We start from the raw sequence: 57,401 nt of genomic DNA on the forward strand, positions 1-57,401 counted from the left end.
GATGTCCACCGTCCGATCCGACAGTCCCGAGGTCTGATTCAGCAGGTGCCGCACGGTGATCCGCTCCGCCCGCGCGTCGGCCATCCGGAACTCGGGCAACTGCTCGACCACCGGCGCGTCCAGCGCGAGCCGCCCGTCGTCGACCAGCATCATCACCGCGGTCGCGGTGATCGACTTGCTCAGCGAAGCGATCCGCATCGGCGAGTCCGCGGTGATCGGCTCCCCGCGCGAATCCCGACCGGCGCCGGTGGCGTGCACGACGGTGTCGCCATGGGTGACCACCACGGAGACTCCCGGCAGCCCGGTCGAATCCATCGCCTCCGCCAGATAGGCGTCGATCGCAGCAGGAGAGAACTCGGGCGGTGCGGGCGCGGCCGCGGCGCTCGATGCAACGACCAGTCCGAGCAGCAGGACGGCCGTGATCAGTACACGATGCATAGCCGAAACGTTAGAAACGATGCGCCGGGATCGAATCCGACGAACGGCGACCATCCGCCTAGACGAAAGTCGGGAAATGCCGGGCGAGATCGACCGGTCGGCGTCGATCACTCGAGGAGCGCGCGCGTCAGCCGGGCGAGCGCTTCGCGGGGGTCCTTGCCGTCTTCCGCGCCGGTCAGCCGGTGTACGACCGCGCCGTCGAGATAGTCGACCAGGATGCCGGTATCGGTCGCGGCCATACCGACAGCAGCGGCCATCTCGGCTGCCCACGCCCGCAGCCGCTGGTGCCCGCGACGCAGTGACTCGGAGAGCGCGGGCATCGTCTGCGACTCGCCGAACAGGGCCAGGCGTGCCTGCGTGCGGATGCGGTCGGTCGTTGTCGCATGGGTGAGGAACAGGGCGAGGCCATCGATGAGGTGCTCGACGGTAGCGGGGCCGAGTGCGCGGTTCAGTGTCTCCCAATCGGCGCGATCGCGGTGTTCGAGCCGTTCGGCGACACCGCAGAGCAGCGCCTCGCGAGTACGGAAATAGTTCGACGTCGAACCCGGCGGCAGATCGGCGGACCGGTCGACCGCGCGGTGAGTCAGCGCACGCGACCCGCCGGTGCCCAGCACCTCGATAGCGGCGTCGAGGACCTGTTCGCGTTTGGTAGGCACGTTCCGATACTACGCCCGTAGTGCTAGACACTACAGTCGTAGTAGGCTCAGGTGGTACCGGAAACGAGGGAGTGTGCGATGTCTACAGCAATCGTCGTCGGTGGCGGAATCGGCGGAATGGCCGCGGCGCTCGCGCTGGTCGGACGGGGCTGGTCGGTTCAGGTGCTCGAGCGCGTTCCGGAGGTCACCGAGGTCGGTTCGGGGATCTCCCTGTGGTCCAATGCCTTACGCGCACTGGATGCCCTCGGCGTCGGCGACGCGGTCCGTGGGCAGGGCATGGCCGAGATATCGGCCGGAATTCGGGACGACCGCGGGCGCTGGATCTCCCGCACGGACGTGACGACGCTCCGTGAGCGGTTCGGCGCTCCGGTCGTGATCCACCGTGCGCGGCTGTTGGACATCCTGCGCGCGGCGCTTCCCGAGGGTGTTATCCGCACCGGTGTGGCGGTGCGCGAGGTGACCGTCGACGGGGCGGTGGTGCACGACGCGGGTACTTCCACCGCCGATCTCATTGTCGGAGCCGACGGAATTCGCAGTGTCGTCCGACGTGCGGTCTGCGGCGAAGTCGCACCGCGCTACGCCGGCTATACCGCCTGGCGCATGGTGGTCGACAGCGAAAAGCAGCTCACCGACTTCGGCGAAACCTGGGGTCGCGGTGCCCGTTTCGGCATCGCCCCGCTCGTCGATGGTCGCGTCTACTGCTTCGCCGTCTACGACGCCCCGGAGAACACCGACGGCGAATTCGCCGAAGTCCGCGATCTCTTCGGGAACTGGCATCAGCCGATCCCCGACCTTCTCGCCGCCACGGACCCGAACGCGGTGCTGCACAACGATATCTACGACCTACCCGCCCTGCCCACCTTCACCGCGGGCCGCATCGCCCTGCTCGGCGACGCCGCCCACGCGATGACACCGAACCTCGGCCAGGGTGGCTGCCAAGCACTAGAAGACGCCGTAGTCCTCGGCCGGCTGGCAGCCGAACCCGGCGGACTCGCCCGATACGACCGAGAGCGCCGCCCTCGCACCCAGATGATCACCGAACGTTCCGCCCGGATCGGCACCGTCGCCCAATTGTCCGCCCGGCCGCTGGTTGCTCTCCGCAACACGGCATTGCGCCTTACCCCCACCTCGATCCAGCTCCGTTCCATGGCGGAGATCCTCGACGGGACCTGTTGAGACGAGGTCCGGCGTTCCTGCACGGCCGCGAAGCCCGGCGATCAGCTGTCGCGGTGCTGCGAGCGGGGTCTGACCTCCCTCGACCGGGGCGCGTGCGGGTCCTCCTTCCACGCGCACGCCGCCCGATGGTCGTGACTGGGAATGACGCGGACAGCGCCGCGGACCGCGTGCAGGCGGTGGACGGTTCGCCAGGTCTCGGTGCGGTCGTTGTCGGCCAGCATGCCCGGGTAGCCCGACTTCTGCCGCAATTCCTCGACCTGGAGGTTGTGCCAGATCGCGTCGCCCGCGAGCAGGACCGGGCCCCGGTCGGTCCGTAAGAGCAAGCCGACGCTGCCCGGGGTGTGACCGGACAGGTCGACGAGGACCACCGCGCCGTCGCCGAACAGGTCATGGCTGCGGTCGAAGGCGAGAACGGGCGGACCGTCGAGGTCGTAGAAATCGAGCGGTCGTTCACGAACAGCGCGTCGCACGCCGTCGACCGGTGCCCCCGTCCTTCCATCGCCCAGCTGTGCTCGGGCGGGTGCAGCCGCAGAGGCAAGCCGGGGAGATCGAGGAGGCCGGCGATGTGGTCCCAGTGCAGGTGCGTGGGTAGCGCGAAGTCGATCGTGCTCGCGTCGATCCCACTGCGCTGCAACGACTCACGGATGTCGATGACGTCCTCGGGTGGCGTCACGGCGAGCCTCAGGATCCGGGGAGCTCGAGCACCGCCTGGTCGTAGACGTCGACGCAGATGTGCCGAATACCGTGGCACCCTTCGCGGACAAACAAGCCGAGCTACAAGCTCGCGTCGACGATCTCACCCGAACCATCGACTTCCTCGCCCACGTGCTGCGCTGCACCCACCCGATCGTCGACGAGTGCCCGGACTGCGTCGAGTTCAGTCGGCCGGCTCATCCATGAGGCACAGCACGGGGGTTTCGCGTCGATGTGACAGCGGTGACGGCTAGTCGTCCGTCGATCGGTGGTAGCGCGCGAGCATGGCTGCGGCTGTGGCGGTCATGGTCGCGCGGAGTTCGGGTGGGGTGAGGACTTCGACGTGTTCGCCCAGGGGGAGGAGGGCGTGCGCCAGGACTTCGTAGGACTCGGCGGGGATGGTGATGTCGGTCCAGCCGTCGGCGTCGGGTGTTCCCGTGGATGAGAGGGCCTCGCGCACCGCGGCCGGGTCGTTCATCAGGCGCAGCAGACTCAGGTGGGCGGTGGAGATCCGGCAGTGGGCGCTGACTCGCAGCATGGATCGTGCGAATCCCTCGGCTGCGGATTTCCAGTGGTCGGCGAGGTCGAAATCAGTAGGGCGGGTGAAGGATTCGCCGGTGGGTTCGGCTGTGGTGATGCGGCCGGCTCGGTAGGAGCGGATGTCGGAGTGGTCGCGGGCGATCAGATACCAGGTGCCTGCTTTCATCACCAGGCCCAGTGGGTCGAGGGTGCGTTCTACCGCGCGATCGCGGCGGCGGTAGGTGATCGCGAGGCAGCGGTCGTGCCAGAGGGCGTCGGCAACCGTTGCGAGGGTGGGGGTTTCGTCGGGGCGCTGGAACCAGCCGGGCATGTCGATGTGCACGCGTTCGGCGATTCGGGTTGCGCGGCCGCGTAATTCGGGCGGCAGGGCGGCGAGCATCTTCAGCTGGGCGGTGGCCAGGACCGTGCCGAGCCCCAGGTCGGCGGCGGCACCGGGGAGGCCCGCGAGCAGCACGGCGTCGGCTTCGTCGGAGGTGAGGCCGGTGAGGCGGGTTCGATAGCCGTCGATCAACCGCACGCCCCCGCCGCGCCCCGGTTCGCTGTACACCGGAACGCCCGCCTCCGACAGCGCTTCGACGTCGCGGTACACCGTGCGCACCGACACCTCCAGCTCCCGCGCCAGCTGGCTCGCGGTCGCGCCGCCGCCCGCTTGCAACAGGAGCAGCAGCTGCACCAGCCTGCTCGCTCGCATATCCTCGAGACTAGCCGCAAAACCTGACACAAGATGGCAAGGTTGCGTCGTACCGTACGAGATATGACCACGTGGAGCCAGTTCACCGAAGAAGCACCGAGCATCGCGGCCTTGTTCCAGCGCAGGCACCAGGCCACCGGCAACCTGTGCATGCTCGGCACCCTGCGCGCTGATGGATCACCACGCATCAGCCCGATCGAACCGATGATCTTCGACGGCATGCTCGTCCTGGCCGGCATGCCGAACACCCGAAAATTCGACGACCTCGCCCGCGACCCGCGCTTCTGCCTGCACACCGCCACCGTCGACACCATGGTCTCCGAGGGCGACGCCAAACTCTTCGGCACCGTCACCGACCTGCAGGACGAAGCCGTCCATGCCCGCTTCGCCCAAAAGCTGTTCGACGACAGCGGTTTCGATATCCGCGGCCAGAAATTCGACCACTTCTACGTCGCCGATCTCACCGGCGCCTCCACCGTCGAAACGAACGACGACCGCCTCGACATCACTGTTTGGAAACCCGGCGCCGGCGAAACTGTCGTCCGCAAGGAGTGAGTCACCTGGTCGACCAGGCCATCAGGTACGGATTTCTCTCTCGGTCGCCAACCCTCGGCCTCGCTCCGGAAGGCCTCCGATAGAGCTGTTCGACAGCCGCATCCGCGGCGCCGTGTCCTTGATAATGACTGTCCGGTCAGTCATAATCGGACCGTGCCGAAAAGAATAGATGTCAGTGCCCGGCGGACCGAAATCCTGGATGCCGCCGTTCGGGTCTTCGCGCGGAAAGGTTTCGCCGCATCCCGTATCGAGGATGTCGCGGCCGAGGCCGGTGTCGCGAAAGGCAGTGTTTACCTTGCGGTCAGCAGCAGGGAGGAGCTGCTGACCGCGGCGTTCGACCAGTACCGTGCTCGCGCGCGGGAACAGCTCGCGCTTCCCGCGACCGGTTCGGCGCTGGATCGACTGGCCGAGCTGATCCGGGCGACGGTCGCGATGCTGGCGGCGCAGCCCGACCACGCGCGCGTGCTGCTCGATGTGTGGGCCGCCCGCACTCCGATAGATATGGGCGCCGTGTACGCGGAGTACCGCGCGGCGATCGCCGACCTGCTGCGTGAGGCGGGCACCGACGGGCAGCTACGGGCGGGAATCGGACCGGGGCACGCGGCGGTGATCGTGGGGGCGATCGAAGGCTGCCTGGTGCAGTGGCTCGCCGACGATCAGGTCCGGCTCGCCGACCTGGCCGAACCCATCGTGGCCGTGTGCGTGGAAGGCATCCGGCGATGACGATCACCGACCGTCTGATCGCCCCGAACGCGACGAGAAGCGAAGCCGCCCTGTGCTATTCGGCGGCGGTCATCGGCGCGGTGACCGCCGGTCTGCTCGCCAGGGGCTCGTCCGTATTGATGATCGTCGTGGTCGCACTGGTCGGCTTCGACCTGTTCGGTGGCGCGGTCGTGAACGCGACCGCATCGGCGAAACGCTGGTTCCATCGGCCCGGCCGCCATGCCCGCCATCACCTCACGTTCGTGGCGGTCCACGTCCAGCCGTTCCTGCTGGCACTGGTGGTGCCCGGGTTCGGTGGGTGGACGGCGGCCGCGATCTATGGGCTCGTCGTCGCGGCTGCCGTGGTGGTGACCTCGGCGCCGAATCACCTCCGCACTCCGATCGCCTTCGCTGCCACCGTCTTCGGGACCGCGATCACCACCGCCGTGCTCGCGGTTCCGACGTTCTTGCTCTGGTTCGGACCCGTCCTGCTGATCAAACTTCTCCTTGCCCATCTCCTGCCGGAACCGGGCACCGTCGACGACCGCGTGCCGCTGCCGCCGACGTGACAGCTCGCCCGCGCGTTTCGGGGATCAGGTGTGCCGCTGTGCCACGATGACCTGCATGGATCTGCTCGCTTCCGAGGGTGCCGGCGATGCGTCGCCGATCGTCTCGCTGTTCTGGATCGCCCTCATCGCGGTGGTCGCGCCGCTGCTGTCGCGGCTGGTGCGCGGGTATCTGCCGGATGTGGTGATCCTGCTGGTGGCCGGGGCGGTGGTCGGGCCGCATGTGCTCGGGTGGGCGAGCAGCGCGGGAGGGGTCGACCTGGTCAGCGAGCTGGGACTGGGGATGCTGTTCCTGCTGGCGGGCTACGAGCTCGATCCGCGATTGCTGCGCGGCCGATCGGGGCGGACGGCGTGGGTGGTGTGGATCGTGTGCCTGCTGTTCGCTTTCGTGATCGTCATGGTGGCGACGGAGACGTCCAACGGCACACGCGTCGCGGTCGCCATCGCGTTGACCTCCACCGCGCTCGGCACCCTGCTGCCGATCCTGAAGCAGGCGGGGATCGTCGACTCACCACTGGGCCGGGCGGTGATGACGCACGGCGCGGTGGGCGAGCTGGGGCCGATTGTGGCGATGTCGGTGCTGCTCACCAGTCGTGACGCGGGCAGCGCGGTGGTGATCGTCTTGATGTTCGTGGTGGCGGCCGTGGTCGTGGGGTTCGTGCCGGTGCGGATGTTCGATCGCATGCCTGATCTGGGCGCCGGGCTGGCGAGGCTGGGTGGCGGTACCTCGCAATTGCCGGTGCGCGGAGCGGTGCTGCTGCTTCTGGTGCTGATGGTGCTCGCCGAGGTCTTCGATCTGGATGTGGTGCTCGGCGCGTTCGCCGCGGGCATGATCCTGCGGCGGCTCATCGCGGCGGGACACCCGGATGTGGACTCGTCGCTCGAGGCCATCGGGTACGGGTTGCTGATCCCGGTGTTCTTCGTGGTGTCGGGGATGGGAATCGACGTGGCGGCGGTCGGGCGCAATCCGGCGCTGTGGTTGTGGTTCGTGGTCACCATCGCCGTCGCGCGCGGATTGCCGGTCTGGTTGAGCGAGCGTTTCGTGCCGCGCGGGGACAATCTGCCGACCGAACGCGAGCGCGTCGAATTGGCGCTCTATGCCGCGACGGGCCTGCCGATCATCGTCGCGGTGACGCAGGTGGCCACCCAGACCGGCCTGCTGACCGCCGATGTCGCCTCGATCCTGGTGGCGGCGGGCGCGACGACCGTCCTGGTGTTTCCGCTGGTCGCGCGTCTGATCGGGGCGTCGGAGGCGAAGTCGGTCACACCCGCTCATGAATGAGCTTGCATAGTCGTGCATAATCATCACATGGTCGATACGTCGGGAGGACCCGTGTTGCGGGTGGCGGTTGCCGGTGCGAGTGGATACGCCGGTGGCGAAGTGTTGCGTCTACTGCTCGGGCATCCCGAATACCGAGCGGGGCGCCTCGAGATCGGGGCGCTGACCGCCGGTTCCAACGCGGGTACCGCCCTCGGCGCGTTGCAGCCGCATCTGCTGCCCCTGGCAGACCGGATCCTCGAGGAGACCACCCCCGACATCCTGGCTGGTCACGACATCGTGTTCCTCGGCCTCCCGCACGGTCAGTCCGGCGCGATCGCGGCCGCCCTGCCCGACGAGACGATCATCATCGATTGCGGCGCCGACTACCGGCTCACCGACGCCGCCGCCTGGGAGAAGTACTACGGCAGTTCCCACGCGGGCAGCTGGCCCTACGGCCTGCCCGAATTGCCCGGTGCGCGGGCGAAGCTGACCGGTGCCCGGCGGATCGCCGTGCCCGGCTGCTACCCGACCGTGTCGAGCGTGGCGCTGGCCCCGGCGATCGCCGCCGGGATCATCGAGCCGACGGTGAATGTCGTTGCGGTGACCGGTACTTCGGGCGCGGGCCGCAAGCTCGATGTCGGTCTGCTCGGTTCCGAGGTGATGGGCAGTGTCCGGGCCTACAGCATCGCGGGCGCGCACCGGCACACCCCCGAGATCGCGCAGAACCTGAAAGCCGCGGGCGGCGTCGATGTCTCGGTGTCGTTCACGCCGGTGCTCGCCCCGATGCCGCGTGGCATCCTCGCCACCTGCACCGCCCCGGTGAAGGTCGACGCCGCGCAGGCACGCGCGGTCTACGAAAAGGCGTATGCCGATGAACCGTTCGTGCACCTATTGCCCGAAGGTGTACTGCCGCAGACTGGTTCGGTGCTCGGCTCCAACGCCATCACGCTGCAGGTCGCTGTCGATGCCGACGCGGGTCTGCTGGTGGTGATCGGCGCGATCGACAACTTGACCAAGGGCACCGCGGGCGCCGCGGTGCAATCGATGAATCTGGCCGTCGGATTCGACGAGACCGCAGGACTTTCCACCGTAGGAGTGGCACCGTGACGACCCCTGATCCGCAGACCCCGGACCACGGCAAACTGATCCACACCCAGGGCGTCACCGCGCCGCTGGGTTTCCGCGCGGCGGGCATCGCGGCCGGCATCAAGGCCAGCGGCAAGCCCGACCTCGCCCTGGTGCTCAACGAGGGCCCCGAATACTCGGCGGCCGGTGTCTTCACCAGCAACCAGGTCAAGGCCGCGCCGGTGCTGTGGTCGCAGCAGGTGCTGAAGACCGGTCATCTGCGCGCGGTGATCCTGAACTCCGGCGGCGCCAACGCCTGCACCGGCCACGGTGGCTTCCAGGACACCCACAAGACCGCCGAGGAACTCGCCGCGGCACTGAGCAATTGGGGCACCGAGACCGGCGCCGGCGAGATCGCGGTCTGCTCCACCGGTCTCATCGGTGACCGCCTGCCGATGGACAAGCTGATCCCGGGGATCACCGAGATCGTGCACGAGATGGGCGGCGGCATGTCGGGTGGCTCCGACGCCGCCCACGCCATCATGACCACCGACACCGTCCCGAAGGAGTCGGCGTTCCACAGCGAGGACAAGTGGAACGTCGGCGGCATGGCCAAGGGCGCGGGCATGCTCGCGCCGTCGCTGGCCACCATGCTCGTCGTGCTCACCACCGACGTCGTCGCCACGCCCGATCAGCTCGACTCCGCGCTGCGCAAGGCCACGAAATACACCTTCGACCGGCTCGATGTCGACGGTTCGTGCTCGACCAACGACACCGTGCTGCTCCTGGCCAACGGTGCCAGCGGCGTCGCACCCTCGCAGGAGGATCTCGACGCCGCGGTGTTCACCGTGTGCGACGACCTGGCCGCGCAGTTGATGGCTGATGCCGAGGGCGTCACCAAACGGGTCCAGGTCACCGTCGCGGGCGCGGTCTCCGAGGATGAGGCGCTGACCGCCGCCCGCGCGGTCGCCCGCGACAGTCTGGTCAAGACCGCGCTGTTCGGTTCCGATCCGAACTGGGGTCGCGTGCTCGCCGCCGTCGGCATCGCGCCGGTGACCCTCGACCCGAACCGGATCGCGGTGTCGTTCAACGGAAATCCGGTCTGCGTCGACAGTGTCGGCGCGCCCGGCGCCCGCGATGTCGACCTGTCCGGCGCGGACATCGAGGTGCTGATCGAGCTCAACGTCGGTGACGGTACCGCGATGGTGCGCACCACCGACCTCTCGCACGCCTACGTCGAAGAGAACTCGGCGTACAGCTCATGAGCGTCGTGCACAGCCTGTCGGCGCTGGACAAAGCGCACGTGCTCGCCGACGCGCTGCCGTGGCTGCAGAAGTTCCGCGACAAGATCGTCGTCGTGAAGTACGGCGGCAACGCCATGATCGACGACGAACTCAAGTCGGCCTTCGCCGCCGACATGGCGTTCCTGCGCACCGTGGGTGTGCACCCCGTGGTCGTGCACGGCGGTGGCCCGCAGATCAACGCCATGCTGAAAAGGCTCGGTATGGCAGGCGAATTCCGCGGCGGCTTCCGCGTCACCACCCCCGAGGTGATGGATGTGGTGCGGATGGTGCTGTTCGGTCAGGTGGGCCGTGAGCTCGTCGGGCTGATCAACGCGCACGGCCCGTACGCGGTCGGCATCTCCGGCGAGGACGCGCATCTCTTCACCGCCACCCGGCGCACCGTGGCGGTCGAGGGTGTCGCCACCGATATCGGCCTGGTCGGCGACGTCACCGAGGTCAACCCCGGCGCCGTGCTCGACCTGATCGACGCGGGCCGCATCCCGGTGGTCTCCACCATCGCCCCCGACGCCGACGGCGTGGTGCACAACATCAACGCCGACACCGCCGCCGCCGCACTCGCCGAGGGCATCGGCGCGGAGAAACTCGTCGTGCTCACCGACGTCGAGGGCCTCTACACCGACTGGCCCGACCGCTCCTCGCTGACCAGCCGGATCGACGCCGACGCGTTGGCGAAGTTGCTGCCGCGCCTGGATGCGGGCATGGTGCCGAAGATGGAAGCGTGTCTGCGCGCCGTGCTCGGCGGGGTCCCCAGTGCCCACGTGATCGACGGGCGCGTCCCGCATTCGGTACTACTGGAGCTGTTCACCGGAGAAGGAATCGGAACCATGGTGACCCCCGCCGGGTCGTCGGATGGAACGCAATCATGAGCGAAGTAGAGAAGCTGCAGCAGCGGTGGTCGGCCGCGATGATGGACAACTACGGCACCCCGAAGGTCGCGCTGGTGCGCGGCGCCGGTGCGGTGCTCTACGACGCCGACGGCAAGCGCTATATCGACTTCCTCGGCGGTATCGCGGTCAACAGCCTCGGCCACGCCCACCCCGCCATCCTGGAAGCGGTCACCCAGCAGCTTGGCACGCTCGGCCACGTGTCGAACCTGTACGCCAGCGAGCCCGTGATCGAGCTGGCCGAGAAGCTGCTCGCTCATTTTGGCGACGGTGAGGGCAAGGCGTTCTTCTGCAACTCCGGCACCGAGGCCAACGAAGCGGCGTTCAAGATCGCACGGCTGACCGGCCGGTCGAAAATCGTTGCCGCCGAGGAGGCTTTCCACGGCCGGACGATGGGCGCGCTCGCGCTGACCGGCCAGGCTGCCAAGCGCACGCCGTTCGAGCCGATGCCGCCCGGTGTCGTGCACGTGCCCTACGGTGACGCCGCCGCGCTCGAAGCGGTGGTCGACTCCGACACCGCCGCGGTGTTCCTCGAACCGATGATGGGAGAGAGCGGTGTGGTCGTCCCGCCGTTCGACTACCTCGCCAAGGCGCGGGAGATCACATCGAGGGCTGGGGCGCTGCTGATCCTCGATGAGGTCCAGACCGGAATCGGGCGCACCGGAACATTTTTCGCGCACCAGGCGGCGGGCATCGTGCCCGACGCGATCACCCTGGCCAAGGGGCTCGGTGGTGGCCTGCCGATCGGCGCGGTGCTGGCCCAGGGCCGCGCCGCCGAACTGCTCACGCCGGGTCTGCACGGCACCACCTTCGGCGGCAATCCCGTCTGCGCGGCAGCGGCTTTGGCCGTGCTGCGCACGATCGACTCCGATAACCTGCTGACCCACGTGGAGTGGGTGGGCAAGAAGCTCAGCGACGGCATCGCGTTGCTCGAGCATCCGGAGATCGACCACGTGCGTGGTGCGGGTCTGCTCATCGGCATCGTGCTGAAGAACGACATCTCCGCCTATGTCGACGAACGCGCGCGCGAGGCCGGCTACCTGCTCAACCCCGCCAAGCCCAACGTGATCCGGTTGGCGCCACCCCTGGTACTCACCGAGACCCAGGCCGACAATTTCGTCGCCGACCTGCCCGAGATCCTCGACAAGGCCGCCGCCGATGCTAAGGGAGCGACCAAGTGACCCTGCGTCATTTCTTGCGTGACGACGATGTGACCCAGGCCGAACAGGCCGAAATCCTGGCCATCGCCGCCGAAGTGAAGAAGAACCCCTTCCTGCACCGGCCGCTCGACGGCCCGCGCGGGGTCGGGGTGATCTTCGAGAAGAACTCCACCCGCACCCGTTTCTCCTTCGAGCTGGGTATCGCGCAGCTCGGCGGGCACGCGGTGGTCGTCGACGGTCGCGACACCCAACTGGGTCGTGAGGAGACCCTCGGCGACACCGGCAGCGTGCTCTCGCGCTATGTCGACGCCATCGTCTGGCGGACCTTCGAGCAGTCCCGTCTCGACGAAATGGCTGTCACCGCAACGGTTCCCGTGGTGAACGCGCTGTCCAACGAGTTCCATCCGTGCCAGGTGCTCGCCGATCTGCAGACGATCAGCGAGCGCAAGGGTTCCCTCGCGGGACTGAACCTCACGTACTTCGGTGACGGTGCCAACAACATGGCGCACTCGCTGCTGCTCGGTGGCGTGACTGCCGGCATGAACGTGACCGTGGCCGCACCCGCGGGCTTCGAACCGCTGCCGTGGATCTTGGACGCCGCCGCCAAGCGTGCCGCGGAAACCGGTGCGACAGTGTCGGTTACCGGTGACCCGGTGGTCGGCGCGACCGGCGCGGACGTGCTCGTCACCGACACCTGGACCTCCATGGGCCAGGAGAACGACGGTCTCGACCGGGTCGGCCCCTTCCGCCCGTTCCAGCTCAACTCCGAGCTGCTCGCCTACGCCGATCCGGCCGCGATTGTGCTGCATTGCCTTCCGGCCCACCGCGGCGAGGAGATCACCGACGAGATCCTCGACGGTGGGCACAGCGTGGTGTGGGACGAAGCCGAGAACCGGCTGCACGCGCAGAAGGCGCTGCTGGTGTGGCTGCTCGCGAAAGCCGCCGCGTGAGACCGCGAACCGAGGCCGGCGCCGGGGTCGGGCGATGAGCGCACCGGAGAAGGGTTCGCCCGCGATCGCCCGCACCCGCGCCGGCCGCCAGTCGCGCATCATCGACCTGTTGACCTCGCATTCGGTCCGCAGCCAGACCGAACTCGCCGCGCTGCTCTCGGCCGAGGGCATCGAGACCACCCAGGCCACCCTGTCACGTGACCTCGACGAACTCGGCGCGGTGAAACTGCGCGCGGCCGACGGCGGCGCGGGCGTCTACATCGTCCCCGAGGACGGCAACCCCGTCCGCGGCGTCACCGGCGGCACCGCCCGCCTGTCCAAACTCCTCGGCGACCTGCTCGTCTCCACCGACGCCAGCGGCAACCTCGCCGTCCTGCGCACCCCACCCGGCGCCGCCCACTTCCTGGCCAGCGCCCTCGACCGCGCCGCCCTGCCCTTCATCGTCGGCACCATCGCCGGCGACGACACCATCGCCGTCATCGCCCGAGAACCCCTCACCGGCGCCGAACTGGCCGCGAAAATCGAAGACCTGGCCTGACCACCTGTTACTTAACTACCGCGAACAGACCACCGCTCGCGCCGATTCCGTTGTCTGGAAGATGATCGACAGTCTCATCGCGCAGCCGGTCGTGAACAGCGCTTACGTTGCCGGAACTTTCGGCACCAGTGGGGTCGCGGCGCAGCGGGCGATCGATCGGCTCGTCCAGTCCGGCGTGCTGCGTGAGGTGTCGCAGCGCGCCAGGAACCGAGTCTGGCAGGCCGACGGAATTCTCACGGCCCTCGATGATTTCGCAGCGGGGATCGGACGCGTCCGTGGATGACGTGAGCGCTACCGTGCTTCCTCGTCGCTCTTACCTCTCGCAGCGTTCGCTGCCCGAGCTGAACGTGTTCGACCGGCGCCGACATGCCAGAGCACGGCGTAGGTCGTCCAGGCGGCGACCGTCGCCTGGGCCGCACCGACGATCGTGTGCCGGATCAGGTCGTAGGTGCTGACCCGGGTGATCGGGTCGTCGACGGCGAGTGCCGCACCGATGACGGGCGCGGCGAGCAGGACGGCGACGACGGCCCGGTGCGACCAGGTGGGAGCGCAGACGGGGCGGCGGGTGCGGCGCACCAGCAGGTAGGCGAGGGTCGCTGTGCCGGCGAGAGAGGAGACATAGCCGAGGACGTTGTAGGTCTTGTGCGGCTCGATGGCCGAAGTCCGCAACAGATCCCAGTGCTGGACCGCGAAACCTGATGTCTGAGTGAAGGAATCCCAGATCACGTGTGTTGTCGCACCGAGCACGATGGCGGCGACCGTCGCAACCACCTGGAACCGGGCCGATCCGGAATCGGCGGTGGCGGCAGGCGCGAGGCGGAGAAGAGTCGAGGCCGGGCCGACCGAAAGCCGGAAGGCGAGAAGCAGCCCGAGGCCGATCAGCAGGTCCCAGCACAGGACGCCGACGACCGAGTGGGTTGTCGTGCCGGAGAGGGGGCCAGGCAGGTAGTAGACGACATCGGGGGCGATGGATCCCGCGACGAGGGCGGCAAGGGGGAGGTATCGAGCGAAGGGCAGAACCGCAATCGGATGGGCGAACGTGATCGGCACCGTTTCACCGTAATCGGCTGCGGTGCGGGGCTACTCAGGCTTCGACTGTGTTCGGTCCTGGGACAACCGCTGCCACGTCCAGTCGACGCGGACGTCGAGTGGCGAGTCCGGGGTGACCATTCGGGGTTCGGTGTTCAGTCCGTTGGGTGGGCCGGATTGCGCTTCCACCGACAGTGATTCCTCGGGCAGCGTCCAGACGACGACATCGTGGACGGCGCTGGTGATCGTGAATTCGAGGAAACCAGGCCAGGTCAGGCGGGCGAGGACGCCGTTGGGCATGCCGAAGCAGTCATCCCACGGGGGTGGGGTCGGCGCGATCCGGCGGCCGGTCGGCAGATAGTCGTCGCCGCGTTCGCACTGCCACGCCGGGTCGAAGTCGAGTCGAACCGGTCCCGTCGCGGGCGGGATCTCGCGCAGGAACCACGGGTGCCAACCACCTTGGGCGGGGAAGGCGTAGTGATCGGTGGCGATGCGCATCGCGAGGACGAGGCCGGTGTCGGTGAGGGTGAACGTCTGGGTGACGGTGCCCGCGAACGGCCACGGGTCACCGAGGCGATGCCGGATCGTCGCCTCGGACGGCGACGCCGCGACCACGTCCCACGCGCCGTCACGGGCGGTGCCGTGGATGCTGTGCGGGGGATTGTTGATCGGCAGCTGATAGGTCCGGTCACCGACGGTCAGTTCACCTTTGCCGAGCCGACCGGCCCACGGCGCCATCACGAAACAGCCGGTGCCGGGGTCCTGCCGGAGCAGTTCGGTGCCGTCGACGGTGAGACTGTGGATCGCGCCGCCGTCGTCAGGGGCGATCGTGAGCGCCGCGGAGCCTGCCTCGAGCCGCACATCGTCGGTCATGTTCCGCACACTAGTGGCGGCCCTCGGTCATCGGCGGCAACCCGCGCCGAAGTCGGGCTCAGTTGAACGGGTACTGCCCGCCACCTGCGCCGCCGCCGTTGTTCGGCGTGGCGATGTCGATGATGTCCTGGACCAGTTCGACGACGGCCCTGCCGACATCGAGAACACCGTTGCCCAGCGTCGAGAATTCCTGGGCGATGTAGTGGAGCATCTTGTTCGTCCTCCCGTGCGGCGAGCCGAATAGTGCTCTCCCAGCGTGCCACACGCGAGGGATCAGGAGTTGAGGAAGTTCAGGATCAGCAAGGTCAGTGGGGCGGTGATCTCGAATCCCGTTTGCAAGACATAGAGCCCGAGACCGGCGATGGCCTCGTAATTGTCGGAGAGTAGCTGCAAGGCTTCATCCATGGTGTGCTCCTTCGATCGAGATGAGTCAGGCGAAGAATCCCTGGAGCAGGGGAGTGCCGAGATCGATGACTGCCTTGGCCACCGTCAGGCCCAGGTTCCCGAGTCCGATGACGACCGTGCCGATCAGGTCGTAGTTGGCCTCGGCGAAATCACGTAGCGACTGCATGATGGCTCCTTCGGTCCCGACCCAATGGCTATCTACTGTGACCAGCGTCTCACAGCTGAGGGTACTCGCCAAGGCGCAAACCGGTATCGTCCCAGGTAATCAACCATTTCGGTCGTTGCCGGTCCGAGCCCGCACCCCCGGTTATGAATGAGATTGCATCATCATGCATAATCATTTGTAGCAACGGCGTGAGCCGAAGGAAGACCCCACTTCGAGGAGCACAACAAACATGTCCGATCGCGTCGTACTCGCCTACTCCGGTGGGCTTGACACCTCCGTCGCCATCAGCTGGATCGCGAAGGAGACCGGTTCCGAGGTGGTGGCCGTGGCCATCGACCTGGGCCAGGGCGGCGAGGACATGAGTGCGATCCGACAGCGCGCCCTCGACTGCGGCGCCGTGGAGGCCATCGTGGTCGACGCGCGCGACGAGTTCGCCGACGAGTACTGCCTGCCCACCATCCAGGCCAACGCCATGTACCAGGGCCAGTACCCGCTCGTCTCGGCCATCAGCCGCCCGCTGATCGTCAAGCACCTCGTCGAGGCCGCGAAGTTCCACAACGCCACCACCGTCTCGCACGGCTGCACCGGCAAGGGTAACGACCAGGTCCGCTTCGAGGTCGGCATCGGCGCGCTCGCGCCCGACCTCGAGGTCATCGCCCCGGTCCGCGACTACGCCTGGACCCGCGAGAAGGCCATCGCGTTCGCCGAGGAGAACAAGCTCCCGATCAACGTCACCAAGAAGTCGCCGTTCTCCATCGACCAGAACGTGTGGGGCCGCGCGGTCGAGACCGGGTTCCTCGAGGACCTGTGGAACGCGCCGACCAAGGACGTCTACGACTACACCGCCGACCCGACGGTGAACTTCGAGGCGCCCGACGAAGTCATCATCACCTTCGAGAAGGGTGTGCCGGTCGCCATCGACGGCAGGCCCGTCTCCGTGCTGCAGGCCATCGAGGAGATGAACACCCGCGCCGGTCGGCAGGGTGTCGGCCGCCTCGACATGGTCGAGGACCGTCTGGTCGGCATCAAGAGCCGCGAGATCTACGAGGCACCGGGCGCCATCGCGCTGATCACCGCGCACCAGGCCCTCGAAGCCGTCACCGTCGAGCGTGAACTGGCCCGCTACAAGCGGCAGGTCGAGCAGCGCTGGGGCGAGCTGGCCTACGACGGCCTGTGGTACTCCCCGCTCAAGCGCGCGCTCGACGCGTTCATCTCCGACACCCAGCAGACCGTGACCGGCGAGATCCGGATGGTGCTGCACGGCGGTTCCGCGGTGGTCAACGGCCGGCGCTCGGACCAGTCGCTCTACGACTTCAACCTCGCCACCTACGACGAGGGCGACACCTTCGACCAGTCCCTGGCCAAGGGCTTCGTCCAGATCCACGGCCTGTCCTCCAAGGTCGCCGCCCGCCGCGACCTGAGCTAACTGTTCCGCCTCTCCGCGACTTTTGCCGGTCGTGGGGTGGTGGTTGCGTGACTTGCCGGGCACTCCTTTGGATGTACGGATGTCCTGGGCGTGCCCGGTGAGTTGCTCGCCCGCCTCCCCGCGAACTTTGGCCGGACTCAGGTGCGGGGAAAGTCGGGAAAGGCGGCCAGCTCTAGAGGCGGGGCGTTTCAGCCCGTACCCGGTGAGTTACCCATGTACTTGCGAGATCAGTCAGCACCAAACGTACGCTCGATAAGCCAACCCGAGAGAGGGCACTGATGACCCACGTTGGAACCAACGAAGGTGCGCTCTGGGGTGGGCGATTCGCGTCCGGGCCCGCCGAGGCGATGGCGGCGTTGAGTAAGTCGACGCATTTCGACTGGGTGCTGGCGCCCTATGACATTCGCGCGTCCAAGGCGCATGCTCGGGTGCTGCACAAGGCCGGGCTGCTCGCCGACGACGATCTGCCCGCCATGCTGGCCGGGCTGGACGCGCTGGCCGCCGATGTCGCGTCGGGTGCCTACGGTCCCGCCGAGTCCGACGAGGATGTGCACGGTGCGCTCGAGCGGGGGCTGATCGAGCGGGTCGGGACCGAGCTCGGCGGGCGGCTGCGGGCCGGTCGTTCGCGTAACGACCAGGTGGCGACACTGTTCCGGATGTGGCTGCGTGACGGTGTGCGCCGGGTCGCCGCCGGTGTGCTCGATGTGGTCGACGCGCTTGTCGCGCAGGCTGCCGCGCACCCGGACGCGGTGATGCCGGGCAAGACCCACCTGCAAGCCGCCCAGCCGGTGCTGCTCTCGCACCACCTGCTCGCCCACGCGCACCCGCTGCTGCGCGACCTCGAACGCCTGCGCGACTTCGACAAGCGCGCCGCCGTCTCACCGTACGGTTCGGGCGCGCTGGCCGGTTCCTCGCTGGGCCTTGACCCCGAGCAGATCGCCGCCGAGCTGAATTTCGATGCGTCCGCGGCCAATTCGATCGACGCCACCTCCTCGCGTGACTTCGCCGCCGAGGCCGCGTTCGTACTGGCCATGATCGGCGTCGACCTCAGCCGGATGGCCGAAGAGGTCATCGTCTGGAGCACACCGGAATTCGGCTACGTCACCCTGGCCGACGCCTGGTCGACCGGCTCGTCGATCATGCCGCAGAAGAAAAACCCCGACGTCTCGGAGCTGACCCGCGGCAAGGCAGGCCGTCTGATCGGCAACCTGACCGGCCTGCTCGCCACACTGAAAGCCCAACCGCTGGCGTACAACCGGGACCTCCAGGAAGACAAGGAGCCCCTGTTCGACTCGGTCGCCCAGCTCGAACTGTTGCTCCCCGCCATCGCGGGCCTGGTCGGCACCCTCACCTTCCACACCGACCGGATGGCCGAATTGGCCCCCGCCGGTTTCACTCTCGCCACCGACATCGCGGAATGGATGGTGCGCCAAGGTGTTCCGTTCCGCGTTGCCCACGAGGCGGCCGGTGCGTGTGTGCGGGCAGCGGAAGCGCGTGGCGTCGGCCTCGGCGAACTGACCGACGCCGAATTCGCCGCCGTCGACCCGGCACTCACCGCCGGTGTGCGCGAAGTCCTCACCGTCGAGGGATCGATCGCCTCGCGCAACGCTCGCGGCGGCACCGCCGGTGTGCGCGTGGCCGAGCAACTCGGCGAAGTCCGCAAGACCGCCGACGCTGCCCGCGCCTGGTTGAGCTGATCGGCCACGTGGTGACTTCACCCACCACCTGCTTGCCAACCAGTTGCCACTGTGACAATTTGGAAGTGAGCCCGAACGGGGCTCCCGGACGAGGGTAGCCGTACCCGGAACGCGACAAGACGGCCACAGGAGGCTCGTCATGTCATGGATTCTGCTCGTCATCTCCGGTGTGCTGGAAGCAGTGTGGGCCACCGCGCTCGGTCGGACCGAAGGCTTCAGCCGACTCGTCCCGACCGTGGTGTTCGGCGTAGCCCTGGCGGCCAGCATGACCGGACTGGCGCTCGCGATGCGCGATCTCCCGGTCGGCACCGCGTACGCGGTCTGGGTGGGCATCGGCGCCGTCCTGACCGTCGTCTACGCCATGGTCACCGGCGCGGAAGCCTTCTCGGTCGTGAAGGCCGTGTTCCTGGTGATGATCGTGGCCGGTGTGGTCGGGCTCAAAATGGCGCACTGACGTGGTGAACCTCGGGTGCGCGGGTTTCTAGAGTTCGGCGTGGACGCGGAAACCCGCCTCACGCAGTGCGTCCAGGACGTCGTCGCGGTGCGCGGAGCCGCGGGTTTCCACGGTGAGCGACACCTCGACCTCGTCGACCGCCAGCCACGGGCCCGTCCGTGAGTGCACGACGTCGACCACGCTCGCGCCCGCGCGCCCGACCACGGCCAGCAGCGCCGACAGGGCGCCCGGACGGTCGTCGATCGTGACGTGCATGGCCAGGTAGCGGCCCGCGGCGCTGAGCCCGTGGCCGATCACGCGGGTGAGTAGCAGCGGGTCGATATTTCCGCCCGACAAGATGGTCACCACCGGGCCGGGCAGCTCCGGCAGAGCGGAGGTGAGCAGGGCCGCGACGCCCGCCGCACCCGCGGGCTCGACGACGAGTTTGGCCCGTTCGAGGCAGAGCAACAGGGCCTTCGACAGGGCGTCCTCGTCGACGGTGACGATCTCGGACACCAGCTCGGCGACGTGGGCGAATGGCACCGCGCCGGGCAACCCGACCGCGATCCCGTCGGCCATCGTCGACATCCGCGGCACCCTCACCGGTCTGCCCGCCGCCAGCGAATCCGGCCACGCCGCGGCCTCAGCCGCCTGCACGCCGATCACCCGGACATGCGGTGCCAACGCGTGCAATGCCACCGCGACACCCGCGAGCAGCCCACCGCCACCGGTCGGCACGACGACCGTGCCCACCCCGGGAACCTGTTCGAGGATCTCCAGCGCGACCGTCGCCTGACCGGCGACGATATCGGGATGGTCGAACGGATGGATCAGCGTCGCGCCGGTCCGTTCGGCGAATTCCTGTGCGGCGACCAAGGATTCGTCGATCGTGTCACCCACCAGATGCACGTCGGCACCGTAGGCGCGCGTAGCGACCAGTTTCGGCAGCGACTCGCCGACCGGCATGAACACCGTCGAAGCGATCCCGAGCTCACTTGCCGCCCACGCCACCCCCTGCGCGTGATTACCGGCGCTGGCCGCCACCACACCCCGCGCCCGATCCGCCGCGGGTAGATTCGCGATCCGGTTATAGGCCCCGCGCGGCTTGAACGACCCGGTTCGCTGCAAGTTCTCGCATTTGAGCTGCACCTGTGTGCCCGCCCGCTCCGACAACACCCGCGACCCCACGATCGGCGTCCGCCGAATCACCGGCGCCAGCAGTCGCGCAGCCGCCTCGATCCGCTCCAGTCCCACGGTCTCCATCGGCCACATAGTGCCAGGTTCGGCATCGCGAGTCGGGTATCCAGGTGTTGCGTCCATATTGTGCAGTGATCAACCGCCCAGCGAGTAGCTCATGACAGTGGCGACGCCTTCGCGATGTTGTGGGCGATGGTGCCGAGACGGGTGAGGCGAGCGTCGCCGAGCGGGGTGAGTTTGCCGCCGAGCCGATTGGTGACGAAGGCGAGGGAGAGGCCGGTCTCGGGATCGGCGAAGGCGCCCGAGCCGCCGAGACCGAAGTGGCCGAAGGCGGAGATCGGGTCGGCCTTGGACGGCTTCATCGGGACGCCATGGAAGCCCATGGCCCAGGGGATGCGAAATGCCAGGACATAGTCGGGGGTGAAGACCTGGCGGGTGGCGAAGCGGGGGATCGAGTCAGGGGAGAGGATGCGGGTGCCGCCGAGTTCGCCGCCATTGGCCAGGGCGGCATAGACACGGGCGAGAGCGCGGGCGGAGAAGACGCCGTTCACGCCGGGCATCACCGAATCGTGCACGCGCTCATCGACGATCAGCTCGGCGAAACCGCGCGGAGTGGTCTCCGCGGCGGCGGCGAAGCGGGTGCGGGTCAGCAGATCGGAGCCGGTGTCCCAGTTCATGCCCGCGGCCCGCAGACGCGGGAAGGTGGCGGCGATGCGATGGCGCTGGTCGTGCGGTACCCGGAACCAGAGTTCCTCGGCAGCAAGGGGTTCGGCGAGTTCGGTGCGCACGACATCGACGAACTCGCGGCCGGTGACCCGCTGCACGATCTCGGCGGCCAAGTGCCCGTAGCTGATTCCGTGATAGCCGCTGGTGATCAGGTGCCGGGGGTCGGGTGTGGCCGCGGCCAGCGCGGCGGTGACGGCCTTGTCGTCGAGGAAACTCTCGATCGGGCCGGGCAGCAGACCGCGCAGCCGGTGCAGGCCGGCGCGGTGGGTGAGCACATCGCGCACGGTGATGCCGGCCTTGCCCGCCGCGGCGAACTCCGGCCAGTACTCGGCGACCGGGCTGTCGTAGTCGAGTTGCCCACGATCGGCCAACTGGTGAATCACCGTGGAGGCCACGCCTTTTCCGGTGGAGAAGCCCAATGCCACCGAATCGGCTGTCCACGGCACACCCGGACTCGCGTATCCGGCCCACACATCGACCACCGGTTCGCCGTGCAGGTACACGCACAGGGCGCCACCGCCGTGCGAGGGCTTGCGGAACAGGTGGTCGAACACGGTGACCAAGCGGACGAAACGGCGATCCACCGACTGCGCTGTCGAAACTCCCATCGTTCGAGCATGCCATCACGCACTGGGGACCGGTCGGTACGGTGATCGTTTCCTAACTGTCACATCGAACAGTCCGCGCGCAATAAACCGTCCATAGCATGTGTGTATGCCCCCGAGACGACGATCGGCGCTGCTCGCAGGGCTTGTGGTCGATGAGCCAGGCCGACCGCAGGTGATTCTGGGCGAACTGCGCCGGGTGATCCTCGACGGTGCCGTACCGCCGTGCACCGTGATCCCGCTGCGGGAAGTCGCCGAGCTGTTCGGCGTGAGTCACATCCCCGTCCGCGAGGCGCTCAAAACGCTGATCGGGGAGGGCCTGGTCACCCACCGCCAGCAGCGCGGCTACCAGGTGGCCCAGCTCACGGCCCGTGAACTGCGCGAAATGTACATCGTGCGTGACACTTTGGAGACGGCCTCGCTCGCCGCGGCCGCGACACACGCCGACGAGGCCGAACGCGCGCACCTGCTCGCGGTGAACGACTTACTCGAACGCGCCATCCTCGACGACGACCCCGAGGCCTACCAGCGCCAGTCCCGCAGCTTCCATGTGGCGCTGACCAGGCCGTCGAGGATGTTCCGGCTGCTACACATGCTCGAATCCGCGTGGAATGTCACCGAACCGGTGCAGTCGATGGTTCATATCGACCGGCTCGACCGCGAGCGCCTGCACATCGACCACATCGCCATGCTCGACGCGTTTCTCGCCCGCGATGTCGACCGCCTGCTCGTGACCGCCGAAGAGCACCACCGCAGGTTGGAAACGGTGGTCGCCACCCTGCCGACCGATACCGGACTGCTCGCGCCGGAAGATATATCTTCGGTGCAATAGGGGTGAAATTCCCGGGAAACCGCTGGGCAACCGCTGATACTTACCGTCAGTTCAGCAGATGTACCCCTTCGGACGGGAACGATCATGACCGACACCCTTACGTCCTCGGCGGTTCCCGCCGGTGAACCACCCACCTATGATCCGCGGCTCACGAATGAGGACTTGGCACCGCTGCGCAAGCAGAGTTGGGGCACTTACAATATCTTCGCCTTCTGGATGTCGGACGTGCACAGCGTCGGCGGATATGTCACGGCGGGAAGCCTTTTCGCGCTCGGACTGGCCAGCTGGCAGGTGCTCGTCGCACTACTCATCGGCATCACTATCGTGTATTTTTTCTGCAATCTGGTGGCGAAACCGAGTCAGATCACCGGGGTGCCCTATCCGGTGATCTGCCGCAGCGCGTTCGGCGTGCTCGGCGCGAACATTCCGGCGATCATCCGCGGTTTGATCGCGGTGGCCTGGTACGGCATTCAGACGTTTCTCGCCTCGGCGGCACTGGATGTCGTTCTGGTGAAACTGTTTCCGGGACTGGCGCCCTATGCCGTCACCGCCGATTACGGGTTCTTGGGACTCTCGGCGCTCGGCTGGGGCAGCTTCTTGCTGTTGTGGGTGCTGCAGGCGTGTGTGTTCTGGCGCGGCATGGAATCGATCCGCAAGTTCATCGACTTCTGCGGTCCCGCTGTTTATGTGGTCATGTTCGTGCTGTGCGGCTATCTCATCGCGAAGGCCGGGTGGAGTGCCATCGACCTGAAACTGGGCGATGTGCGATACACCGGCTGGGCTTCGGTGCCGGTCATGCTCGGCGCGATCGCGCTCGTGGTGTCGTATTTCTCGGGCCCGATGCTCAATTTCGGTGACTTCTCCCGCTACGGCAAGAGTTTCGCCGCGGTGAAGAAAGGGAACTTCCTCGGACTTCCGGTGAACTTCCTGGTCTTCTCGGTGCTGGTCGTGGTCACGGCCTCGCTGACCTTGCCGGTGTATGGCGAACTCATCACCGATCCGGTCGCCACCGTCGCCAAGATCGATTCCACGTTCGCGATCGTGCTCGGCGCACTCACCTTCACCATCGCCACCATCGGCATCAATATCGTCGCCAACTTCATCTCGCCGGCTTTCGATTTCTCGAACGTGAGTCCGCAGCGGATCAGCTGGCGGGCGGGCGGCATGATCGCGGCGGTCGGTTCGGTGCTGATCACGCCATGGAATCTGTACAACAATCCCGACGTGATCCACTACACCCTCGAGGTGCTCGGCGCCTTTATCGGACCGTTGTTCGGGGTGCTGATCTGCGATTACTACCTGGTGCGTAAGCAGAAGGTGGTCGTCGACGATCTGTTCACGATGTCGGAGCAGGGAACCTATTACTACACGAAGGGCTATCACCCGGCCGCGGTCATCGCGACCGCCGTCGCCGCCGCGATCGCGGTGTTCCCGGTGCTGGCCAACAGCCTGCCCGGCATGCACACCGCCGCCAAGTACAGCTGGTTCATCGGGTGCGGCGTGGGTTTTGTTCTCTACTACCTGCTGACCGGTGCCCGGCGCACGGCAGCGGCCGAGGAGGTCGGTGCTTGATGCGCATCCGGGTCGTCAACCCGAATACCACGCGGGCGATGACCGACACGATCGAGCAGTGTGCGCTGGCCGTCGCAGGCCCGGGCACACTGCTCGACGCGGTCACCTCCGAGATCGGGCCCGCCTCGATCGAGAGTCATTACGACGAGGCGATGAGCGTGCCGGGGCTGCTCGCCGCGATCCGGCAGGGAGAAGCCGACGGTGTGGACGGGTATGTCGTCGCCTGCTTCGGTGATCCGGGATTGGACGCGGCGCGCGAACTCGCGGTCGGCCCGGTGATCGGGATCGCGGAGGCGGCAATGCGCACCGCGAGCCATCTCGGTCGCGGATTCAGTGTTGTCACTACGCTCGGGCGCACCATCGGGCGGGCTGCGGATCTGGCGGAACACTATGGGATGCAACGGTTCTGCCGGGGGATTCACGCGTGTGAGATACCGGTGCTCGCGCTCGATACCGATCCGGACGCGCGCAAGATCGTCACCGAGGCGTGCCGGGCGGCTGTCGCGCAGGACGGGTCCGACGCGGTGGTACTGGGTTGTGCGGGCATGGCCGAGCTGTGCGCGCACATTCGTGACGAGATCGGGGTGCCGGTGATCGACGGTGTCGCGGCGGCGACGCTGACCGTGCAGTCGCTGCTGACGATGGGTCTGCGCAAGTCGGGGAGGGGAGAGTTCGCGACGCCGCCGCCGAAGACCTATCTCGGTCTGCTGGAATCCTTCGGTTCGTGAGTGCCGGTCAGACGCCGGCGGCCTGGGTGCTCAGTGCGTTCAGCACGGCATGGAGATCGTCGACGTCGACGACCAGCCGGGTGAAGTCGGGCCCGTCCAGATCGATCCGGACGGCGCTGCCACCGAACGTGGTGTCCCAGAACTCTTTCCGTCCCTTGCCACGGTAGACACCGGCGGCGATCACACCGGGGATGAAGGTGCCGGGGGCACGGACCCACGGCGGGCGCAGGTCCACCTCCGCGGTGGCGATCTCGGTGATCGCGGCACGGTCGATCACGACCTGCTGGCGCAGAGCGAGTAGGCGATGCCCACCGAGCACATTGACCGTCACCGTGTCGTCGTTGATCTCGACCTCGACCATCGCTATCACCCTCACTCGCCGTCGTGCGAACCGTTCGATATCCAGCTTGGCCGGGTGGCCTGGTCGCGGACTGTGGTGAGCCTGTGAGTTCCCCAAGGAACTCAGAAACATCGGCAAATATAGATATGCGCATCTATCGCGAGCCCTTTCAATGGGGACCGAACGGAGAAAGATCACAAGGACGCGGAGGTCAGGGGCGGTACGCGTGGGTGGCGATCTCGAGTACCTCGGCCAGCCATGGCGTGTACTTGCCGGGGTTCGCCGTCATATCGGCACGCAGGGCCTGGGGGGAGGTCCACGCCCAGGAGCCGATTTCGGCGGGGTCCGGCCTGGGCGGCAGGTCACCTACCGCACCGATCAAGACGTGGTCGTATTCGTGTTCGACCCGGCCGGTCGCGTCGTCGCCCGCACGGTAGGTGAACGTGTCCACCTCGGTGAGGTCGGCCGCCATTCCGAATTCCTCGCGCAACCGGATCGCGGCGGCCTCGGTGACCGCCTGACCGGGTGCCGGATGTCCACAGCAGGTATTGGCCCACTGCAGGGGGAAGCGAGTTTTCACCGCGGCGCGCTGCTGGAGCAGGACGTCACCGCGCCGGTCGAACAGCAGCACGGAGAAGGCGCGGTGGAGCGTGCCCGGGGGCCGATGGGCATCGGCCACCGAGCACGCTCCGATCGCTGCGCCTGCGTCGTCGACCAGCTCGACAAGCATGGTTTCGCGGTCGGTCGACGGGTCGGCGAGCTTCTCGGTCACCTGGCCACCTTATCGGCGACGATCAGCAGGTATTGGAAGCTCCCCTCGCGGTAGGCGGTGAGGAATGGCTGCTCGACGCCGGTGGCGAGCTCGGAATGGGTGCGCAGTTCCCAGTACGGGATGGTGTCGGGGGTGAGGTCGACGACCGTGGTGGGGACAAGGCCGCTGTCGGACATGGCGCGGAAGTACTCGCTGCGCGGATGGATCATGCAGCCGTAGTGCGCGTCGATCCAGCTGACCGAGGCGGATCGGCCGCCGGTGACATCGTTGGAGCAGCCGGTGATGCACACATAGCGGCCGCCCGGCTCGAGCACGCGGGCGAATTCGTCGTACAGATCGAAAAGGTCTACGTACATGGTGGTTTCGTTGGTCCAGATGGCGCGCGCCGACTCGTCGGCGAAGCCGGTGTCGAGCATATTGCGGAAGTGGAACCCGACCCGTTCGGTCACGCCGCGGGTCTTGGCCTGCTCGTTGGCGAAGCCGACCTGATACTCGGAGATGCTGACGCCGTCGACGTGGCAGCCGAAGCGGTCCGCGGCCATGAAGCTGGTGCCGCCGCGGCCCGAGCCACCGTCGATGAGCCGGTCGTCGGGAGTGATGCCGCCGAGATTGTCGAGCAGATAGTCGGCCTGGGCGGTCTCGAGGCGGTGCAGTTCGCGCACGATCCGATCCTGGCGGGTCTGTTCGGGGCCTTCGAGCACCGACCAGTCGGGTTCGCCGATGCCGTAGTGGTGGTGGTAGAGGCCGTCGACCTTGCCGAGCTCGGTGTTGACCCGGTCGTCGTTGGGATTGTTGTTCCAGTACGCCGCGACCGAACGCTGGTAGGTGGTGCGCAGGACCGAGCGGTCGGGGGTGTTGACGATGGTCATCTGTCGTCCTCTCCTGGGGTGATGTCGTGGTAGCGACGGCTGCCCGCGTGCCAGGCGCGGTTGCCGCCCATCCAGGCCCACAGCCCGGCCAGGAAGCGGCGCAGTTGGGGTGAGCCCGCGGCGGCGAGTGGGGCCGCCTCCCGTTCGAAGCGGTGCATCAGTTCGTCGTGGATCTGGGCGGTTCGCTGCACAGCCTCGGTCCGGCTACAGCCCTCCTCGGCGGCAAGGACCGTCGGCAGGTTGAACTCCCTGCCGCCCGAAAGATCCTCGCGCGCCATCGAATACAGGTCGTTCACCATCTGGGCGGCCAGCGCGGCGGTGGTGGTCACCCGTCGGACTGCCGGGTCGGCGTAGTCGGCGGCGGTGAGTTCGTAGCCGCCGACCACGTCGATCGGTGCCATGCACGGCAGGAAACTGTGTGGCTGTCGATTGGTCAGGTACTCCCAGACCGGCGGCATCCGGTCCGCGGCGCGCCAGCCGGCCTCGGCGCCGAGTGCGATGAACCATCCCGCGATCTCGGTGCGTAACCGGGCCAGTTGCGCTGGGCTCGCGTACCCCGCCAGGTGCGCGAACGAGGTGCGGAACGCGCGCAGAATCGGGTCGGCCTGCATGGCCTGTTCGAGCCTGGGCGCGTACTGCGCGGGCAGATGAGCCGGATCCATCGCCGCGGCGGCTAATTCGAGCCGTGGCCCGAGTTCGGCGGCCGCGCTGGACGGAGTTCCGTCGGGTGCGGTGTCACCAGGGGCGTCCTCCTCGCAGTAGTAGTCGTCGACCGACCATTCCGCTACCGCGCAGCGCGCGGCGGCCAGTAGCAGGTCCGGGTCGTCGCAATCGGGATGGGCGAGCATGATCAGCCGGCCGAAGTCGGCCTTGCCGAGTTCGTCGAGACGGCCCTCGTAGAGCCCGATTTCGGCGGCCCAGGCGAGCAGACCCGCATTGACCGCTTCGGCCAGAGCCGGGTCGTCACGCTCGGGAGGTGGACAGTAGAGGGTGGGAATTACCTGTGGTCCACCGGAATTCGCCGATCCGGCGGGCTGTGCGGTGGCGGGCTGCCGCGTCGGGAACGGTCGCAGGCCCGAAGTGCCCATCCCCGTCGGACCGAGTAAGTGGCGTGGCGAGACGCTGCCGACCCGGTGTGGAATGCGAGTGCCCGAATCGGGTGCGGTGGGTGAAGTCCGTTGCGTGAGCGATGATTTCGGTACGGCGGGTCGAGGTGGCGACAAGAGCGCCGAGGTCCGGCGGGGGAGCGTCACGGTGCCGGCGAACAAGTCAGCCGGGGCGGTGGCGCCGTGCAACAGGGCCGCCACCGCCACGGCCAGATCGCCGGCCGCGATCGGGGCGCCCGCCCTGGTGAGGATGGACACGATCCGCGCCGATCAGTCGGCCCGGCGCGCGACGAGCACGTCGTCGAGCACGCCGAGTGCGTCGGGAACGAGGACAGCCGCGGAGTAGTAGCAGCTCACCAGGTACGACATGATCGACTGGTCGTCGATCTGCTTGAACCGGACATTGAGGCTCGGCTCGTATTCGTCGGGAATGCCCGTCTGGTGCAGGCCGACGACGCCCTGATCCTTCTCGCCGATGCGCATCGCCATGATCGAGGTGGTCTGGGTGTCGCTGACCGGAATCTTGCCGCACGGCAGCAGCGGCACTCCCCGCCAGGCGGGCACGCGATGGCCCTGGTACTCCACGGGATCGGGATACAGTCCGCGGCGCGAACATTCGCGGCCGAACGCGGCGATCGCTTTCGGGTGTGCGAGGAGGAACTTGGTGCCGCGCCGCATGCTGAGCAGTTCGTCCATGTCGTCGGGGGTCGGCGCTCCGGCCTCGGTGGTGATGCGCTGCTTGAGATCGCAGTTGTGCAGCAGACCGAATTCGGGGTTGTTCACCAGGTCGTATTCGCGCCGCTCGTAGAGGGCTTCGACGGTGAGCCGCAACTGCTGTTCGACCTGGTTCATCGGATCGTTGAACAGGTCCGCGACGCGAGTGTGGATCCGCAGCACGCTCTGGGCCAGGCTGAGTTCGTACTCGCGCGGGCTGGCGTCGTAGTCGACGAAGGTGCCCTCGAGCAGGGGTTCGCCGGAGTGCCCGGAGGAGATCTCGATATCGGCTTCGCCCTTGGAGTTCTTGATCCGGCTCGACAGCTGGGCCGCTTCGGCGCGGATCTGTTCCAGCTCCGGATTCTGCTCGAGGAATTGTTCGAATTGTTGTCTCGGCAGGCAGAGAATGGTGGTTCTGGTGACAGTCTTCACCGTGTCCGGCCAGATCGCCGAGGGGTCGGTGAGCATTTCCTCGCCGTAGTAGTCACCGCCGGACAACATGCCGAGTTTGGTGGACTCGCCGTACTCACCGGAGCCGAGCCGGGCGAGTTTCCCGTGGACGACCAGGATCACCTGATCCATCGGATTGCCGAATTCGGCGACGACCGTGCCCGGATCGAGGTCGTATTGCACGAAATTGTCCGCGAGTGGTCGCAGGAGCTGGTCGTCGTCGATATCGCGCAGCGGCGGGAGTTCGCGCAATTCCTGGGGAATCACCCTGGCCCTCGATCCGTCGACGACGAATTCGACTTCGCCGTTGCCGACGGTATGGGTGAGCCTGCGGTTGACCCGGTAGATACCGCCCGCGACCTGGACCCATGGCAGGGCGCGGGACAGCCAGCGCGAGCTGATGCCCTGCATCTGCGGTTCGGACTTGGTGGTGTGTGTCAGCTTTTGCGCGGCCGTGGTGCTCAGGCTCTTGCGCACGGAATTGTCTGTGGGCAATGGCATTTCGATGGTCATGGCATATGTCCTCACCTCGGGACGGAAATCGGCACGGCCGATCGACCTGTGTGGCGCGACAGTGCGCGACAGGCTTGGGGGTGGGTAACAGTGCGAAGCGAATGGTCCTGCGCCGAATAACCGGGCGTGTGAAACGGTGTTACACGAAACTTGATGTGCGTCAGTACGTTCCGGACTCCCATGATGGTAGGGGGTCACGGTGGCCGCGCGCCACACATTCGGGAAAACATGGCGATGACCGGGAGAACCGTTGTGCGGGAGGCGATTGCGGACACAGCGGTGTCCGGAGATGGTCCGTGGATCGACACCGCGAACAGGCGGAGGCCGTTATCGTCGACGGACTGCTGCTCGGCCTCATCGCGGCGGTGCACGCCGCCACCATCGACCAATCGCCCGATGTGAGGTGAATCGCCGCAACATGCGGCCTGTCACAGCCGACACATAATGGAGGTCCGGTGTGGCAAGCTCATATGAGCACATCGGGGTGTGTGAGGTGTGTCACTTTGAGCAGGTAGGGCCAGGTGGGAACGGTGGATATCAGTCCAAAAGGTGTGGTCGGTTCGGTGCAGCGGTTGCTGGCTACCGCGCAGAACGGGCTGGAGGTGATCCGCTTCGGCGGGTTGTCACACGATGTCGAGTCCTCGCCCTTCGAGGTCGTCGAGCGTCGGCGCATGTATCGGCTACGGCACTACTTCCCCGACGACACGACGCCAGGTCGTCCGGTGGCGCTGCTGGTACCGCCGCTGATGGTGAACGCCGACATCTGGGACGTGAACGCGGCGGGCGGCGCGGTCGGCATCCTGCACGCCAGCGGAATCGACTGCTGGGTCATCGATTTCGGCTCCCCCGCGACGGAAGAAGGCGGCTGGGAGCGCGATCTGGCCGACCACGTGTTGGCGGTGAACTCGGCCATCGACACCGTCTGTGAGACCACCGGCGCCCAGCTGCACCTGATGGGGTACTCGCAGGGCGGCATGTTCGCCTACCAGACCACCGCTTACCGCTACGGCAAAGGCGTGGCCTCCATCGTCACCTTCGGCAGTCCCGTCGACATCGTCAACGGTATGCCGTTCGGGCTGCCCTACGGCGTGGTCTCCGAGGTCGCCGACTTCCTGGCCGACCATGTGATGCACCGGCTGCCGATCACCGAGTCGATGGTGCGCATCGGCTTCCAGATGCTCGACCCGGTGAAGACCGCCAAGTCGCGCATCGACTTCCTGCTGCAATTGCACGACCGGGAAGCGTTGCTGCCCAAGGAACGTCAGCGCCGCTTCCTCAACAGCGAAGGCTGGGTGGGGTATTCGGGTCCCGCGGTGGCCGATCTGCTCAAGCAGTTCGTCGCCCACAACCGGATGATGCTCGGCGGCTTCGTGATTCGCGACCACCCGGTGTCGCTGGCCGAGCTGAAGTGCCCAATCCTGGCGTTCGTCGGCGAGGTCGACGATATCGGTCAGCCCGCCGCGGTGCGTGGCATCGTGCGAGCCGCGCCCAATGCCGAGGTGTACGAAGCGAGTTTGGTGGCAGGCCATTTCGGGCTCGTCGCCGGTTCGACGGCTACCAACCACACCTGGCCGATGGTGTGCGACTGGATCGCCTGGATGGACGGCAACGGCACGCTGCCCGAGCAGATCGTGCCCATGCAGGAACACGTCGCGAGCAACGCGCCGCGCACCGCCGCCACCCGGATGGTGCACACCGCGGCCGGGCTGGCCGAGGCGGGCGCGGGCGTGGGCAAGGCACTGGAAGGCATCGCGGGCAACACGATTCGCGGTTCGCTCGAAATGGCAGGCGAGGCCGCGCGGGCGCTGCCCCGGCTGACCCGGCTCGGGATGATCCAGCCGCACACCCGCATCTCGCTCGGCAAACTGCTCAGTGAGCACGCGAGCCGCGCGCCGCAGAAGGATCTGGTCCTGTTCGACGACCGGGTACACACCAATGCCGCCGTCGAGGAACGCGTCGACAATGTGGTGCGCGGCCTGATCTCCGTCGGTATCCGGCCCGCCATGCGCGTCGGGATCATGATGGAGACGCGTCCGAGTGCCCTGGCTTCGGTCGCCGCCCTCTCGCGGATCGGTGCCGTCGCGGTGCTGCTCGCACCGGGCGCCGAACTCGACCGGGCCATCGACCTGACCGGCGTGCAGACGCTGATCACCGACCCGGAGAACCTGCGCGCGGCCGCCGCGACCGCCGCCAGAGTGCTCGTACTCGGTGGCGGCGTTGCGCGCCGGCTCGCCGTGCCTGCCAGTGATCGGGTGATCGACCTCGAGCAGATCGACCCGGCGACAGTTCGGGTGCCCGCGTGGTACCGGCCGAACCCGGGTCTGGCGCGTGAACTCGCGTTCGTGCTCGTCCTCGGCTCCGGTGAGCGCCTGGAGGCGAAGTACATCACCAACCATCGCTGGGCGCTGTCGGCGTTCGGCACCGCGAGCGCGGCCGACCTCGATCGTCGCGACACCGTGTACTGCCTTGCGCCACTGCATCACTCGTCCGGGCTACTGGTGAGCCTCGGCGGGGCGATCGCGGGCGGCAGCCGGATCGCACTGGCCAGGCCGAGGGACATGGACCCGGGCCGCTTCGCCGAAGAGGTGCACCGTTACGGCGTCACCGTCGTCACCTACACCTGGACCATGCTGCGCGACCTGCTCGACTCACAGGTCTTCCCCGCGGGCCACAACCATCCGATCCGGCTGTTCATCGGTTCCGGGATGCCCGCCGGTCTGTGGCGGCGCACCGTCGAACAGTTCGACCCGGCCAGGGTGCTCGAGTTCTACGCCTCGATCGACGGTGACGTGGTGCTGGCCAATGTCACCGGCGCCAAGATCGGGTCGAAGGGCAGGCCGGTGCCCGGCACCGCGCGCGTCGAACTGGTCGCCTACGACCCGGTCAGCGAGCAGATCCTCGTCGGCGACGACGGGTTCGCCCGCCGCTGCGCCGACAACGAACCCGGGCTGCTGCTCGGCAAGGCCGTCGACGGTGGCGACATCTCCGACGGCGGGTTGCGCGGTGTGTTCCGGGCCGGCGACGCCTGGTGGCCGACGGAGAACCTGTTCCGGCGTGACAGCGACGGTGACTACTGGTTGGTCGACCGCCGTGACACGGTGATCCGCACGGCACGCGGGCCGGTGTTCACCCAGCCGATCGTGGACGTCCTCAACGACATCACGCCGGTCGACATGGAGGTCGCGTTCGGGCTGAAGACGCCCGCGGGCATCATCGCCGCGGCCGCGCTGAGCGTGCGCCGCGGGTTCCGGATCGAACCAGGCGATGTCACCGAGGCGATGCGCGGGCTGGAGCGCGGCCAGCGCCCGGACCTGGTGTACGTCGTCGACGAGATCCCGCGCAGTTCCAGCTTCCGCCCCTCGGCGTCGGCGGTGCAGGCCGCGGGTCTGCCCAAGGCGGGGCCGGGCACCTGGATCTACAACCGGGAAACCGAGACCTACGAGGTGCTCTCGGACGCGGCAGCGGCGACGTTGTTCGGCGGGAGCTGACCCGCGGCCGACTCAGCCGCGGCTCATCGCGCGAAAAAGGCCGCCCGGCGAAACCGGGCGGCCTTTTTCGCACGAGACCGCCGGTTCCGCCGCGCCTGCACCGCAGCGACTTTCGTTCGAAGGGCTGAGGCTCCGCGAAGCGATGGTCGGCGGCCGAGGTAGTGGCAGCGCTGTTACACCTGGTATTCGGTGACCGCGTCGACGACACGGCCGAGCTGAGCCTCGCTGAGCAACGGCCACAGTGGCAGGCGCACGATCGTCGCCGAGAAGTTCGCCGAGCGCGTGCACGGCACCGGGGTGCGGCCGTACTTGAGGCCCGCTGGGCTCGAATCCAGCGGAATGTAGTGGAACGGCGCGACGATGCCGCGTTCGGCGAGGTGGGCGATGATGCCGTCGCGGCTGTCCTCGGTGGGCATGCGCAGGTAGAACAGGTGCGCGGTGTGGCCCGAGTCGGCGGGCACCGTCATCGGACGCACGTCGTTGCGCGCGGCCCAAGCGGGTAGCGCGGCCGCGTAGGTGTCCCACACACGGTGGCGGTTGGCCTGGATGGTGTCGAATTCGGCCAGCTGCGCGTCGAGCACGGCGGCGTTGAGTTCGCTGGGCAGGTAGCTGGAACCGATGTCCTGCCAGGAGTACTTGTCCACCTGGCCGCGCAGGAAGCGAGCGCGGTCGGTGCCTTTCTCCCGCATGATCTCGGCGCGACCCATCAGGATCTCGTCCGAGAGCAGCAGCGCGCCACCTTCACCGCAGTGCACGTTCTTGGTGTCGTGGAAACTCTGCGTGCCGAGGGTGCCGATCGTGCCGAGCTGCCTGCCGCGCCAGGTGCCACCGAGGCCGTGCGCGTTGTCCTCGATGATCGCCACACCGTGCTGAGCCGCGAGTTCCAGCAGCGGCTCCATGTCGGCAGCCACACCGCCGTAGTGCATCACCACGATCGCCTTGGTGCGGTCGGTGATCGCGGCGGCCGCGGCGGCGGGGTCGATATTGCCGGTGGACTCGTCGATGTCGACGAACACACAGGTCGAGCCACGCAAGGCCATCGAGGTGGCCGCGGAGGTGAACGCGAAGCTGGGGACGATCACCTCGTCGTCAGGCCCCAATTCCAGTAGCAGCGCGCCCAATTCGAGTGCGTGTGTGCAGGAGGTGGTGAGCAGCGCGTGATCGGCGCCGGTGATGGCCTTGATCTTCGCTGTCGCCGACTTGGTGAACTGACCGTCGCCGTGACTGTGATCGGAATCGAGCACGGTCATCAGATTGGGGCGTTCAGCGGCAGCGCGGAACGGCCTGCTGAAGATGATGCGGTCGCTCACGCGCGATGGCCCTTCTCCGTCGCGGCTGCCGGTACCGCGGCGTCGACTCGATGGTTCACGGCCGGCGCATGCATCGTATCCGGGCGCGGTGTGGGGGTCTGCACGGTGAGGTAGAGCGGCTTGCCGACCAGGATATGCAGTGCGACACCGAGATACTCGGCGATCAGACCGAGCGAGAACAGCATCGCGCCCGAGCACAGCAGCATGACGACGATGATCGACGCCCAGCCCTCGGGATCATGATTGTCCTGCGTCAAAGCCTGCACGATGACGACCGCGGCCATGATCACCCCGGCCAGCGCGAGGGTGACCCCGAGCATGCTCACCAGCCGCAGACCGCGAGTGCCGCTGCACAGCACCATCTTCCAGAACAGCGAGAACAGGCGGCGATAGTTGTAGCCGGACTCCTCGCGCCCCTCCGCGCGCAGCACCACCGGCACCGACACCGCGTTGCCGACCACCCAGGTGAGCGCCACGTCCAGGTACACGCCGTTGGCCGCGACCTCGGCGAGCTGACGGCCGATGTCACCGCGGATCAGCCGGAAGCTCTCGAAGCGGGTCGAATCCGGGAACGCGAACACCGTCGCGAGCACGATCTTGGCGCCGCGTGAGGTGAGATTGCGCAGGAAGCCGTGCGGTCGGGTGTTGGACGGTTTCGAATAGACCAGGTCCGCGCGCGAGGCCAGCGCCGCGTCGAGGAAATCGGCGATGAACGCGGGGTCGTGCTGACCGTCCTCGTCCATCGTGACGATCCAGTCGCCCTGTGCCGCAGCCATCCCGGCGATAGTGGCCGCGTCCTGACCGAAGTTGCGGCTCAACCAGACTGCGCGCACCTGCGGGAAGGAGCCTTCCAACTCCTGCAGGACAACGTCGGAGCGGTCGGGACCGTTGTCGTGCACGAGGATGATCTCCTCGACCGCGAATCGGGCGCCCGCCACCGTCGTGCTCGGGCCCGTCAACCGGTCCAGCTCGGCGACCAGCGCCGTGATCGTTTCCTCGCCCCGATACACCGGGACGACCACCGACACCGAATGCACCGGGCTCGACCCGTTGCGCTCGGGCGCGCCCGCACGCACGACAGTGCCGGGCCTGGACAGAGGTGCGGACGGTATCGGCATCGGCGGACACTTTCGGTATATCGAAGGTATTGATCCAACAGTGTGCGCACTTTAACACCGGGCCGTGACACGTCGGTGGTAGCGATCCCGCTGTGCGACGGTGCCAGTCGGGGCTTGTGCCTGTAGGGTCTGTTCCTCGTGGTGGAAAGTAGAACCCCGTCCCGTCGTTCCGTCTATATCTGGGGCTTGATCACCTCCCTCGGAGTGATCGCGGGCTATGGTGCGGTTCTCCTCGCCAACGTGCGGCATTTCTATACCGACGACACCGAATCCCAGTACGTCCCACTGTGGGTGATGCTCGGTAACCGGCTGCGCAACGGTGATCTGCCGGTGATGGTGCCCGAGCACTGGATGGCCGGAAACTACGCGATCGAGGAAGCGGGCCTGCTGAATCCGCCGCAGCTGCTGATCGATCTGATCGCACCCTCGGTGGACAACCTGGTGTTGTACGCGACCGTGGTGAAGCTGATCTTCGCGATCATCCTCGGCCTCGGCGTGTATCGGATCTGCCTGGCCTACGGCTCGCGCGTGCAGTGGGCTGCGCTGGCCGGTGTCTCGATCCCGTTCACCGGTTGGCTGCTGTTCTTCGACGAGGCCAGCTGGATGACTGCCTTCACCGGCACCGCGTGGATGGTGCACGCGTGGGCTTCGGGCGTTCGTTACTCGCGTGGTCGCGGCGGGCCGATCCCGGTGTTCGTGTATCTCTACCTGGCGATTTCGGTGCAGTACATTTTCCCGGCGGTGGAGGCCGGTCTGATGATCGGTGCGGTCGCGGTCGGTGAGCTGATCTACCAGCGGACCTGGCGCCCGTCACTGAAACTGCTGATGGTCGCCGGCTTGGCGGCGCTGGCAGGCGCGGCGACCTACCTGCCGAGCATGCTGTCGGCGAAGGTCACCTGGCGTGGCACCGCCCAGATCAACAACGACATGTTCCTCACCGTGCCGTGGTCGGAATCGCTGAACGCGAGCCTGCCCTCGACCCTGCCCGCCTTCACCTCGTGGTGGGGTTACGTGCAGCCGCTGCCGGTGGTCTACATCGCCTGGTTCCTGATTCCGGCCCTGGCGTTCATCGACTGGGGCAAAGCGCGCGCGGCCTGGCGCGAGCTCAGCGGGATCGGCCTGTTCGCGATCGCGGCGCTGATGTGGACGGCCGGTCCCGGCACGATCGGCCCGCTGCGCTGGCCCGCCCGGGTGCTGCCGATGGTGGCGCTCGGCCTGCTGCTGCTGGTGTGTGTGCTGCTCGGGCGGTTCGCGACCTTCAAGGACTGGCGTGCGCGGGGGATCGCGGCGGCGGTGCTGATCGGACTGCTGTGGGTGCGGTCGTTCTCGGCCGACCCGCACAACTGGATCGCGCATGTGATCGCCGCGCTGGCCATCGCGGCGCTCGGGGCCGCGCTGGTGTGGCTGGCGGTGAACAAGGGGATCTCGGCGGCGGTCGCGCTGGCGATCATCGCGGTGTCCCCGATCGCCTATGTGCAGGTGGAGCGGGCGCAGCCGACGCCGATGAGCTGGAATCTGCCCAGCGACCGGGCCGCGGCGCGCGCGGCGTTCCCGGAGTTCGCGGGGACCACGCTGCAGCTCGGCGATCGCGCACTCATCCAGCCGGGGGAGCGCACCCTCGACGGCGCCTACGGCTCGCTGGTGTTCGGCAACTACGCCAAGGACATCGAGCGCACCTATGTCAGCGGCTACACCCCGAACGGCCATTTCTGGTTCGGCGACATGCTCTGCATGCGCTGGGACACCAGCGTGTGCCCGGACGCCTACCGCCGCGCGTTCGCGGTCGAGCCGTCGACGGGCAAAACCGTCGTCGACCTGATGAACATCGACCGGGTGGTCCTGCAACGCGCGCTCTACCCCGCCGCCCGTACCGAGCCCGCGCCCGCGGGGTGGAAATGGGTCGACTACCCCGGCCACGAGAACTACATCTCGGTCCTCGAACGCGAGGACGGGCTGATCTCCACCCGCAACGGCCGGATCTCGGCGGTCAAGGACGCGACCGCGGTCTCGACCGCCGAGAGCGATACGACGAGCCGGGTCACCGTGAGCTCCGAGGCCGGTGGCAGCGTGGTGTTCGCGCGGCTGGGCTGGCCGGGTTACCGGGTAAGTCTGGACGGCAAGGACATCCCGTTCAAGGTCGTCGCGAAGAGTTTCGTCGCCGTCGACATTCCGGCGGGGACGAAGAACGGCGATCTCGAGCTGACCTGGCGGCCGCCGGGCTGGAAGATCGGTGGCGCCGCGATCGGCCTCGGACTGCTCGGACTCGCAGTGTTCCAGTGGCTGTACGTGCGCGGACGCAAGCCCGATGACGAGGAGCGCGACGCGCCGGCGGCGGAGTCGATCGCCGATGACGACGCCGCGCTCGCGGACGCGGTGCGATGACGACCGAGGCGGTCGGCGGTGTGCTCGAGACCCCAGGTCCGCTGCTGCGGATCGTGAAACGTCAGGAGCTGGCGTTCGCGATCGTCGGCGGTTTCAACACGCTGCTCGGCATGGCGCTGGTCGTGTTCTGGCTGCATGTGCTCGGCGACGGCAGGCCCGGCTTGGCTGTTGTCGCCGCCTACGCGGTGAGCACGGTGGTCGCGTTCGTGCTGCATCGCACGCTGGTGTTCCGGGTCCACGGCCACCTCCTACGCGACTTCCTCGCGTTCTGCGGGGTCAACGCGGGCGGCATGGTGCTCAACGTGATCCTGGTGGAACTCGCGGTCACCGTCCTCGGATTCCCCGCCACGCCCACCTCGGTGATCGTCATGGGTCTGGTCGCGGTGCTCAGCTTCTTCGGACACCGCTACATCTCGTTCCGGCGGGCGCGGGTAGGTTAGGCACATGGCGCACGAATCCACCATCGACGCAACCCTGCTCAGCCTGCTGGCCTGCCCCCAGGACAAGGGCCCGCTGCAGCTGGTGCGCACCGAAGCCGATGTGAGCGTGCTCTACAACCCGCGTCTGCGGCGCGCCTACCCGATCGACAACGGCATCCCGGTGCTGTTGATCGACGAGGCCCGCGACGTCAGCGACGCCGAACACGAATTCTTCGTCGCCGAATCCTGATCGGCCCACGTGGTCCACTGGCGTTCCTGCGCGATGTGCCACCGGCCATCGCGCGGGTGACGTCGCGCTGAATCACCAACTGCCGGTATCGATGTCACCGGTCAGATAGCGCTGGACGGCCGGACCCACGGCATCGACCACGGCATCGATCGGCATCGAGGCCAGCGGTTCCAGCGCGATGATCTTGCGGGCTGTCAGTACCCCGACCATCTGGGACGCGGCCAGCGCGACCCTGGCCCGACCGTCGTCCTCCGCGGTGGCGATGCGCACGCGGACCCGCTCCAGTACGACCTGAAGCAGGAACGAGCGCGCGAGATTCTGATCGCCGCCCGCGAAGATGCTGCGAACCATGGCCACGATGCCGGGTCCGGCGGGGGAGTCCCATACCGTGACGACCGCGCGCACGATGGTCTGCCCGAGCTGGTCGAGCGGGGCGGCGTCGACGGCGCCCAGGGTGGCGTCCGGGTCGACCGGGAAGTCCACCGCGGCCGCGAACAGCTGCTGTTTGTTGCCGAAATAGTGGTGCACCAGCGCCGGGTCGACATCGGCATCGGCCGCGATCGCGCGGATCGAGGTCTTGTCGAACCCGGCGCCGGCGAAGCGGACCCGCGCGGCGTCGAGGATCGCCAGCTTGGTGTCGGCATTGCCCGGCCTGCGCCCGGTGCGCCCGGATTTCGCTGCGCCGGAACCGGATTCGCCGTCACTCATCTTCGATCCTCTCCTTGGTACTACGGTGTGCGTCGACGCAGAGTAGCCGCCGCCAGGCCGAGCGCCACTACCGCGAATCCGGCGACGACGGCGATATCGCGCCACATCGTGCCCGTCGGCTCCGCGTGGATCGACACCTGCTGCAGCGCGTCCACCGCGTAACTCAACGGCATCACATTGCTGATCGCCTCGAGCCAGCCGGGCAGCCGGTCGCGGGGAACCAGCAGCCCGCACAGGAAGATCTGCGGTGCCACGATCACCGGCATGAACTGCACGGCCTGGAACTCGGTGCGCGCGAACGCGCTGGCCAGCAGGCCGAGCCCGACGCCGCACACCGCGTCGACCATCGCGATCAGCATGACCCAGCCCGGACTGCCCGCGGCGCTCAACCCGAGCAGCCAAAACGCGACCACGCACGCGACCGCGGCTTGCGCGGCGGCGGCGAGGGAGAACGCACTGCCGTACCCGGCGAGCAGATCGAGCTTGCTCAGCGGCGTGGTGAGCAGCCGTTCGAGGGTTCCCGAGGTGCGTTCGCGCTGCATCGCGATCGCGGTGATCAGGAACATCACGATGAACGGCAGGATCCCGAGCATCGTGATGCCGACCCGGTCGAACATTGTCAGCGGGGCGTGCGGCGGGCGCGGTGCGTCCTGATAGATGAAGTACAGCAACGTCATCAGCAGGGCGGGCACCACCAGGATCATCGCGACGGTGCGGTGATCGTTGCGCAGTTGGCGAAGGATCCGGCCGGTAGTGGCGGTATAGGGACGCAGAGTGGTCATGCGTGCTCTCCCATCGTGATCAAGGTCAGGAAAGCGGCCTCGAGGTTCTGTTCGTCGGTGCGCTCGCGCAGTTCGTCGGGGCTGAGCTGGGCGAGCAGGTTGCCCTCGCGCATCAGCAGCAGCTTGTCGCAGTGTTCGGCCTCGTCCATCACGTGACTCGACACCAGCAAAGTCGTTCCCGCCGCGGCCAATTCGCGGAACTGCTTCCACAACTCCACCCGCAACACCGGGTCCAGGCCGACCGTCGGTTCGTCGAGCACCAGGAGTTCCGGCTTGCCGACGAGCGCGCAGGCAAGCGATGCCCTGGTCTTCTGCCCACCCGAGAGCTGATCGCCGAGCTGATCCGCGTGATCGGCCAAACCGACTGCGACGAGCGCGGATTCGGTGTCGTCACGGTCGCGTCCGTAGAGCGCGGCGTAGTAGGCCACATTGTCGCGGACGCTGATATCGGCGTAGATGCTCGGCGCCTGGGTGACGTAGCCGACCCGCCGGCGCAGCCCGGCGCTCCCCGCCGGCTGCCCTAGGACGGTGACGGTGCCCGATTCCACCAGCTGGGTGCCCACGATGCTGCGCAGCAGGGTGGTCTTCCCGCAGCCCGACGGGCCGAGCAGGCCGGTGATCGAGCCGCGCGGGATGTCCAGGGTGAGGCCGTGCAGGACGGTGCGTTTGCCGCGCTTGACGGTCAGGTCCGCGACCTGGACGGCGATCGGCGGCGGTGCGGTGTGCGACATGGTCGCCTCAATTCATCGAGTGTTGAATTCACTACGTGATGAATTTAGCGCGATAGCGTCGATGTGGCAAGGCCAGTGGGCGTGTCCCGGGGGTGTCGCGGCCTGCTGACCTGGTTCGACGACGGTGAACTGGCCCATCATCCCGACATCCTCGTGCCACAGCAGGTGGCAGTGATACATGTACGGCGTCGTCGGATCGGCGGGCCCGTCGAAGCGCAGGGCCAGCGTCGCCGCCGTATTCGGTGGGAGGAAGATGGTGTCCTTGGCGCTGGTGAGCTCGGGCGGGGGCGGGGCACCGTCGTAGTCGAGCACCCGGAACTGCACATCGTGGACATGAAAGTTGTGCGGCATGCCGTCGACGTTGCGCACAACCCAGGTCTCGGTGGTGCCTCGGGTGACGGTGGTGTCGATGCGGCTCATGTCCATACGCTTGCCGTTGATACCGGCCAGGGTCAGGTCGAACCGGCGCTCGGCGACCGAGTCGGTGCCGTCGGGAATCGACGGCGGCACAAGGGTTTGCGGCAGTGCGGCGGACGGGCGCAGCGTCGGCGCGGCGCGCAGTTCGAGCACATCGAACGTGTCGTCAGCGCCCGAGAACCGGCCGGACCAGAAGTCGAGCCCCGCCTCGAGCTTCTCGCTGCGCAGCACGGTGCGCTCACCGGGCTTCATCCGCACCACGATCTCCGCGCGCTCGCCGGGTGAGAGCCGGACGCGATCGAGGGTGGTGGGGCGTTCGAGCAGGCCGCCGTCGGAACCGATCATCGCGAACGGACGGGCGTCGTCGAAGGCGAAGGTGTAGATCCGTGCGGTCGAGGCGTTGAGCAGGCGCAACCGCATCAGTTCGTCACCGACCTCCTGGTAGGGGGACCGGGTGCCGTTGACCATGGTGCGGTCGCCGAGGAAGCCGATATCGCGGAAGATCGCGTGCGTGCCGTCGAGGCGGCTGTCGCGCAAGCGCATGTCCTGCACGATCACCGGAATGTCGTCCACGCCGTAGGTGTGCGGCAGCGGCAGTCGCGCGCTCGGCGCGTCGTCGATCAGGAACATGCCCGCCAGGCCGCGCCGCACGTGGTCCTCGGTCGCACCGTGTGGATGGGGGTGATACCAGAGGGTCGAAGCCGGTTGGGCCACAGTCCATTCCGGCGTCCACGACGCGCCGGGGTCGACCATCTGGTGTGGTCCGCCGTCCATGGCGGCGGGCAGGTGCATGCCGTGCCAGTGCACCGTCGACGCCTCGGGGAGTTGGTTGCGCACCTGGACCCGCACGCGTTCGCCACGGGCCGCGCGCACGGTGGGCCCGAGATAGCTGCCGTTGAAACCCCAGGTCTCGGTGGCCCGCCCGGGCTCGAACTCCGTTGTCCCGGTCCGCATATCAAGCGAGAACACCCGGGTGCCGGTGGCATCGACCGTCGAATCGGCGACGGGCGGAATGCGCAGTGGCTGAGTGAATTCCGTGGTGCCGACCGTGGAGACATCGGCGCTGGTCCATGTCCACGCCACACTGCCCGCGATCGCGATGACAAGGGTGACGACGAGGACGCACGCGCCGAGCAGAATGCGACGCAGCCGACGCAGGGGAGAAGCCATGCCTCGACGGTAGGGACGCGAATGACGCGTCACATCGGGGAGCGTTCCCGGTTCGCCCCTGATTCCTGGTCGTGGATTTCAGGGTTTCCCCCAGGTCGGCAAGGCGTGATGTGGATCACCATTCGAGTTGTCACGTTTCGGCGGGCTGCTTTGTCCCATGAACATCCCACCGACAAGGAGTGCCGCAATGACCACCACCACGCACCGCATCGTCGTCCTCGGCGCCGGCTACACCGGCATGCTGGCCGCGATCCGCCTCGCCCGGCGCACCAGGAAGCTGGATGTGGCGATCACCCTGGTCAACCCGTCGGCCCGCTTCACCGAGCGGCTGCGGATGCACCAGATCGCCGCCGGTCAGGAACTCGCCCACCACGACATCCCGCAAATCCTCGACGGCACCGGCGTCGAATTCGTGCAGGGCTGGGTCACCGCGATCGACACCGCCGCTCAGCGCGTCCACGTAGCCGGTGCCGGCGAACTCGCCTACGACGAACTGATCTACGCCCTCGGCAGTACCGCCGAGACCACCCTGGTTCCCGGCGTAGCCGAACATGCCCACACGCTCGACGACCCGCGCCTCGCCCACGAATTCGCCAGTGAATTGGCCACTTTCGCCGCCCAGGGTGCTTGCGTTGCGATCTGCGGTGGTGGCCTCACCGGCATCGAAGCCGCGACCGAGATCGCGGAAAGCCACCCCGGTCTGCGCGTCACCTTGATCAGCTCGGGGGAGCCCGGCGCGATGATGGGTGACAAGGCCCGCGCGCACCTGAACAAGGCACTGGACCGGCTCGGCATCGTTCGCGAGCTCGGTGTGCGCGTCGCCACCGTGCGGCCCGGCGCGGTCGAACTTGCCGACGGCAAGGTGATCGGCGCCGACCTGACCCTGTGGACGACCGGCGTGCGGGTCTCGCCGCTGGCCGCCGAGGCGGGTATCGAGACCGACGCACGTGGCCTCATCGTCGTCGATCCGACGCTGAAGTCGGTGTCGCACCCCATGATTCACGCCATCGGTGACGCGGCCGCCGTCCGCCAGGCGTGGGGTCAGGTGCACGGCACCTGCCAGAGTGGCCTACCCACCGCCGCCTACACCGCCGACGCGATCGCCGCCGAACTACGCGGCAAGAAGGTGCGGCCGTTCCGCTTCGGGTACTTCCACCAGCCCGTCAGCCTCGGCCGCCGCGACGGCGTCATCCAGTTCACCGACGCCGACGACACCCCGCGCCGCCTCTACCTCACCGGCTGGGCCGCGCGCATCTACAAGGAGCTGGTCAGCAGCAGCCCGGTTCCGACCTTCAAGGCCAGCAAGAAGATGACAATGAACGTGCAATTGTCCAAGGGTGGCAAGGTCACTCGCGCTGTCGCGTGAGTGATTCGCCGCCGAGCGGGCGCCGGTCCACCTCGGCTCCCACCGATTCGCCACAGTGACGGAGCGTGCGACATGGTAGGTCCTCGGCCCGATCAGGATCCGTTCCTCGAACATCGTCGCCTGCTGTTCGCGACCGCCTACCGCATGCTCGGTACGGTCACCGACGCCGAGGACGTCCTGCAGGACACCTGGCTGAGGTGGAACGACACCGACCATGCCACGGTGACCCATCCCAAGGCCTACCTGGTCCGCACCGTCACCAATCTCTCGCTCAACCGTCTCACCTCCGCCCGCGCGACCCGCGAAAGCTATGTCGGCCCTTGGCTGCCCGAGCCGGTGCTGACCTCGCCCGACATCGCCGAGGACACCGAATTGGCCGACACCGTCTCCACCGCCATGCTCGTCGTGCTGGAAACCCTCACGCCCGTCGAACGCGCGGTGTTCCTGCTGCGTGAAGTGTTCGGCTACTCGCATGCCGAGATCGCCGAAGCCCTCGACCGCCCCGAGGCGAGTGTGCGTCAGATCGCGCGTCGCGCGAAGAACCACGTCCAGTCCCGCCGTCCACGATTCGACACCGACAAATCCGCTCGTGCCCAGGTCACCGCCCAGTTCATGGCCGCATGCGCGGGCGGAGACCTCAACGCCCTGATGGACCTGCTCGCCCCTGACGTCACGTGCTGGTCCGACGGCGGCGGCGTGGTCACCGCCGCGCGCCGTCCCCTGCACGGCCCCGACCATGTCGCCCGCTGGATCCTCGGCGTCCTGGCCAAACCGTCGTCGGCGGGTTTCGAACTCAGCGCCGCCGACATCAACGGCGAGCTCGGCGCACTGGCGTCCTTCGCCGGAAACCCCGGCGCCGCCTTCACTTTCGATCTGGTCGACGGCTACATCCAGAACCTGCGATTCCAGGTGAACCCGGCCAAACTGGCGGGGCTCCACCAGGGCACTGGCCTGCTCGGCTGAGCGGCCATCGGCTACCGGACCGCGCTCGAACTCGGTGGCGGCGAGCGCGCCGAGGCCGGTCCCGCAATCGCCCGCGCCAGTAGGAGACAATGGCGACTGTGTCCGCCCAGGAATTGGCCGTCGATCCGCCGAGCGCCGCGCGCAGACTGCTCGGCGCGATCCTGTGGTCGGGCCCGGTGGCGCTGCGCATCGTGGAAGTCGAGGCATACGGCAGCGACCCCGGCGGCCCATGGCCTGATCCGGCCGCGCACTCGTGGCCAGGCCCGACGGCCCGCAACGCGGTGATGTTCGGCCCGGCCGGACGCCTCTACGTCTATCGCTCCTACGGAATCCACCTGTGTGTCAACGTGACCGGTGGTTACGACGGTGAGGCCGGTGCGGTGCTCGTTCGCGCGGCGGAAGTAGTCGATGGCATCGACATCGCGCGCGAACGCAGGCCCGCCGCCCGCAAGGACGTCGACCTCGCGCGAGGACCGGGCAATGTCGGCAGCGCACTCGGTATCAGCCTGTCCGACTACGGAACCGAACTCTTCGACCCCTTCTCCGCGCTGCGCCTGGAACTGAATCCGCCCGTTGCACCGTCCGAGATCGCCGCGGGCCCGCGAGTCGGCGTCAGCCTCGCCGCCGAGATCCCCTGGCGTTTCTGGCTACCGGCCTCGCCCGCCGTCTCGGTCTACCGTCGCAGCCCCCGAGCGGCCGAGCCGACGGCGTAGCACCGCTTTTGCGAAATGACCTCGCCGACAGCGATGAGTTCGCGGGCGAGGCGCCGTCCTATCTGTTGAACGCGCTACCGACCCAGTGCGACCGACCGAAGGACGAAACCATGACCACCGCGACCCACACCGCACACTTCTCCGGCACCGCCACCTACCGCCCCGGCAAGATCCGCAACCGCGTCCTGTGGACCCTGCAGGTCGTGCTCGGCCTGTTCTTCGTCATCGCTTCGGGCGGACCGAAACTCGTCATCCCGAACACCCTGATGGACAACGCCCCCGCGAACCTGACCATCCCCCTCGCGCTGCTCATCTTCATCGGAGTCGTGGAGGTGGCGGGCGGTATCGGCCTGATGGTGCCGCGCCTGTCCGGCCTGGCCGCCGTCGGCCTTTCCGTGCTCACCGTGCTCGCCGCCGCGACGCAGGCCTTCATCGCCGACAAGCCCGCGATGGCGATCTTCCCGCTGGTGCTGGCCGCGATCTTCGCCTGGATCGCCTACGAACGCCGCGCCACCATCGCCGCGCTGGTGCGATGAGCCACGACTCGACACGCTGACGATCGCCGGAGCCCCGAGGGTTCCGGCGATCATCGGCGTGCCGAGATGGTCGATCGGTGCGCGGTGTTCGGCTGCGGAGCCAAGATCATCCAGCCGATCTCGTCTGCGAATCCAATAGGGCGAATCCCTCCGAGGTGCGACGATCGAAGACCACGTCTAGCCCGTATGAGCAGGAGCGCCCGTGTTCACTTTCCCCAGCAGCGACGGCAGCACGATCCACGTGCGGAGCTGGCTCCCCACCGAGACCGAGCCGCGCGGCGTCGTGCAGATCGCGCACGGCATGGGCGAACATTCCAACCGCTACGGTCACCTCGCCGAACGGCTCGCGGGCCTCGGGTTCGCGGTCTATGCCGACGACCACCGTGGTCACGGACTCAGCATGGGTCCCGTGCCGGGTGACCTCGGCCCCGACGGCTGGAACCTGCTCGTCGCCGACGAAGTCGCCCTGACCGAGATCCTGCGCGAACGTCATCCCGGCTTGCCCGTCACCCTGATCGGCCACAGCCTCGGCTCGTTCGCCGTGCAGCAGTACCTGCTCGACCACTCCGGCCTCGTCGACCAGGTCGTCCTGAGTGGCACCACCGCTGTCGACGGCCTGTTCGGCGAGATCGCGGCCGCGGGCGGTGACCTGATCGGCTTCTTCAACGCCGAATTCCAGCCCACCCGCACCGACGCCGACTGGATCAGCCGCGACGAAGCCCAGGTCGACGCCTACAACGCTGACCCCTGGTGCGGTTTCGCCATCGACGACGCCAACATGGGCCTGCTCGCCGCCAACGCCCAGACGCGGCTGTCCGATCCGAGCACCGTGCGCGCCGACCTGCCGATCTACGTGATGGTCGGCGACAAAGACCCGCTCAACGACAAGCTCCGCCTGTCCGACCTGCTCGTGCGGCGCTATCGCGACGCGGGCCTGAACGACCTGACCTACCAGGTCTACGCGGACGCCCGCCACGAAGTGCTGAACGAAACCAATCGGGACGAGGTCGAAGCCGATCTGCTCGCCTGGATAACCCGCGCACACGACTGACCGACCGCATGCGGAAAGATGGGTCAGCGTGACCGGCGACATCTTCGACGAACTGACCTGGCGCGGCCTGATCGCGCAGTCCACCGACCTGGACGAGCTGCGCGCCGCCGCGGCCGCCGCGCCCCTGACGCTCTATGCCGGCTTCGACCCGACCGCCGCCAGCCTGCACGCCGGCCACCTCGTCCCGCTGCTCGCGCTCAAGCGCTTCCAGCTGGCCGGGCATCGGCCGATCGTGCTCGCCGGCGGCGCGACCGGCATGATCGGCGACCCACGTGACGTGGGTGAACGCACCATGAACTCGACCGACACCGTCGCCGAGTGGGCACAGCGCATCCGGGGCCAGCTCGAGCGGTTCGTCGATCTCGACGAGTCGCCGACCGGTGCGGTCATCGTCAACAACATGGACTGGACCGGCCCGCTGTCGACTGTCGACTTCCTGCGCGATGTCGGCAAGCACTTCTCGGTGAACGTCATGCTCGCTCGCGACACCGTCAAACGGCGGCTCGAAGGCGACGGCATCTCCTACACCGAATTCAGCTATATGCTGCTGCAGGCCAACGACTACGTGCAGCTGCGGCGCGCGCACGGCTGCACGCTGCAGGTCGGTGGCTCCGATCAGTGGGGCAACATCATCGCAGGCGTCGAACTGAACCGGCGCGTCGACGGCGCGCACGTGCACGCGCTCACCGTGCCGCTGGTGACCTCGGCCGACGGCAAGAAGTTCGGCAAGTCCACCGGCGGCGGCAGCCTGTGGCTCGACCCCGAACTGACCAGCCCCTACGCCTGGTACCAGTACTTCGTGAACACCGCCGACGCCGATGTCGTGCGCTACCTGCGCTGGTTCACCTTCCTGAGCCGCGAAGAACTCGACGAGCTCGAGCAGGCGACGGTGGAGCGTCCGTTCGCGCGCGAGGCACAGAAGCGCCTGGCCGCGGAGATGACCACGCTGGTGCACGGTGAGGCCGAGACCCGCGCGGCGGAACTGGCCAGCCATGCCCTGTTCGGTCGCGGTGAGCTCGGCGAACTTCCGTTGTCCACGCTCGGCGCCGCGCTGCGCGAAGCCGCGGTCGACGGCAAGGTCGCCGAGGTGGTGCCGGGTGAACCGAACACGATCGTCGACTTGCTCGTCGCGTCGGGCCTGTGCGAGAGCAAGGGCGCGGCCCGTCGAGTAGTCAACGAAGGCGGTGCGTCGGTGAACAACGAGCGGGTCAGCGACGTCGAATGGACTCCGTCCGATGCCGACTACCTGCACGGTGAGTGGCTGGTGCTGCGACGCGGAAAGAAGAACATGGCGGGCGTACATCGGATAGCCTGACAACGTTGCGGAGGCCTGAGTCACATGCGTGTGATTCAGGCCGGCGCAGCGGCTGAGCGCACCGCCGTGACCTGCGGGAATGCGGTGTTGTTCAGGCGATTTGACGCGGCGTTATCCGGCGCGTAACTTATTGGAAGTCAGAGCGACACGGACACAAACCGGGGAGCGCCTGACAGGCCAAGATCAAGTGACCAGGGTAACGATTGACATCGCCTGGGAGTGAGGTTAGGCTGGAACAGTTGCCCAGCGGAAGATCTGAAGAGATTCAGTGATCTGCTGGTGCGTGTGTTCTTTGAGAACTCAATAGTGTGTCGATGAATGTCAGTGCCAATATTTATTATTGGTTCCAACCTTCGCGTACCCCCCGGTCGTGGGAGGTTGGACATAAACAACAGCGAATCTTTTTTGCTGGTGTTTGGCTTTGCTAGGTTTTCGGACTCTAGTTAGATATTTCTGATTTGTGTCTTCGGACATGAGTTAAGAGTCTTCAACGGAGAGTTTGATCCTGGCTCAGGACGAACGCTGGCGGCGTGCTTAACACATGCAAGTCGAGCGGTAAGGCCCTTCGGGGTACACGAGCGGCGAACGGGTGAGTAACACGTGGGTGATCTGCCCTGTACTTCGGGATAAGCCTGGGAAACTGGGTCTAATACCGGATATGACCACCGATCGCATGGTCGGTGGTGGAAAGATTTATCGGTACAGGATGGGCCCGCGGCCTATCAGCTTGTTGGTGGGGTAACGGCCTACCAAGGCGACGACGGGTAGCCGACCTGAGAGGGTGACCGGCCACACTGGGACTGAGACACGGCCCAGACTCCTACGGGAGGCAGCAGTGGGGAATATTGCACAATGGGCGAAAGCCTGATGCAGCGACGCCGCGTGGGGGATGACGGCCTTCGGGTTGTAAACCCCTTTCGACAGGGACGAAGCGCAAGTGACGGTACCTGTAGAAGAAGCACCGGCCAACTACGTGCCAGCAGCCGCGGTAATACGTAGGGTGCGAGCGTTGTCCGGAATTACTGGGCGTAAAGAGCTTGTAGGCGGTCTGTCGCGTCTTCTGTGAAAACTTGGGGCTCAACCTTAAGCTTGCAGGGGATACGGGCAGACTAGAGTACTTCAGGGGAGACTGGAATTCCTGGTGTAGCGGTGAAATGCGCAGATATCAGGAGGAACACCGGTGGCGAAGGCGGGTCTCTGGGAAGTAACTGACGCTGAGAAGCGAAAGCATGGGTAGCAAACAGGATTAGATACCCTGGTAGTCCATGCCGTAAACGGTGGGTACTAGGTGTGGGTTTCCTTCCACGGGATCCGTGCCGTAGCTAACGCATTAAGTACCCCGCCTGGGGAGTACGGCCGCAAGGCTAAAACTCAAAGGAATTGACGGGGGCCCGCACAAGCGGCGGAGCATGTGGATTAATTCGATGCAACGCGAAGAACCTTACCTGGGTTTGACATACACCGGAAACCTGCAGAGATGTAGGCCCCCTTGTGGTCGGTGTACAGGTGGTGCATGGCTGTCGTCAGCTCGTGTCGTGAGATGTTGGGTTAAGTCCCGCAACGAGCGCAACCCTTATCTTATGTTGCCAGCGCGTAATGGCGGGGACTCGTGAGAGACTGCCGGGGTCAACTCGGAGGAAGGTGGGGACGACGTCAAGTCATCATGCCCCTTATGTCCAGGGCTTCACACATGCTACAATGGCCGGTACAGAGGGCTGCGATACCGCGAGGTGGAGCGAATCCCTTAAAGCCGGTCTCAGTTCGGATCGGGGTCTGCAACTCGACCCCGTGAAGTTGGAGTCGCTAGTAATCGCAGATCAGCAACGCTGCGGTGAATACGTTCCCGGGCCTTGTACACACCGCCCGTCACGTCATGAAAGTCGGTAACACCCGAAGCCGGTGGCCTAACCCTTGTGGAGGGAGCCGTCGAAGGTGGGATCGGCGATTGGGACGAAGTCGTAACAAGGTAGCCGTACCGGAAGGTGCGGCTGGATCACCTCCTTTCTAAGGAGCACTTCTCCAGTGAGCGTCTCGAAGAGTCGAGATCGCTGCTGGCAGAGACAGTTTCGGACCCATTCGTGGTCCGGCTGGAGCTCATGGGTGGAACACTGACAAATTTCATCGCATACGACACCGGCTCAGTCCGGGGTCGCGATGGGTATACCGACACACTATTGGGTCCTGAAAGAACACGCGAAAGTGTTTTTTCAAGGCAAAACAAACGATCCGCTCGGATCTCCTTCGAAACCGCCGGCAACCTTCGGGTTGGTGAGTAGGTCAGGAAATCAATCCGGTGCGGGTGTGTTGTTTGAGAACTGCACAGTGGACGCGAGCATCTTTGTTAGTAAGTGTTTAAGAGCGTACGGTGGATGCCTTGGCACCAGGAGCCGATGAAGGACGTAGGAGGCTGCGATAAGCCTCGGGGAGCTGTCAACCGAGCTGAGATCCGAGGATTTCCGAATGGGGAAACCCAGCACGAGTGATGTCGTGTTACCCGCATCTGAATATATAGGGTGTGTGGAGGGAACGTGGGGAAGTGAAACATCTCAGTACCCACAGGAAGAGAAAACAACAGTGATTCCGTGAGTAGTGGCGAGCGAAAGCGGATGAGGCTAAACCAATCAGATGTGATAGACGGCAGTCGTTGTCTGGTTGGGGTAGTGGGAACATTCTTCTCGACTCTGCCGAGTCGAGCAACAGTAAGAAACCAAGTGGTTAGTTGAAGTGGTCTGGAACGGCCTGCCATAGACGGTGATAGTCCGGTAAACGAAAACTTCTTGGCTGTTGTGGATGTCTCCCGAGTAGCAGCGGGCCCGTGAAATCTGCTGTGAATCTGCCGGGACCACCCGGTAAGCCTGAATACTCCCTGGTGACCGATAGCGGACTAGTACCGTGAGGGAAAGGTGAAAAGTACCCCGGGAGGGGAGTGAAATAGTACCTGAAACCGTGCGCTTACAATCCGTCAAAGCCCTCCACTTTCGAGTGTGTGGGGTGATGGCGTGCCTTTTGAAGAATGAGCCTGCGAGTCATCGGTGTGTGGCGAGGTTAACCCGTTGAGGGGTAGCCGTAGCGAAAGCGAGTCTGAATAGGGCGAACGAGTCGCACATTATGGACCCGAAGCGGAGTGATCTACCCATGGCCAGGGTGAAGCGACGGTAAGACGTCGTGGAGGCCCGAACCCACTTAGGTTGAAAACTGAGGGGATGAGCTGTGGGTAGGGGTGAAAGGCCAATCAAACTCCGTGATAGCTGGTTCTCCCCGAAATGCATTTAGGTGCAGCGTCACGTGTTTCACATCGGAGGTAGAGCTACTGGATGGCCTAGGGGGCCTACAAGCTTACCGAAGTCAGCCAAACTCCGAATGCCGGTGTGTGAGAGCGTGGCAGTGAGACTGCGGGGGATAAGCTTCGTAGTCGAGAGGGAAACAGCCCAGATCGCCGGCTAAGGCCCCTAAGCGTGTACTAAGTGGAAAAGGATGTGGGGTCGCTTAGACAACCAGGAGGTTGGCTTAGAAGCAGCCACCCTTGAAAGAGTGCGTAATAGCTCACTGGTCAAGTGATCCTGCGCCGACAATGTAGCGGGGCTCAAGTACACCGCCGAAGCCGCGGCATTCACACAATAACCCGTCCTGCATTCGTGCAGGGCCAGGTGTGTGGATGGGTAGGGGAGCGTCCTGTGGCCGTGGAAGCAGCAGTGTGAACTAGCTGTGGAGGCCACGGGAGTGAGAATGCAGGCATGAGTAGCGAAAGACGAGTGAGAAACTCGTCCGCCGAATGACCAAGGGTTCCTGGGCCAGGTTAATCCGCCCAGGGTGAGTCGGGACCTAAGGCGAGGCCGACAGGCGTAGTCGATGGACAACGGGTTGATATTCCCGTACCCGTGTATCCGCGCCCAATGCTGAATCAGTTGTGCTAACTGTCCAAATGTTGTCTTATCGAGCCTTCGGGTGAGAGGGATGATTGCTGCACAGGACCCCGGTTGTAGTAGGTAAGCGATGGGGTGACGCAGGAAGGTAGCTGGGCCAGGTGATGGAATACCTGGTGTAAGCGTGTAGGGCGTTGTGTAGGCAAATCCGCACAACATGTAGCCTGAGACGTGATGCGTACCCGTTGAGGGGAATTCAGTGATCCTATGCTGCCGAGAAAAGCCTCTAGCGAGCTGGTACACGGCCCGTACCCCAAACCGACACAGGTGGTCAGGTAGAGAATACTAAGGCGATCGAGAGAACTGTGGTTAAGGAACTCGGCAAAATGCCCCCGTAACTTCGGGAGAAGGGGGACCACGCCCGGTGAAGAGATTTACTCTTGGAGCTGGGTGGGGTCGCAGAGACCAGAGAGAAGCGACTGTTTACTAAAAACACAGGTCCGTGCGAAGTCGTAAGACGATGTATACGGACTGACGCCTGCCCGGTGCCGGAAGGTTAAGAGGACCGGTTAGCGGACTTTGTCCGCGAAGCTGAGAATTTAAGCCCCGGTAAACGGCGGTGGTAACTATAACCATCCTAAGGTAGCGAAATTCCTTGTCGGGTAAGTTCCGACCTGCACGAATGGCGTAACGACTTCTCTGCTGTCTCAACCACAGACTCGGCGAAATTGCATTACGAGTAAAGATGCTCGTTACGCGCGGCAGGACGAAAAGACCCCGGGACCTTCACTATAGCTTGGTATTGGTGTTCGGTACGGTTTGTGTAGGATAGGTGGGAGACTGTGAAAGCGGCACGCTAGTGTTGTGGGAGTCGTCGTTGAAATACCACTCTGATCGTATTGGACTTCTAACCTCGGACCATGATCTGGTTCAGGGACAGTGCCTGGTGGGTAGTTTAACTGGGGCGGTTGCCTCCCAAAATGTAACGGAGGCGCCCAAAGGTTCCCTCAGCCTGGTTGGCAATCAGGTGTTGAGTGCAAGTGCACAAGGGAGCTTGACTGTGAGACTGACAGGTCGAGCAGGGACGAAAGTCGGGACTAGTGATCCGGCACCGGCAAGTGGAAGCGGTGTCGCTCAACGGATAAAAGGTACCCCGGGGATAACAGGCTGATCTTCCCCAAGAGTCCATATCGACGGGATGGTTTGGCACCTCGATGTCGGCTCGTCGCATCCTGGGGCTGGAGTAGGTCCCAAGGGTTGGGCTGTTCGCCCATTAAAGCGGCACGCGAGCTGGGTTTAGAACGTCGTGAGACAGTTCGGTCTCTATCCGCCGCGCGCGTAAGAAACTTGAGGAAGGCTGTCCCTAGTACGAGAGGACCGGGACGGACGAACCTCTGGTGTGCCAGTTGTTCCGCCAGGAGCACTGCTGGTTGGCTACGTTCGGAAGGGATAACCGCTGAAAGCATCTAAGCGGGAAGCCTGTTCCAAGATGAGGTTTCTCTCCCACTTGATGGGTTAAGGCCCCCTACAGACCATGGGGTTGATAGGCCAGAATTGGAAGCCAGGTAACTGGTGTAGGTGACTGGTACTAATAGGCCGAGGGCTTACTACGAAGGTGTTACGCGTCCACTGTGCGGTTTCTGAAACAACAGACACTGCAGCACACTCACACAGACCTTTTTTGGGTTGTTGTGTGGGGAGCGCTGTCTAGTTTCATAGAGTTACGGTAGTTATAGCGGTGGGGAAACGCCCGGTCCCATTCCGAACCCGGAAGCTAAGGCCACCTGCGCCGATGGTACTGCACTCGACAGGGTGTGGGAGAGTAGGACACTGCCGGAACATCCTTCGCGATAGGGGACCCTTATTTGGGTCCCCTATCGGCGTTTGTGGGCTCGATACGAGTCCGGTACGCCAGGCGGACGATGCCCCGTCCTTCGTCCGTGGTTGAATTCTTAGTGGCGGGGCCATTGACAACACTCCCCGGAGGCCGGGGAACCTAGAGAGGGATCGCCGTGTCGGAACACAACGACGGACGGAAGCCTTTCCGCCGGGACGGAGACGCCCCCGGTTTCGGCCGGCGCGGCGAACCGACCGATCGCCCCCGCGGCGGACACGGTGACAATCGCGGTTCGGGCCGTGGCGAAGGCGGCGGATTCCGCCGAGACGACGCCGGCCGAGGCAGCAGCGCCGGTCGCGGCGGCTCCGATCGTGGCAGCTCCGATCGTGGCAGCTCCGATCGGGGTGGATTCAAGCGCAACGAGGACAGTCGCGGCTCCGGCCGTCCCGAGGGCCAGCGTGGCGGATACAACCGCGACGACCGCGGCGCCAGCTCTGACCGTGGCGGCTTCAAGCGCGGCGACAGTGGCGACCGCGGCGGCTACCAGCGCCGTGACGACGCCGGTCGAGGTGGCTCCAGCGACCGCGGTGGTTTCGATCGCGGCGGTGACCGTGGTGGATACCGCGGCAACAACGACGACCGCCCCCGTGGTGGTTCGGACCGTGGCGGCTACCAGCGCCGCGACGACACAGCTAAGGGCGGCTACCCCAAGCGCGACGACGCGGGCCGCGGTGGCTACCAAGGAAGGCGCGACGACAACGATCGCGGTGGCTACCAGAAGCGCGACGACAACGATCGCGGTGGCTACCAGAAGCGTGGCGACAGTGGCGACCGCGGTGGCTACCAGCGCCGTGACGACGCCGGTCGTGGCGGCTCCGGTGACCGTGGTGGGTTCAAGCGTAATGAGGGCGGAAGTGACCGTCCCACAGGCGGTTTCGATCGCGGTGGCGACCGTGGCGGATACCGTGGTGGTTCGGATCGCGGCGGCTCGTCGGATCGCGGTGGCTATCAGCGTCGCGACGACAACAAGAGTGGCTACCCCAAGCGTGACGATGCGGGCCGCGGTGGTTACCAGAAACGCGATGACAACGATCGCGGCGGTTACCAAGGAAAGCGCGATGACAACGATCGCGGTGGGTTCAAGCGCGGCGACAGTGGCGACCGCGGCGGCTACCAGCGCCGTGACGACGCCGGTCGTGGTGGGTTCAAGCGTAATGAGGGCGGAAGTGACCGTCCCACAGGCGGTTTCGATCGCGGCGGCGACCGTGGCGGATACCGCGGCAACAATGACGACCGTCCCCGCGGTGGTTCGGGTGGCGGGTTCCGTCGCAACGAAGGCGACGACCGTTCGCGCGGCAGCTCCGATCGCGGCAGTGACCGTGGTGGCAGCTCTGATCGCGGTGGGTTCCGTCGCAACGAGGGCGGTGGCGACCGTCCGGGTGGCGGGTTCCGTCGCAACGACAGTGACGATCAGTCGCGCGGTGGTTCCGATCGTGGCGGCTACCAGAAGCGTGACGACAAGGGCGGATACCCGCGTCGCGACGACAGCGGCAAGGGTGGATACCCGCGTCGCGACGACAATGATCGCGGTCCCAAGCGCGATGACGATCGCGGTCGCGGCGGCTTCAAGCGTGACGCGCGCTCCGGTGGCAGCCAGGGCAAGTTCGTCGGCGAAGACGGTAAGCCGCTCGACGGCACCTACCGCGAGAAGCGCCGTGAGCGTGACAGCGATGTGCTCGGCGTTGTCTCGCCGGCTGTCTCCGATGTCGACGAGTCGATCACCGACGACGACAGCACGGCTTCGGCCGGTGCGTCGGACAGCGTCTCCGCGGCAGCGAGCGACAAGCCCGCGACCGACGAGTCGGCGGCGTCCACTGGGCAGTCTGAGGACACAGCACCCGAGCGGCCTGAGCCGGGCGCGGCACGAGTAGCCGACGCCGCGACCGACGATGACCGCCCCCGCGGCACGGATCGCCGTGCTCGCGCAGGTGACGAGTCCGTCGATCCGGATGCCGACGACCGCGCTGGTGCCGCAGATCTCGACGACCGTTCGCGTGGTGGGTCGGATCGTGACGAACAGGCGCGTGCCGTAGGTGACGAGCCCGCCCCGGCCCGTGGCGACCTGCGCGACAACGCCGGCTTCGACGAGAGCCCACGCGGCGCCGATCGCGACACCTCTCCCCGAGGTGAGTCGGATCGTGACGACCGCTCGCGCTCGGCCGACCGTTCCAGCGGTTCGAATCGTGACGACCGCTCGCGTGCGGCCGACCGTTCCGGCGGCTCGGATCGTGACGACCGCTCGCGTGCGGCCGACCGTTCCGGCGGCTCGGATCGTGACGATCGGGCTCGTAGCGGCGACGATCGTGGCGAGCGGCGCGGATTCGCCGATCGTGGTGTTCGTTCGGACCGTGACGACCGTTCGCGCAGTGGCTCGGCTTCCGGTGGTCCGGCCCGGTCGGGTGACTACGGTGACGATCGCCGCCGTGGCGGCGAAGGTGCTCGGACGACCGGTGGGCGGCCGGACGATCGGCGGGCGGCTCGTCCCGAGGAGCCCGATCTGCCCGAGGACGTGCAGGCCTCCGATCTGGATCCGGCCGTGCGCCGCGATCTGCTGAGCCTGGACAAGAACAACGCCGATTCGGTGGCCCGGCACATGGTGATGGCCGTCGAGCTGCTCGACGACGACCCGCGCCTGGCACTGGCACACGCCAGGGCCGCCCGGCAGCGTGCGGGGCGCATCGCGGTGGTGCGTGAGACCGCCGGTGTGGTGGCGTACCACGCCGAGGAGTGGGCCGAGGCGCTGTCGGAGCTGCGGACCGCGCGACGCATGTCGGGTGGTGCCGGGCTGCTGGCGGTGATGGCGGACTGCGAGCGCGGTCTCGGCAGGCCGGAACGGGCCATCGAGCTCGGTCGCAGCGAGGAAGCGCAGACGCTCACCGGTGACGAAGCCGCCGAGCTGCGGATGGTCGTCGCGGGCGCCCGGATGGATCTGGGTCAATTCGACCAGGCCGTCGTGACGCTGCAGGCCTCCGATCTGGACCCGTCTCGCACGGGTTCGGCCGCCGCGCGCCTGTTCTACGCCTACGCCGACGCGCTGGTGGCGGCAGGCCGCACCGATGACGGACTGCAGTGGTTCCTCAACGCCGCGGCCGCCGACCTCGACGACGAAACCGACGCCGAGGAACGGGCAACCGAACTCACCGGCGACGCACAGTAGAACCAGAAAGGCCGCAGGCCGGGACCACACAGGTCCCCGGCCTGCGGCCTTTTTCGCGTGTCAGTGAGAAATACGCAACAGGCGACATCGCGCACAAACCCGTGGCACATGCTCGATCATGAAGGGTGCGAGT

General features: G+C 66.5%; 52 protein-coding genes, 3 rRNA genes, 1 pseudogene and 1 riboswitch (1 of these 57 running past the window's edge). Of the genes and pseudogenes, 33 read left to right on the forward strand and 23 right to left on the reverse strand.

Translation table 11 applies throughout. From position 1 onward, the window contains the following. On the reverse strand, positions 1-438 hold the 5' portion of the coding sequence (locus tag ACWZHB_RS05920; protein WP_427906909.1) for a serine hydrolase domain-containing protein. The gene continues 978 nt to the left of window position 1, outside the view; only the first 438 of its 1,416 coding nucleotides appear in the window; its start codon is at positions 436-438; its stop codon lies off the left edge, out of view. A 107-nt stretch (positions 439-545) separates the two neighbouring features. Beyond that, on the reverse strand, positions 546-1,094 hold the full coding sequence (locus ACWZHB_RS05925) for a TetR/AcrR family transcriptional regulator (RefSeq protein WP_427906910.1): 549 nt from the start codon (positions 1,092-1,094) through the stop codon (positions 546-548). Between the two features lie 78 nt (positions 1,095-1,172). Between ACWZHB_RS05925 and ACWZHB_RS05930 the strand changes: the two genes are divergently transcribed. Next, positions 1,173-2,270, forward strand: a complete 1,098-nt coding sequence (locus ACWZHB_RS05930) for an FAD-dependent monooxygenase (RefSeq protein WP_427906911.1) — start codon at positions 1,173-1,175, stop codon at positions 2,268-2,270. Between the two features lie 41 nt (positions 2,271-2,311). Here ACWZHB_RS05930 and ACWZHB_RS05935 read toward each other — a convergent pair whose 3' ends face one another. Then, on the reverse strand, positions 2,312-2,740 hold the full coding sequence (locus ACWZHB_RS05935; protein WP_427909397.1) for an MBL fold metallo-hydrolase: 429 nt from the start codon (positions 2,738-2,740) through the stop codon (positions 2,312-2,314). 122 nt (positions 2,741-2,862) lie between these two features. Continuing rightward, positions 2,863-3,021 (reverse strand): annotated as a pseudogene (locus ACWZHB_RS05940) (hypothetical protein); the annotation flags it as partial. Between ACWZHB_RS05940 and ACWZHB_RS05945 the strand changes: the two are divergent. Then, positions 3,015-3,170: a MerR family transcriptional regulator gene (locus ACWZHB_RS05945; protein WP_427906912.1), complete on the forward strand. Its 156-nt coding sequence runs from the start codon at positions 3,015-3,017 to the stop codon at positions 3,168-3,170. The pseudogene ACWZHB_RS05940 and the gene ACWZHB_RS05945 overlap by 7 nt on opposite strands. Before the next feature lie 43 nt (positions 3,171-3,213). On the opposite strand, the gene ACWZHB_RS05950 is transcribed toward ACWZHB_RS05945, so the two are convergent. Beyond that, positions 3,214-4,194, reverse strand: a complete 981-nt coding sequence (locus ACWZHB_RS05950; protein ID WP_427906913.1) for a helix-turn-helix transcriptional regulator — start codon at positions 4,192-4,194, stop codon at positions 3,214-3,216. A gap of 63 nt (positions 4,195-4,257) precedes the next feature. Between ACWZHB_RS05950 and ACWZHB_RS05955 the strand changes: the two genes are divergently transcribed. The 11 genes from ACWZHB_RS05955 (at position 4,258) to ACWZHB_RS06005 (ending at position 13,462) form a co-directional block, all read left to right on the forward strand. Beyond that, positions 4,258-4,749, forward strand: coding sequence for a pyridoxamine 5'-phosphate oxidase family protein (locus tag ACWZHB_RS05955; RefSeq protein ID WP_427906914.1), 492 nt, complete (start codon positions 4,258-4,260; stop codon positions 4,747-4,749). A 153-nt stretch (positions 4,750-4,902) separates the two neighbouring features. Next, positions 4,903-5,472, forward strand: coding sequence for a TetR/AcrR family transcriptional regulator (locus ACWZHB_RS05960; RefSeq protein WP_427906915.1), 570 nt, complete (start codon positions 4,903-4,905; stop codon positions 5,470-5,472). Continuing rightward, positions 5,469-6,020, forward strand: a complete 552-nt coding sequence (locus tag ACWZHB_RS05965) for a hypothetical protein (protein WP_427906916.1) — start codon at positions 5,469-5,471, stop codon at positions 6,018-6,020. The genes ACWZHB_RS05960 and ACWZHB_RS05965 overlap by 4 nt, the downstream gene beginning before the upstream one ends. 55 nt (positions 6,021-6,075) lie before the next feature. Further along, a complete protein-coding gene (locus ACWZHB_RS05970) occupies positions 6,076-7,299 on the forward strand; it encodes a cation:proton antiporter (RefSeq protein ID WP_427906917.1) in 1,224 nt (407 codons plus the stop codon). A 27-nt stretch (positions 7,300-7,326) separates the two neighbouring features. After that, positions 7,327-8,385 (forward strand): N-acetyl-gamma-glutamyl-phosphate reductase, encoded by a 1,059-nt coding sequence (gene argC / locus ACWZHB_RS05975; protein WP_427906918.1) that lies wholly within the window; start codon positions 7,327-7,329, stop codon positions 8,383-8,385. Beyond that, the gene (gene argJ, locus ACWZHB_RS05980) at positions 8,382-9,608 is read left to right on the forward strand and encodes a bifunctional glutamate N-acetyltransferase/amino-acid acetyltransferase ArgJ (RefSeq protein WP_427906919.1); all 1,227 of its coding nucleotides are present in this window, start codon (positions 8,382-8,384) and stop codon (positions 9,606-9,608) included. The genes argC and argJ overlap by 4 nt, the downstream gene beginning before the upstream one ends. Continuing rightward, positions 9,605-10,513, forward strand: coding sequence for an acetylglutamate kinase (gene argB / locus ACWZHB_RS05985; RefSeq protein WP_427906920.1), 909 nt, complete (start codon positions 9,605-9,607; stop codon positions 10,511-10,513). Before argJ ends, argB begins: the two co-directional genes overlap by 4 nt. Beyond that, complete coding sequence (locus tag ACWZHB_RS05990; protein WP_427906921.1) at positions 10,510-11,712, forward strand: acetylornithine transaminase; 1,203 nt, start codon at positions 10,510-10,512, stop codon at positions 11,710-11,712. Before argB ends, ACWZHB_RS05990 begins: the two co-directional genes overlap by 4 nt. Further along, positions 11,709-12,641 carry an ornithine carbamoyltransferase gene (gene argF / locus ACWZHB_RS05995; protein ID WP_427906922.1) on the forward strand — a complete coding sequence of 311 codons (933 nt, stop codon included), beginning with the start codon at positions 11,709-11,711 and terminating at the stop codon, positions 12,639-12,641. The genes ACWZHB_RS05990 and argF overlap by 4 nt, the downstream gene beginning before the upstream one ends. A 34-nt stretch (positions 12,642-12,675) precedes the next feature. Then, a complete protein-coding gene (locus ACWZHB_RS06000) occupies positions 12,676-13,179 on the forward strand; it encodes an arginine repressor (protein WP_427906923.1) in 504 nt (167 codons plus the stop codon). 61 nt (positions 13,180-13,240) lie between these two features. Then, positions 13,241-13,462 (forward strand): hypothetical protein, encoded by a 222-nt coding sequence (locus ACWZHB_RS06005; RefSeq protein ID WP_427906924.1) that lies wholly within the window; start codon positions 13,241-13,243, stop codon positions 13,460-13,462. Between the two features lie 8 nt (positions 13,463-13,470). On the opposite strand, the gene ACWZHB_RS06010 is transcribed toward ACWZHB_RS06005, so the two are convergent. The 5 genes from ACWZHB_RS06010 to ACWZHB_RS06030 all read right to left on the reverse strand — a co-directional run bounded on the left by ACWZHB_RS06010 (position 13,471) and on the right by ACWZHB_RS06030 (position 15,652). Then, positions 13,471-14,229: a DUF4184 family protein gene (locus tag ACWZHB_RS06010; RefSeq protein ID WP_427906925.1), complete on the reverse strand. Its 759-nt coding sequence runs from the start codon at positions 14,227-14,229 to the stop codon at positions 13,471-13,473. A gap of 30 nt (positions 14,230-14,259) precedes the next feature. Continuing rightward, positions 14,260-15,081 carry an aldose epimerase family protein gene (locus ACWZHB_RS06015; protein WP_427906926.1) on the reverse strand — a complete coding sequence of 274 codons (822 nt, stop codon included), beginning with the start codon at positions 15,079-15,081 and terminating at the stop codon, positions 14,260-14,262. Between the two features lie 58 nt (positions 15,082-15,139). Then, positions 15,140-15,292 (reverse strand): hypothetical protein, encoded by a 153-nt coding sequence (locus ACWZHB_RS06020; RefSeq protein ID WP_427906927.1) that lies wholly within the window; start codon positions 15,290-15,292, stop codon positions 15,140-15,142. Between the two features lie 62 nt (positions 15,293-15,354). Next, the gene (locus tag ACWZHB_RS06025; protein ID WP_427906928.1) at positions 15,355-15,486 is read right to left on the reverse strand and encodes a hypothetical protein; all 132 of its coding nucleotides are present in this window, start codon (positions 15,484-15,486) and stop codon (positions 15,355-15,357) included. 25 nt (positions 15,487-15,511) lie between these two features. Further along, positions 15,512-15,652, reverse strand: a complete 141-nt coding sequence (locus ACWZHB_RS06030; RefSeq protein ID WP_165610251.1) for a hypothetical protein — start codon at positions 15,650-15,652, stop codon at positions 15,512-15,514. Between the two features lie 229 nt (positions 15,653-15,881). Between ACWZHB_RS06030 and ACWZHB_RS06035 the strand changes: the two genes are divergently transcribed. The 3 genes from ACWZHB_RS06035 (at position 15,882) to ACWZHB_RS06045 (ending at position 19,229) form a co-directional block, all read left to right on the forward strand. Continuing rightward, entirely contained in the window at positions 15,882-17,078 is a 1,197-nt protein-coding gene (locus ACWZHB_RS06035; RefSeq protein WP_427906929.1) for an argininosuccinate synthase, read from the forward strand. A gap of 278 nt (positions 17,079-17,356) precedes the next feature. Continuing rightward, positions 17,357-18,775 (forward strand): argininosuccinate lyase, encoded by a 1,419-nt coding sequence (argH, locus tag ACWZHB_RS06040; protein ID WP_427906930.1) that lies wholly within the window; start codon positions 17,357-17,359, stop codon positions 18,773-18,775. 64 nt (positions 18,776-18,839) lie between these two features. Then, positions 18,840-18,904, forward strand: a riboswitch (guanidine-III (ykkC-III) riboswitch). A gap of 10 nt (positions 18,905-18,914) precedes the next feature. Next, the gene (locus ACWZHB_RS06045) at positions 18,915-19,229 is read left to right on the forward strand and encodes a DMT family transporter (RefSeq protein WP_427906931.1); all 315 of its coding nucleotides are present in this window, start codon (positions 18,915-18,917) and stop codon (positions 19,227-19,229) included. 27 nt (positions 19,230-19,256) lie between these two features. Here the strand turns inward: ACWZHB_RS06045 and ilvA are convergent, their stop codons facing one another. Together ilvA and ACWZHB_RS06055 are read right to left on the reverse strand one after the other, a co-directional pair. Beyond that, the gene (gene ilvA, locus ACWZHB_RS06050; RefSeq protein ID WP_427909094.1) at positions 19,257-20,480 is read right to left on the reverse strand and encodes a threonine ammonia-lyase; all 1,224 of its coding nucleotides are present in this window, start codon (positions 20,478-20,480) and stop codon (positions 19,257-19,259) included. Between the two features lie 80 nt (positions 20,481-20,560). After that, positions 20,561-21,739 (reverse strand): serine hydrolase domain-containing protein, encoded by a 1,179-nt coding sequence (locus tag ACWZHB_RS06055; protein WP_427906932.1) that lies wholly within the window; start codon positions 21,737-21,739, stop codon positions 20,561-20,563. A 106-nt stretch (positions 21,740-21,845) separates the two neighbouring features. Here ACWZHB_RS06055 and ACWZHB_RS06060 point away from each other — a divergent pair, with 106 nt between their 5' ends. The 3 genes from ACWZHB_RS06060 (at position 21,846) to ACWZHB_RS06070 (ending at position 24,868) form a co-directional block, all read left to right on the forward strand. After that, on the forward strand, positions 21,846-22,568 hold the full coding sequence (locus tag ACWZHB_RS06060) for a GntR family transcriptional regulator (RefSeq protein ID WP_427906933.1): 723 nt from the start codon (positions 21,846-21,848) through the stop codon (positions 22,566-22,568). Between the two features lie 84 nt (positions 22,569-22,652). Then, complete coding sequence (locus ACWZHB_RS06065) at positions 22,653-24,140, forward strand: NCS1 family nucleobase:cation symporter-1 (protein WP_427906934.1); 1,488 nt, start codon at positions 22,653-22,655, stop codon at positions 24,138-24,140. After that, positions 24,140-24,868, forward strand: coding sequence for an aspartate/glutamate racemase family protein (locus ACWZHB_RS06070; protein WP_427906935.1), 729 nt, complete (start codon positions 24,140-24,142; stop codon positions 24,866-24,868). Before ACWZHB_RS06065 ends, ACWZHB_RS06070 begins: the two co-directional genes overlap by 1 nt. Before the next feature lie 7 nt (positions 24,869-24,875). Here ACWZHB_RS06070 and ACWZHB_RS06075 read toward each other — a convergent pair whose 3' ends face one another. From ACWZHB_RS06075 to ACWZHB_RS06095, 5 genes are all read right to left on the reverse strand, one after another. Then, positions 24,876-25,229 carry a hypothetical protein gene (locus ACWZHB_RS06075; protein WP_427906936.1) on the reverse strand — a complete coding sequence of 118 codons (354 nt, stop codon included), beginning with the start codon at positions 25,227-25,229 and terminating at the stop codon, positions 24,876-24,878. 190 nt (positions 25,230-25,419) lie between these two features. Then, positions 25,420-25,980 carry an isopentenyl-diphosphate Delta-isomerase gene (gene idi, locus ACWZHB_RS06080; RefSeq protein WP_427906937.1) on the reverse strand — a complete coding sequence of 187 codons (561 nt, stop codon included), beginning with the start codon at positions 25,978-25,980 and terminating at the stop codon, positions 25,420-25,422. Further along, entirely contained in the window at positions 25,977-26,849 is an 873-nt protein-coding gene (locus tag ACWZHB_RS06085; protein ID WP_427906938.1) for a geranyl diphosphate 2-C-methyltransferase, read from the reverse strand. The genes idi and ACWZHB_RS06085 overlap by 4 nt, the downstream gene beginning before the upstream one ends. Continuing rightward, a complete protein-coding gene (locus tag ACWZHB_RS06090) occupies positions 26,846-28,213 on the reverse strand; it encodes a family 2 encapsulin nanocompartment cargo protein terpene cyclase (RefSeq protein ID WP_427906939.1) in 1,368 nt (455 codons plus the stop codon). Before ACWZHB_RS06090 ends, ACWZHB_RS06085 begins: the two co-directional genes overlap by 4 nt. A gap of 12 nt (positions 28,214-28,225) precedes the next feature. Further along, complete coding sequence (locus tag ACWZHB_RS06095; protein WP_427906940.1) at positions 28,226-29,632, reverse strand: family 2B encapsulin nanocompartment shell protein; 1,407 nt, start codon at positions 29,630-29,632, stop codon at positions 28,226-28,228. Positions 29,633-30,162: 530 nt separating this feature from the next. Between ACWZHB_RS06095 and ACWZHB_RS06100 the strand changes: the two genes are divergently transcribed. Beyond that, on the forward strand, positions 30,163-33,120 hold the full coding sequence (locus ACWZHB_RS06100) for an AMP-binding protein (RefSeq protein WP_427906941.1): 2,958 nt from the start codon (positions 30,163-30,165) through the stop codon (positions 33,118-33,120). Positions 33,121-33,293: 173 nt separating this feature from the next. Here ACWZHB_RS06100 and rffA read toward each other — a convergent pair whose 3' ends face one another. Next, positions 33,294-34,430, reverse strand: a complete 1,137-nt coding sequence (gene rffA, locus ACWZHB_RS06105) for a dTDP-4-amino-4,6-dideoxygalactose transaminase (protein ID WP_427906942.1) — start codon at positions 34,428-34,430, stop codon at positions 33,294-33,296. Next, a complete protein-coding gene (locus ACWZHB_RS06110) occupies positions 34,427-35,467 on the reverse strand; it encodes a glycosyltransferase (RefSeq protein ID WP_427909095.1) in 1,041 nt (346 codons plus the stop codon). The genes rffA and ACWZHB_RS06110 overlap by 4 nt, the downstream gene beginning before the upstream one ends. Positions 35,468-35,689: 222 nt before the next feature. Between ACWZHB_RS06110 and ACWZHB_RS06115 the strand changes: the two genes are divergently transcribed. From ACWZHB_RS06115 to ACWZHB_RS06125, 3 genes are read left to right on the forward strand one after another with little or no spacing between them, the layout of a single operon-like run. Next, positions 35,690-37,930: a hypothetical protein gene (locus tag ACWZHB_RS06115; protein ID WP_427909096.1), complete on the forward strand. Its 2,241-nt coding sequence runs from the start codon at positions 35,690-35,692 to the stop codon at positions 37,928-37,930. After that, complete coding sequence (locus ACWZHB_RS06120; RefSeq protein ID WP_427906943.1) at positions 37,927-38,370, forward strand: GtrA family protein; 444 nt, start codon at positions 37,927-37,929, stop codon at positions 38,368-38,370. The genes ACWZHB_RS06115 and ACWZHB_RS06120 overlap by 4 nt, the downstream gene beginning before the upstream one ends. A gap of 4 nt (positions 38,371-38,374) precedes the next feature. Continuing rightward, positions 38,375-38,599 (forward strand): Trm112 family protein, encoded by a 225-nt coding sequence (locus ACWZHB_RS06125; RefSeq protein ID WP_427906944.1) that lies wholly within the window; start codon positions 38,375-38,377, stop codon positions 38,597-38,599. A gap of 72 nt (positions 38,600-38,671) precedes the next feature. On the opposite strand, the gene ACWZHB_RS06130 is transcribed toward ACWZHB_RS06125, so the two are convergent. Genes ACWZHB_RS06130 through ACWZHB_RS06145 form a run of 4 tightly spaced genes read right to left on the reverse strand, consistent with a single transcriptional unit; the run spans position 38,672 to position 42,407 of the window. After that, positions 38,672-39,307 carry a TetR/AcrR family transcriptional regulator gene (locus ACWZHB_RS06130; RefSeq protein ID WP_427906945.1) on the reverse strand — a complete coding sequence of 212 codons (636 nt, stop codon included), beginning with the start codon at positions 39,305-39,307 and terminating at the stop codon, positions 38,672-38,674. 20 nt (positions 39,308-39,327) lie between these two features. Then, positions 39,328-40,089 (reverse strand): ABC transporter permease, encoded by a 762-nt coding sequence (locus ACWZHB_RS06135; protein WP_427906946.1) that lies wholly within the window; start codon positions 40,087-40,089, stop codon positions 39,328-39,330. Then, positions 40,086-40,820, reverse strand: a complete 735-nt coding sequence (locus ACWZHB_RS06140) for an ABC transporter ATP-binding protein (protein WP_427906947.1) — start codon at positions 40,818-40,820, stop codon at positions 40,086-40,088. Before ACWZHB_RS06140 ends, ACWZHB_RS06135 begins: the two co-directional genes overlap by 4 nt. Positions 40,821-40,832: 12 nt before the next feature. Next, positions 40,833-42,407 carry a multicopper oxidase family protein gene (locus tag ACWZHB_RS06145; protein WP_427906948.1) on the reverse strand — a complete coding sequence of 525 codons (1,575 nt, stop codon included), beginning with the start codon at positions 42,405-42,407 and terminating at the stop codon, positions 40,833-40,835. Between the two features lie 187 nt (positions 42,408-42,594). On the opposite strand from ACWZHB_RS06145, the gene ACWZHB_RS06150 reads away from it, so the two are divergent. The 10 genes from ACWZHB_RS06150 (at position 42,595) to ACWZHB_RS06195 (ending at position 57,268) form a co-directional block, all read left to right on the forward strand. Then, positions 42,595-43,773: an NAD(P)/FAD-dependent oxidoreductase gene (locus tag ACWZHB_RS06150; protein WP_427906949.1), complete on the forward strand. Its 1,179-nt coding sequence runs from the start codon at positions 42,595-42,597 to the stop codon at positions 43,771-43,773. Positions 43,774-43,845: 72 nt separating this feature from the next. Then, complete coding sequence (locus ACWZHB_RS06155) at positions 43,846-44,736, forward strand: RNA polymerase sigma-70 factor (RefSeq protein WP_427906950.1); 891 nt, start codon at positions 43,846-43,848, stop codon at positions 44,734-44,736. 89 nt (positions 44,737-44,825) lie between these two features. Continuing rightward, entirely contained in the window at positions 44,826-45,449 is a 624-nt protein-coding gene (locus ACWZHB_RS06160; protein WP_427906951.1) for a DNA-3-methyladenine glycosylase, read from the forward strand. A gap of 110 nt (positions 45,450-45,559) precedes the next feature. Further along, positions 45,560-45,985, forward strand: a complete 426-nt coding sequence (locus tag ACWZHB_RS06165) for a DoxX family protein (RefSeq protein WP_427906952.1) — start codon at positions 45,560-45,562, stop codon at positions 45,983-45,985. A 202-nt stretch (positions 45,986-46,187) separates the two neighbouring features. Then, positions 46,188-47,036 (forward strand): alpha/beta hydrolase, encoded by an 849-nt coding sequence (locus tag ACWZHB_RS06170; RefSeq protein WP_427906953.1) that lies wholly within the window; start codon positions 46,188-46,190, stop codon positions 47,034-47,036. 28 nt (positions 47,037-47,064) lie between these two features. Further along, positions 47,065-48,351, forward strand: a complete 1,287-nt coding sequence (tyrS, locus tag ACWZHB_RS06175; RefSeq protein WP_427906954.1) for a tyrosine--tRNA ligase — start codon at positions 47,065-47,067, stop codon at positions 48,349-48,351. Between the two features lie 487 nt (positions 48,352-48,838). After that, positions 48,839-50,355: ribosomal RNA gene (locus ACWZHB_RS06180) — 16S ribosomal RNA — on the forward strand. 338 nt (positions 50,356-50,693) lie between these two features. Next, positions 50,694-53,826 (forward strand): 23S ribosomal RNA (locus ACWZHB_RS06185). A gap of 110 nt (positions 53,827-53,936) precedes the next feature. Continuing rightward, positions 53,937-54,053 (forward strand): 5S ribosomal RNA (rrf, locus tag ACWZHB_RS06190). Together the 16S, 23S and 5S rRNA genes form the textbook arrangement of a ribosomal RNA operon. Before the next feature lie 2,120 nt (positions 54,054-56,173). Continuing rightward, entirely contained in the window at positions 56,174-57,268 is a 1,095-nt protein-coding gene (locus tag ACWZHB_RS06195) for a tetratricopeptide repeat protein (protein WP_427909097.1), read from the forward strand. The last annotated feature ends 133 nt before the right edge of the window (positions 57,269-57,401 follow it).

The sequence above is a fragment of the Nocardia sp. FBN12 genome, from assembly GCF_054031145.1.

Coding starts and splice junctions, on each gene's coding strand:
- ACWZHB_RS05950 (WP_427906913.1), bottom strand. CDS start 4,194: ATGCGAGCGAGCAGGCTGGTGCAGCTGCTGCTCCTGTTGCAAGCGGGC.
- ACWZHB_RS06125 (WP_427906944.1), top strand. CDS start 38,375: ATGGCGCACGAATCCACCATCGACGCAACCCTGCTCAGCCTGCTGGCC.
- ACWZHB_RS05965 (WP_427906916.1), top strand. CDS start 5,469: ATGACGATCACCGACCGTCTGATCGCCCCGAACGCGACGAGAAGCGAA.
- ACWZHB_RS06060 (WP_427906933.1), top strand. CDS start 21,846: ATGCCCCCGAGACGACGATCGGCGCTGCTCGCAGGGCTTGTGGTCGAT.
- ACWZHB_RS05955 (WP_427906914.1), top strand. CDS start 4,258: ATGACCACGTGGAGCCAGTTCACCGAAGAAGCACCGAGCATCGCGGCC.
- ACWZHB_RS05990 (WP_427906921.1), top strand. CDS start 10,510: ATGAGCGAAGTAGAGAAGCTGCAGCAGCGGTGGTCGGCCGCGATGATG.
- argC (WP_427906918.1), top strand. CDS start 7,327: ATGGTCGATACGTCGGGAGGACCCGTGTTGCGGGTGGCGGTTGCCGGT.
- ACWZHB_RS05930 (WP_427906911.1), top strand. CDS start 1,173: ATGTCTACAGCAATCGTCGTCGGTGGCGGAATCGGCGGAATGGCCGCG.
- ACWZHB_RS06045 (WP_427906931.1), top strand. CDS start 18,915: ATGTCATGGATTCTGCTCGTCATCTCCGGTGTGCTGGAAGCAGTGTGG.
- ACWZHB_RS06140 (WP_427906947.1), bottom strand. CDS start 40,820: ATGTCGCACACCGCACCGCCGCCGATCGCCGTCCAGGTCGCGGACCTG.
- ACWZHB_RS06120 (WP_427906943.1), top strand. CDS start 37,927: ATGACGACCGAGGCGGTCGGCGGTGTGCTCGAGACCCCAGGTCCGCTG.
- ACWZHB_RS06015 (WP_427906926.1), bottom strand. CDS start 15,081: ATGACCGACGATGTGCGGCTCGAGGCAGGCTCCGCGGCGCTCACGATC.
- ACWZHB_RS06085 (WP_427906938.1), bottom strand. CDS start 26,849: ATGACCATCGTCAACACCCCCGACCGCTCGGTCCTGCGCACCACCTAC.
- ACWZHB_RS06075 (WP_427906936.1), bottom strand. CDS start 25,229: ATGGTCGAGGTCGAGATCAACGACGACACGGTGACGGTCAATGTGCTC.
- ACWZHB_RS06020 (WP_427906927.1), bottom strand. CDS start 15,292: ATGCTCCACTACATCGCCCAGGAATTCTCGACGCTGGGCAACGGTGTT.
- ACWZHB_RS06000 (WP_427906923.1), top strand. CDS start 12,676: ATGAGCGCACCGGAGAAGGGTTCGCCCGCGATCGCCCGCACCCGCGCC.
- ACWZHB_RS06030 (WP_165610251.1), bottom strand. CDS start 15,652: ATGCAGTCGCTACGTGATTTCGCCGAGGCCAACTACGACCTGATCGGC.
- ACWZHB_RS06150 (WP_427906949.1), top strand. CDS start 42,595: ATGACCACCACCACGCACCGCATCGTCGTCCTCGGCGCCGGCTACACC.
- ACWZHB_RS06025 (WP_427906928.1), bottom strand. CDS start 15,486: ATGGATGAAGCCTTGCAGCTACTCTCCGACAATTACGAGGCCATCGCC.
- ACWZHB_RS06145 (WP_427906948.1), bottom strand. CDS start 42,407: ATGGCTTCTCCCCTGCGTCGGCTGCGTCGCATTCTGCTCGGCGCGTGC.
- ACWZHB_RS06160 (WP_427906951.1), top strand. CDS start 44,826: ATGGCGACTGTGTCCGCCCAGGAATTGGCCGTCGATCCGCCGAGCGCC.
- ACWZHB_RS06035 (WP_427906929.1), top strand. CDS start 15,882: ATGTCCGATCGCGTCGTACTCGCCTACTCCGGTGGGCTTGACACCTCC.
- ACWZHB_RS06130 (WP_427906945.1), bottom strand. CDS start 39,307: ATGAGTGACGGCGAATCCGGTTCCGGCGCAGCGAAATCCGGGCGCACC.
- ACWZHB_RS06055 (WP_427906932.1), bottom strand. CDS start 21,739: ATGGGAGTTTCGACAGCGCAGTCGGTGGATCGCCGTTTCGTCCGCTTG.
- ACWZHB_RS06095 (WP_427906940.1), bottom strand. CDS start 29,632: ATGACCATCGAAATGCCATTGCCCACAGACAATTCCGTGCGCAAGAGC.
- ACWZHB_RS06135 (WP_427906946.1), bottom strand. CDS start 40,089: ATGACCACTCTGCGTCCCTATACCGCCACTACCGGCCGGATCCTTCGC.
- ACWZHB_RS06070 (WP_427906935.1), top strand. CDS start 24,140: ATGCGCATCCGGGTCGTCAACCCGAATACCACGCGGGCGATGACCGAC.
- ACWZHB_RS06065 (WP_427906934.1), top strand. CDS start 22,653: ATGACCGACACCCTTACGTCCTCGGCGGTTCCCGCCGGTGAACCACCC.
- argH (WP_427906930.1), top strand. CDS start 17,357: ATGACCCACGTTGGAACCAACGAAGGTGCGCTCTGGGGTGGGCGATTC.
- ACWZHB_RS06165 (WP_427906952.1), top strand. CDS start 45,560: ATGACCACCGCGACCCACACCGCACACTTCTCCGGCACCGCCACCTAC.
- ACWZHB_RS06155 (WP_427906950.1), top strand. CDS start 43,846: ATGGTAGGTCCTCGGCCCGATCAGGATCCGTTCCTCGAACATCGTCGC.
- ilvA (WP_427909094.1), bottom strand. CDS start 20,480: ATGTGGCCGATGGAGACCGTGGGACTGGAGCGGATCGAGGCGGCTGCG.
- ACWZHB_RS06005 (WP_427906924.1), top strand. CDS start 13,241: ATGATCGACAGTCTCATCGCGCAGCCGGTCGTGAACAGCGCTTACGTT.
- ACWZHB_RS05970 (WP_427906917.1), top strand. CDS start 6,076: ATGGATCTGCTCGCTTCCGAGGGTGCCGGCGATGCGTCGCCGATCGTC.
- argB (WP_427906920.1), top strand. CDS start 9,605: ATGAGCGTCGTGCACAGCCTGTCGGCGCTGGACAAAGCGCACGTGCTC.